Below are 56,686 nucleotides of genomic sequence, written 5' to 3'. Positions count from 1 at the left end.
CCACACCGCCCAGCGCACCAGCGACGCCCCGCTGATGCTTAACTCCTTTGCCAAAAGCTACATCATGAACAAGGCTGCCGGGGCCGCTCTGGCCACGCCCGGCGTGAGCGGCCTAGTAGTTAATATCGGCGGCGACATTCTGGTGCGCGGGGCACACGCCGAGCAAATCCGGGTGAGCAACCCGAAGGCCGATGCCGAAAACGACCTGCCGGTGGCACAGCTGCAAATCAGCGACAAAACCATTGCCACCAGCGGCAACTACCGACGCGGCGAAATGATTGGCGGCCAGTGGTATTCGCACATCATTGACCCGCGCACGGGCCGGCCGGCCAATGGCGTCATCAGTGCCACCGTGGTTGCCGACCAAGCCGCCGACGCCGGCGCCTTGGCCACCGCCCTCAACGTGCTGCCCCCCGCCGAAGGCCAGGCGCTGGTAGCGGCCGTACCAGGGGCCGAGTACATGCTCATTACCGCCGACGGCCAGCAAATTGAAAGCGCCGGCTGGAAAAGCCTCGAACTTCCTGCCGCAACACCCATCGCCACAAAGCCGGCCACCACCACCAAAGACAAGCCCTGGGATGCCGCCTACGAAGTAGCCATCAACCTGGAGCTGGCCACCGTGGAAGGCATGCGGGTGCATCGGCCCTTCGTGGCCGTGTGGGTAGTGGATGCCAAAAAACAGCCGGTGCGGCAGATTGCCCTGTGGTACAACAAGCCCCGGTGGCTGGATGAGATGCGTTTCTGGTACGCAACGTACTACGACCAGTTTTCGGCCGCCAACAGCAGCATCAGCTCAACCACCAGCGCCACCCGGTCGCCGGGCGAATACACGCTGAAATGGGACGGCAAAGACGACAAGGGCAATCTGGTGAGTCAGGGCGCCTACACGGTGTGCATTGAAGTGGCCCGCGAGCACGGCACGCACCAGCTGATGAAGCAGGAAATCAACGTCAAAAAACAGCCGCTGCATTTCGACCTGCCCGCAAACACCGAAGTAGCCTCGGCCGCCGTGGACTACCGCAAAAAGACCGATGACAAGTAACCCCGCGGCACCCAAAGCATCCGCATCAGGCACACCCGGCAAGCAGAAACAGGTATGGAAGAAGCGCACGGCGGCCTTCTCCCGCTGGCTGCACCTCTACTTGTCGATGCTGAGCTTTTTCGTGGTGCTGTTCTTTTCGGTCACGGGCCTCACCCTGAACCACGCCGACTGGTTCGACGGGCAGCAGGCCGAGAGCAAGCGCACCGGCACCATGCCCGCCGCCTGGCTCAACGCCCCGGACACCGCCAAAATAAAGAAGCTGGAAATCGTTGAGCTGCTTCGCGCCAAGTACGGCGTTCGGGGCTCGGTGAGCGACTTTCTGATGGAGGACGACCAGTGCTCGGTTTCCTTCAAAGGGCCCGGCTACAGCGCCGATGCGTTTATCAATCGTCAGGACGGCACCTTCAAGCTAACCGAGCTTCGGCTGGGCCTGGTGGCCGTGCTGAACGACCTGCACAAAGGCCGCGACAGTGGCACCGGCTGGAGCTGGATGATTGATATTTCGGCCGTTTTCTTGGTTCTGGTGTCGATAAGCGGCCTGGCTATGCTCTTTTTTCTCAAGAACAAACGGGTCAAAGGCGTATTGGTGGCCATAGTTGGCGGCATTGTTTGCTACCTCATCTACGCGCTTTGGGTGCCCTAGAGCGGTTTCGGTATCAGTATACAGTCCGAAGCAGCGGCAGTAGTAGCGCGAACTTTGTGGTTCGCGTACCTGCTCCGTTAAAGAAGGTCAAACGGCGTGGCGACGCGAACTACACAGTTCGCGCTATTATGCAGCGACCCCGAAACTGCTCTAAATGAGTAGAAACGCAAACGCCTGCCTGTTAGCGGCAGAAGGCTTACCGAACTGATTTCGCCAACTGCTCCAGCGAGGCTTTGAATTCCGGGGTGTCGTATTCGGCCATCCCATCGTGGCGGGCCGCCACCTGCCCGTTGGGACCCAGGATGACGGTGGACGGGATGGAATTAGAATCGAAAGGCGCGGGCAGGTTGCCGGTACGCAGGTACACCGGAAAAGTGTAGCCATGGCTTTGCACAAACTTCCGGGCCTTGGCCGCGTCGTCGTCGAGGGAGAGCATCACGAAGGCGATTTTCGAGTGGTCAACTTTCTTATATAGGGCTTCGATGCCCGGCATTTCGGCGCGGCAGGGCGGGCACCAGCTGGCCCACAGGTTCACAAATACCACCTTGCCTTGCAGGTCACGCAGGTTCACGGGCTTGCCGTCGAGCGTGGCCATGGGCAGGTTGTGGGGGTATGGCGCGCTGCTGGTGAGCACCACCGGTATTTCGGCGGCGGGCGTGGCAGGTGCAGCGGCGTTCCAGAGGCCGGTGGCCAGCAGGCCGCGCTGCAAGCCCCCCAGCACAATGGGGCGCAGCGGCGTGAGCAGTACAAGGGCCAACAGGGCCAGCGGCAGCCAGGAAGTGAGGGTCTTGCGGTTCATGGTTGGAGAAACAGCGGAGTGTTAGGAAAGGCTGCGAGGCGGCCGGGCGCGGCAGCAAAAAATGAGCTTGCTGGAACAAATATAGCCATTACATTTGTATGCATGAACAAATGTTCATAAGTTTGTATCAGTTATGACCGCAACCACCGCTCCCTCCGTCGACATGGGCCTATCCGTTGAGAAAATGGAGAAAGTGGCCTTCATCCTCAAAACCACGGCCCACCCCACGCGCATCGCCATCGTGCAGCTGCTGGCGGCCAACGACAGCCTGTCGGTGTCTGACATCAGCGAGCGGTTGAACGTGGAGCAAAGCCTCCTCTCCCACCACCTCACGGGCATGAAGCTTAAGGGCATTCTGAGCAGCACCCGCGACGGTAAAAACATTTACTACGCCCTGAAAATGCGCGAAGTCATCGACGTGATTCAGTGCCTGGCGGCGTGCACCTTTCTGTAAGGGCACCCGGCTTTTTTTGGTGCAATACATGAACAACCCATCATAACTTCATACGTCCCCTTCCCACCCGCTATGCTGCACTACTTCGGCTACTTCGCCGCCATTTTCATTGGCCTTTCGCTGGGCATCATGGGCGGGGGCGGCTCCATCCTCACGGTGCCCGTGCTGGTGTATTTGATGGGCGTGAGCCCGGTGCTGAGCACAGCGTATTCGCTGTTTGTGGTGGGCAGCACATCGGTGGTGGGGGCCTCGGGCTACTTCCGAAAGGGGCTGGTTTCGCTGCGCACGGCGGTGGTGTTTCTCATGCCGTCGCTGCTGGCGGTGTTTGCCGTGCGCAAGGTGCTGATGCCCGCCATTCCGCACGTGCTGTTCACGGCGGGCCGCATCGTTTTTACCAAAGATTTGCTGGTGCTGGTGGCGTTTGCCGTGCTGATGGTGGCGGCCGCCACCTCGATGATTCGCAGCAAGCAGGCCGAAGAGGTGCTGGACGAAGAGCTGCATTTTCCGCACGCGTTCAACTACCCGCTCATTCTCACCATTGGCCTGGTGGTGGGCACGCTCACGGGCTTTGTGGGCGCAGGTGGCGGCTTCCTCATCATTCCGGCGCTGGTGCTGGGCGCGCGCCTGCCCATGAAACTGGCCGTGGGCACCTCGCTGGCCATCATTGCCCTGAACTCGCTCATCGGCTTCAGCGGCGACCTCAGCGCGGGCACGCCCATAGCCTGGACCTTTTTACTTGGTTTTCTGGCCTTTGCGCTGGGCGGCATCGTGCTGGGCACCTACCTGGCGCGCTTCATTCCGGGGGCCAAGCTGAAGCCCGCTTTCGGCTGGTTCACCCTGGCCATGGGCTCCTTTATTCTGGCCAAAGAGCTGCTGTTTCACCACGGTTAATTTCCCGTCCCCGCTTTCTCACCCCGTTCTTTCACCTTTTTCCGTCGCTTCCCATGAAAATCGAACAGTTTGAAGACAAGGGCCTGGCCCACTTCTCCTACGCCATTCTGAGCGAGTGCGCCCGCGAAATCGTCCTCATCGACCCCGCCCGCAACCCACAGCCCTACGACGACTACGCCAAGGCAAATGACGCCAAAATCGTGAGCGTTATCGAAACCCATCCGCACGCCGATTTTGTGAGCAGCCACTTGGAAATTGCCCAAGCCACCGGGGCTGTCATCCGCGTGAGCCAGCTACTGGGGGCTGATTACAAGCACCAGGCGTTTGACGAGGGCGATGCCTTCACCGTGGGCAAGCTCACCTTCCGTGCCTTGAATACGCCCGGCCACTCGCCCGATTCCATCAGCATCGTGCTCAGCCGCGCGGGCAAGGACGTGGCCGTATTCACCGGCGACACGCTGTTTATCGGCGACGTGGGTCGGCCCGACCTGCGCGAAAAGGCCGGCAACATCCAGGCCAAGCGCGAGGAGCTGGCGGCCCAGCTGTACCACAGCACCCGCGAGAAGCTGATGGCCCTGGCCGACGACGTGCTGGTGTACCCAGCCCACGGCGCGGGCAGTCTCTGCGGCAAGGCCTTGAGCGGGGCCAACAGCAGCACCATCGGGGCCGAGAAAGTCGGCAACCCCATGTTGCGTCCCATGAGCGAGGCGGATTTCGTGCACGAGCTATTGGCCGACCAGCCGTTCATCCCCAAATACTTCGGCCACGACGTGGCCCTGAACAAGGCCGGCGCGCCCGCCTACGCGCCCAGCGTGCAGCAGGTGCAGCGCCTGGCCCCCGGCGCCGCGCTGGAAGCCGATGCCCTGGTGGTAGATGCCCGGCCCGAAGCCGAATTCAAAAAAGGCCACGCAGCAGGAGCCATCAACATCCAGCAGGGCGGCAAGTTCGAAACCTGGCTGGGCTCCATTGTGGGCCCCGAAGAGTCGTTCTACCTCATCGCGGCCGACGAGGCCACGCTGGAAGACCTGATTCGGAAAACGGCTAAAATTGGCTACGAGCCGCTAATTAAGGGCGCACTAGTGGGCACGCCCGCCACCGAGGCCACCATGCCGGCGCTGGACGTGCACCAGTTCCGCCTGCACCCGGGCAACTACACCATTGTGGACATTCGCAACCCCGTGGAATACCGCGACGAGCCCATTTTTGATGGCTCACTCAGCATTCCGCTACCGGAGCTCCGTGAGCGCGCCGGCGAGATTCCGACTGATAAACCGGTGGTGGTGCATTGCGCGGGCGGCTACCGCTCGGCGGCCGGCAGCAGCATTGTGGCCACGGCCCTGCCCGGCACTGAGGTACTGGATTTGAGCGAAGCGGTGAAGTCCTTTCAGCCAGCCGTGACGGCGCACTAAGCGCGTAGTGTTTCCTTGTAAAACGTCACGCAAAGCGAGGTCATCGCGCCCGACTCCAACGTTGAGCAGCGCATTGCGCAACTGCACCCCACCAAGCCCACCTACGTGCACTGCTGGAATGGGACCCGCTCACTACCATTAATTAACTTCCGGAATCCCGAATCTATCGTCATGCTTGAACTCCTGCAAAAGCCCTGGCCCTGGTACGTGGCGGGCCCCCTGATTGGACTGACCGTGCCCGCGCTGCTGCTTGTGGGCAACAAGGCGCTGGGCATCAGCAGCTCGCTGCGCCATGTGTGCGCGGCGTGCCTGCCGGCCGGCATCCCGTTTCTAACCTACAACTGGCGGGCCGAAGCCTGGAACCTGGTGTTTGTGCTGGGCGTGGCGCTGGGCGGGTTCATCGGCTACCGGGTGCTGGGCCACCCGGCCGTCGTCGGCATCTCGGCCGAAACGGTGCGCGACCTGAAAGCCCAAATGCACCTCACCGACTTCAGCGGCCTGCTCCCGCGCGAGCTCTTCGCCCTCGAGAACCTGGCCAACTGGAAAGGGTGGTTTTTTCTGGTGCTTGGCGGCTTTCTGGTCGGCTTCGGCACGCGCTACGCCGGCGGCTGCACCTCGGGGCACGCCATTTCGGGCCTGTCGAACCTGCAATGGGTGTCGCTGGTAGCCACCATCGGCTTTTTTGCCGGCGGCCTGGTGATGACCTGGCTGGTGTATCCGTTATTATTTTAATCTGACCCGGTGAAATACTTCAAATACCTGGTGCTGGGCACCCTGTTCGGCATTATCCTGACCAAAAGCGAAGTCATCAGCTGGTTCCGGATTCAGGAAATGTTCCGTTTCCAGGCTTTCCACATGTACGGGGTTATCGGCTCGGCCATTGCGGTGGGCCTGATTTCCATTCAGCTTATCAAGCGCAACCGCCTGCGGACCATCGATGGCGAGCCCATTGCCATTGTCGACAAGCAATACAACCACGGCGTCTGGATTGGCGGCTTCATTTTCGGCCTCGGCTGGGCCATCACCGGGGCCTGCCCCGGCCCGTTGTTTGCGCAGCTGGGCAGTGGCGTGGGCGCGGCAGCGGTGATGATTCTGGCGGCGCTGGCCGGCACCTGGACCTACAGCGCCTTGCGCGAAAAGCTGCCCCACTGAGCTGCTGTGCCCGCCGCAGTACGATTACGGCATTGGGAAATCACCCGTAAATTACCACATGGCCCTTTGCGCCTAAACCCACGCCTGCCCTATGAAGCCCACGGACGAACGGGTGCAGCTGCTGCCCCGCCTGGTGCGCCTGCTCATGTTGCTGACAGCGGCCGTGGTGCTGGTCGTTGCGGTGGTCGTCGTGCGGCTGTATGGCCCGCGCCCCGTGCCCGTGGTGTTGGAAGACGAAGCCACCGAAGGCCCGCCTCCGGCCGGGAGCTACCACCGCCCGGCCACCCCGGCCCCGGACACGGCCACCCTTCCGCGCACCGCCGCCGGCCGCCAGATTCGCTACGGGCGAGAGCTGATTGCCCACACAGCCCGGTATTTGGGGCCCCAAGGCTCGGTGGCACACCTCACCAATGGCATGAATTGCCAAAACTGCCACTTGCAGGGCGGCACCCAGGGCTTCGCCAACAATTACCTGGCCGTGGCCGCCACTTACCCCAAGTGGCGGGCTCGGTCGGGCACGGTTGAAGGCATTGAAAAACGCGTGGCCGATTGCATGAAGCGCAGCCTCAACGGCCGGGCCGTGCCCGACAGCAGCCGCGAGATGCGCGCCATTGTGGCCTACATCAAGTGGCTGGGCCAGGACTTTCCCAAAGGCAAGAAGGTGTACGGCACGGGCTTTATGACGCTGCCCTACCTCGACCGGGCCGCCAACCCGCTGATTGGCAAAGCCGTGTTTGCCGCCAAGTGCCAGCGCTGCCACGGCCCCGCGGGCCAGGGCCAGAAGCTGGCCGACAACGCCGGCTACCAATACCCGCCGCTGTGGGGGCCGCATAGCTACAACGACGGCGCGGGCCTGTTTCGGGTGTCGAACCTGGCTAAGTACGTGAAAGCAGCCATGCCCTTCGGAGCTACCTTCGACCACCCGCAGCTCACCGACGCGCAGGCTTGGGACGTGGCAGCCTTCGTGAACTCGCAACCACGCCCGCACCTGGCCACGCCGCACGACTGGCCCGATATCGGCCAGAAGCCCGTGGACCATCCTTTCGGACCTTACCCAGACTCTTTCTCCGAGAAGCAACACAAGTTTGGCCCGTACCAACCCATTGAGGCAGCGCACCCGCAGCTGACTACCCGCTAACTTCCGCCGATTTATACCTCATTTTTCTTCCTTGCTCATGTCAAATTTCTGTGCCCGACTGCTCGCCTGCATGGCATTGCTGCTCGTTGCCGGGCCCGGCGTTAGCCTCGCCCAAACCACACTGCCCGCCGCACCCGCAGCCACCGCTCCGGCCACCCCGGCGCCAGCTCTCACCCCGCCCAATGCTGCCTATGCGGCCAAAGCTGCCAGCTACGTGGGCGCGCCGGCCACCAAAGGCCACTACCGCGCCGTGTACCAGCTCGACAGCAACGACCCCAAGCTCATCAACCAGACGCTGCACAACATGAAAAACGCCCTCGAAGACCCGCGCCTGAAAGGCAAGCTGGAGCTGGAGCTGGTGGTGTTCAGCGGCGGCACTGTCGTGTTCAAAAAAGACCAACCCTACGAGGCCGACGTGCTGGCGTTGCAGCAGGCGGGCGTCGTTCTGGCGCAGTGCGCCAATTCGATGAAAGCATACAAGCTTACCAAGGACGACCTGCTGCCCTATATCTCGGTGGTGCCCACCGGCAACGGCGAATTGATTATTCGGCAAACGGAGGGCTGGGTGCTGGTACACCCATAGCCAAACCTTTCCCACACCCACACCCCTAATGAACACTCCTCAACTCGGCCTACGCGAAAACTGGCGGCAATTCAGCCTGTTGGTGCTCATCAATGCCTTTGTGGGCGGCATGGTGGGGCTGGAGCGCAGCATCCTACCCCGGCTGGCCGAGCAGGAGTTTCATTTGGTAGCCCGCTCGGCCATTCTGTCCTTCATCGTCGTTTTTGGCCTCACCAAAGCCGCAGCCAATTACTACGCAGGAGCCTGGGCCAACCAGGTTGGTCGCAAAAATCTGCTGGTTATCGGCTGGCTCTTTGGGCTACCCGTGCCGCTCCTGCTGCTCTGGGCCCCAAGTTGGGGCTGGGTCATTGCCGCCAACGTGCTGCTCGGCCTAAACCAAGGTCTGGCCTGGTCGAGCACGGTGGTGATGAAAATTGACCTCGTCGGGCCCAGGCAGCGCGGCCTGGCCATGGGCCTGAACGAGTCGGCCGGTTACCTGGCCGTGGCCGCCACAGCCCTTGCCTCGGGCTGGCTAGCCACCGAATACGGCCTGCGGCCATACCCTTTCTACTTGGGCATTGGCCTGGCGGTGCTGGGCCTGCTGGGCTCGTTGCTGGTGCGCGACACTCGCCACCACGTGGGCCTAGAGGCTGCACAAGCCCCCGCTACACCCGATGGTCCGCTCCTTTCCTTCTGGGACGTGACGTGGCGGCACCCGAACCTGGGTTCCGTCACGCAGGCCGGGCTGGTGAATAACCTGAACGACGGCATGGTGTGGGGCCTGCTTCCGCTGCTGCTAGCCAGCAAGGGCTTCACGCTGACGCAAATTGGCACCGTGGCGGCCGTGTATCCGGCCGTGTGGGGCCTGGGCCAGCTCATCACCGGCCCGCTGGCCGACCGGCTTTGCAAAAAAGACCTGCTCTTCTGGGGCATGCTGCTGCAGGGCGCGGTGCTGCTGGCCATGCTATTCACCGGTGCTTACCCAATGTTTCTGCTGCTGGCGGCCATACTAGGCGCAGGCACCGCATTGGTGTACCCCACGTTTCTCGCGGCCGTTGCCGAATACGCACCGCTTGCGCAACGGGCGCACAGCTTGGGCATCTTCCGCTTCTGGCGCGACGCAGGCTACGCCATCGGGGCCCTGCTCACCGGCGTACTGGCCGATGCGTTTGGCCTAGCAGCAGCGCTGGCAGCTATCGGAGGCCTCACGGTGCTTTCGTCCCTCGTCATCCGGCAACGCATGTACTGCTTGCCAGCAATTACCCCAGTGAAAAAAATGACCAAAACTGGTGAGAGTGGCTTTGCTAATCCCAGTCTGCGCTTGTGTTCTGCTGCAATTGGCTAATGCCATCCTAGCAAAGAATTAGCTGACGTCGAAAAACAAAGAAGCCCGCCGGTTATCGGCGGGCTTCTTGTCTTGTAGCGCTCCCTCCTGGGCTCGAACCAGGGACCCTCTGATTAACAGTCAGATGCTCTAACCGGCTGAGCTAAGGAAGCTTTTTTCTAGTCCGAAACCCGGTTGTTGTTGTTTCGGAGTGCAAACTTACGACCTTCTCCAAAAAGGCGCAAGCCTGCAACACATTTTTTTCAAAAAAATTGACAGCCGCCTCAATTGGTGATGCTAAGCAAATTGCCTTGTACGCTGACACTGTATTGTTTGAGTGGCAAGGGGCTGGGGCCACCGGTTATTTGACCCCGCAAATCAAATTGTGAGTTACAGCACGAATCACGCATAAACAACTTCGAATTGCGGTCCAGGCTGACCAATGCACAGGCATTGTAAGGTTGATAGGGACAGTTGCGTTCGAAGGCCAGATACGAACCGGCACTCTGCCGAACCACGATGACGCCCTTTACGCCGCCGTTGCCGGCCGGGCCACTTACGGGTAAGGTAACGGCACCGTTATCGAAGCGCAGGTTGACGTATTGCTGGTTGGTGAGGTTGAGGCTGAGGTTTACCGGCGCGTAGGGAATGGCTGGCTGGTCGTTGTTCTTGCTGCCACAGGCAGCGGCGGCTAGCAGGGCGCAAAAACCAACAGGCAGAACGAGACGACGCATAACGGACGGCATTAACTGATGCAATAATAACGGCAAACCAACCTTACGAAAGTTCCCACCTACGCCCCAGCACGCGAAGAGGCCCACGGGCGAAGTACCCGCCATCTCCGGCAAACGCCAGACGGCGGCGTTTATTTCTTAAACAACGAGTTCACGAAGGTGTGCCGGTCAAACAGTTGCAAGTCGGTCATCTTCTCCCCCACCCCAATGTAACGCACCGGAATGCTGAACTGGTCCGATATGCCGATAACCACGCCGCCGCGGGCGGTGCCGTCGAGCTTGGTGATGGCCAGGGCCGTGACTTCGGTGGCTTTGATGAATTCCTTGGCTTGCAAGAAAGCATTTTGGCCCGTGCTGCCGTCCAGCACCAGCAGCACCTCGTGAGGCGCGTCGGGAATCATCTTCTGCATCACGCGCTTGATTTTGCTCAGCTCGTTCATCAGGTTCACCTTGTTGTGCAGGCGGCCGGCCGTGTCGATGATGACCACGTCAGCGCCCATTTCCACGCCTTTTTTCACGGCGTCGAAGGCCACGGAGGCGGGGTCGGTGTTCATGCCGTGGCTTACCACGGGCACGCCCACGCGCTGCCCCCAGATGATGAGCTGGTCCACGGCGGCGGCCCGGAAGGTATCGGCGGCGCCCAGCACCACCTTTTTGCCGGCCGAGTGGAAACGGTGGGCCAGCTTGCCGATAGTCGTGGTTTTGCCCACCCCGTTCACGCCCACCACCATAATGACGTAGGGTTGGCCGGTGCTGCCCGCGCTATCAAGCACGGCCATCGAACCCGATTTGTTGTCTTCCAACAGTGCCGCTATTTCTTCGCGCAGAATGCGGTCCAGCTCGCCGGTGCTCACGTATTTGTCGCGCGCCACGCGCGCCTCAATGCGGTCGATGACCTTCACCGTAGTTTCGATGCCCACGTCGGCGTGCACGAGCAGGCTTTCCAAATCGTCGAGCACGGCTTCGTCCACGGTGTTTTTGCCCACCACGGCCTTGCTCAACTGCTCAAAAAAGCTGGTTTTTGTTTTTTCCAGTCCGGCATCGAGCGAGGCTTGCTGCGTGCTGCTTTCCTTGTCCTTTTTAAAAAAATCGAAGAGGCCCATGAGGGGAAACTGTCATGCTGAGCCGGCGAAGCATCTTATCACGTTCGCGGCGCGGGGGGATGAGGGAAGGCTGACGAAAGGGGCCGTGAGTAGGATGCTTCCTTCGTCAGCATGACAGACGTATTACACGCAAAAAGTCCCACGAAGGTGGGACTTTTATACTTTAAACGAAGCCGGGGCGAGCAAACTTATTTGTTGCCGGTGGCCAGGTACTCCTGCACTTTGTCGAGGAGAATCATTTCCTCTTTGAAGGTGTAGGCACCCGTTTTCTCCGATTTCACGGCACGAATCACCTTGGCCCAGTTCTTGGCGTTCTCGGTGGTTTTCAGCGTAGCAACTACTTTCTTAGCCATTGTTCAGGTTATTTAATTTCCTTGTGAACGGTCATTTTCTTGAGGATGGGGTTGAATTTCTTCAACTCGATGCGCTCAGGGGTGTTCTTGCGGTTCTTGGTGGTGATGTAGCGCGAGGTGCCCGGCATCCCCGAGGTTTTATGCTCGGTGCATTCCATGATAACCTGCACCCGGTTTCCTTTCTTGGCCATCTCGACGGGGGTGTATGTTTTTGATTTTAGGACTGCAAAGGTACGGGGATTTTTGGCAATGGCAAAAAGTTATGTCGCAACTTTCAGTTGGAGAAGCAGAACGGCTGCTTAACGCACCACAAAAGGCGGTCCTGCTGAGCGCAGCCGAAGCATCTCTCCCGTGCAACTAATCGATTTTACTATTGCAGTAGAGATGCTTCGGCTGCGCTCAGCAGGACGTTTTGCGATTATCAATCTAAAAATACGCTGTCACTTCAGTTCCGGCAGCTTAAAGCCTTCCAGCGCGCTGGGTTCGGCCATGAGCTTCTCGATATCGGCCACGGTGCGGGGCGCTTCGGCCGAGAGGTTCTCGTAGCCCGTGGCCGTGATGAGGGCGTCGTCTTCGATGCGCACCCCGATGTTCCACCATTTCGGGTCGCAGGGCGAGCCGGCGGGGATGTAGATGCCGGGCTCGACGGTGATGACGTTGCCGGCCTGCAACGGGCCGCCGGGGCCGCGGTCGTGCACGTCGAGGCCCAGGTAGTGGCTGGCGCCGTGCGGGTAGTACCGGCGGAATTCTTCCTTTTTCTTGATGATGCCGAGCTTCAGCAAGCCCGCAGCCACCACTTCCTGGGTGGCTTTGTTGGGGGCATCAAAGCTGGCGCCGGGCTTGCAGGCGGCAAAGCCGGCCTCCTGGGCGGCCAGCACCAACTCGTAAATCTGGCGCTGGGCGGGGCCGAAGGTGCCGGAGGGCGGCGCGGTGCGCGTCACATCGGCGGAGTAGCCGTGGTACTCGGCGCCGCAATCCATGAGCACGAGGTCGTTGTCGAGGCGCTGGCGGTCGTTGGTTTCGTAGTGCAGGATGCAGCCGTTGGCCCCGCCGCCCACAATGCTGGGGTAGCCCTGAAACTCGGCGCCGTAGCGGCGGTACACGTACTCGTGCAGGCCCTGCACCTCCATTTCGCCCATGTCGGGGCGGAGCAGCTTCATCACCTCGCGCTGGCCCTGGGCGCTGATGCGAATGGCGCGGCGCAGCAACACTAGTTCCTCGGGAGTTTTGATGGCGCGCAGCTCGTCGAGCTTTTCGCCCAGCGTGGTGTCGTCGAGGCGGCCAACCGGGCGGGCGTTGATGGCGGCTTCGCGCTGGACATCGGTGGTAGCAGCCAGGTAAGCGCTGATGAGCGGCGACTTGGCCACGGCCGGGCTTTCCTGCGCCTGGCGCTTGAGGTATTCGGTCATGCGCTTGGCGTCGCCGCGGCCGTAGCGCCGCACAATGCTTTCCACGTTGCTCACGGCCGGGCTGTAGTCGGCGGGCACGCCGGACTGCTGTCGAAACGTGCCCACTAGGTTGTGCAAGTCGGCGGGGTTGCTGGCGTCGTCGCGCGTGTCCAGGGGCAAGTTGTCGAACAACACGTGCTCAAAATCAGCCCACGGCAAGCCGGCGGCCGCGAAGGCCTTGTTGTCGGCGGTGTATTGCAGGGCCAGCTCGGATTTGGCGCCGGCCGCGCCCAGCCGGCGGCCGGTCCACTGCTCGCGGGCGGGGTTGCGGGGCTGGGTGAAGAGGGCTTCCGTCACGCCGGGCTGCCCGCCCACGGTGCGCGGCTCCTTGAAGAGGAGCAGCACGGCATCGGGCTCGTCGTAGCCGGTGAGGTAATAAAAATCGGGGTTTTGGTGGTAGATGAAGTCCACGTCGTTGGCTCGGTTGCGCACCGGGGCGGCAAACACCACAGCCACGCTGTGCGCCGGCAGCTGCGCACGCAACAACTCCCGGCGTTGCTTATGAAAGGCAGGCGACAGGAAATTGGTGGGCCGGGCGGGGGCCGGATTCTCTACCAGCGGCTCGGGAATGGAGGTGGGTGCCTGGGCCCGGGCCGTGAAACCCGCCAACACCAGCCAGCTGCCGACAAGCACCGGAGAAAACAAGGAGAAGTGGAGTTGGAGCCGCATTAGAATCGAACTATTTTAAGGAAGTTGTTTAGGCCGTCGGTTCCGCCTGGTCCGACGGCGTAGGCGTCCGACCGGTGGCCGCCCGAACGAGGCGCCAACGGCCGTTGACCAACGACCGGTCGGACGCCTACGCCGGCGGACCGGCAAGCGAGACCCTTCCCAAACAGCTTTAAGAAGAATCAACCAATAGTGCAAGATAGCGGCAAACAAACAAAGCCAGCGCCGGTACCGTTGCCTGATGGAGGCAACGGTACCGGCGCTGGCTTGGCGTAGCACCTAGTGAGTATCGGTAGTGAGAAACCTAAAGCAGGTCTTACTACTTGCTACTCAGCACTAAAAAGCTAGTAAACGATGAAGCCCTGCTCCTTGGCCTTCTTCAGGACCGACATGATGCCGTTCTTGTTGATGGTGCGGATGGTGGAGGTAGCTACTTTCAGCGTCACCCAGGCGTCTTGCTCGGGGATGTAAAAGCGCTTTTTCTGCAGGTTCGGATAGAACTTGCGCTTGGTCTTGTTGTTAGCGTGCGAAACGTTGTTGCCAACGCGGGTACGCTTGCCGGTCAAATCACAAACACGGGCCATGATATCGGAGGTTAAGTAGTTACAAAGCAGGGAAACGGGCCGCAAATATCGGCAAAAGTCTGGCATTCACCAAACACCCCGCCCTTATTTCTGGCCGGATGCGCCCGGAGCGGGTGGTTTGGACCGAAATTTCCAGGGACAGTGGCGGCAACCGCTGCCGCAGCAACTGCCCCGGCGCAGGTGGTACTGCTCTGTAAAAACGAGATAGCCTTCGGGCGTGTGGTAAAAATCGCCGGGCTGGAGGGGCTGGGGAACGGGAGCAGGCATTGGGGAATCAAAGGTAGGACGAGGCACGTTGTGTGCATAACAAGTCGTATCTTGTGACAGCAATCTGCAATTCGTTCTATGAAAATGCCTACTGATTTTGCGCGGCCCTTGCTGCTTGGTGCCGCTTTTCTCCTGGCCTTGCCCACCATTGCGCAAGGTCCGGCGCCGGTGGTACTCACGGCCGCTACGGCCCCCGCCGGCGTGCGCCCGGCCCTGGCCCGCGATGCAACCGCGCTGGCCGACCCCGTGCGGGAGGCATTGCGCACGCTGCCACAGGCAAAGAAGAAGTTTCTGGCCGGGTTGCCTTCCGGCGACCAGTTTCTGCTCTCGGTGCGGGTGATTGCGACCGATACCAGCTTCCGCCAGGCATCGGCGAGGGTATTGGGATGGCACGGCAACACGGTGCAGGCCCTGCTGCTGCCCGGTCCCGACGCGGCCGATAAGGCGAAGCCCACGCCGGTGAGTTTCCCCGAAACCGCCGTGGTGGACTGGACCCTGCTACGCGCCAGCGGCCGTGAGGAAGGCAACTACGTAGGGCGCTACATCGATACCTCTCGGCAGCTCGAGAGTATGCCATTCCGGTAGGGCGCTCTTACTTGGCGGGCAGCAAAAGCGTAGTTTCGCGGGCACAACCCCTTTCCCACCTGCTTTATGAATACGACCACCTCCCCTACTGCCACCAGTAGCCGTGCCGAGCAGCTGATGCAGCTCGAAGACCAATACGGAGCTCACAACTACCATCCACTGCCCGTGGTGCTGAGCCGGGGCGAAGGCGTGCACCTGTGGGACGTGGACGGCAAGCATTATTACGACTTTCTGTCGGCCTATTCGGCGGTGAACCAAGGGCACTGCCACCCGCGCATCATTGAGGCGCTCACCAGGCAGGCGCAGCAGCTCACGCTCACGTCGCGGGCTTTTTTCAACGACCAGCTGGGTGGGGCCGAAAAGCAGCTGTGCGAGCTGTTTGGCTACGATAAAGCGCTGCTGATGAACTCCGGCGCCGAAGCCGTGGAAACGGCCCTGAAGCTGGCCCGCAAGTGGGGCTACCAGGAAAAAGGCATTGCGCCGAACATGGCCCGCATCATCGTGGCCGAGCACAACTTTCACGGGCGCACCACGGGCATCATTTCCTTCAGCACCGATGGCGACAGCACGGGCGGTTTCGGGCCCTACATGCCGGGCTACCAAGTGGTGCCGTATGACGATTTGGAAGCACTGGAAGAAGCCGTGAAGGAGCCGCACGTCTGCGCGTTTTTGGTCGAGCCCATTCAGGGCGAGGCGGGTGTGATGGTGCCGTCGGAAGGCTATTTGAAAAAGGCAGCGGCTATTTGCCAGGCGCACAACGTGCTGTTTATAGCCGATGAAATTCAGACTGGGCTGGGCCGCACCGGCCGCATGCTGGCCTGCGACTACGAGGCCGTCGACCCCGATATTCTCATTCTGGGCAAGGCGCTGAGCGGGGGGGTATTGCCCGTGTCGGCGGTGCTGGCCAATGACATTATCATGCTCACCATTCAGCCCGGCCAGCACGGCAGCACCTTCGGCGGCAACCCGCTGGCCTGCGCCGTGATGCGCGCCGCGCTGGACGTGATTCAGGACGAAAAGCTGATTGAAAACGCCGCCGCAATGGGTGAGATTTTCCGTGAGCGGATGCGCCAGGTGCAGGCCAAACGGCCGCAAGTGGTGGATTTGGTGCGCGGCAAAGGCCTGCTGAACGCCGTGGTTGTTGTGCCGGCCGAAGATGGCCGCACGGCCTGGGACGTGTGCGTGAGCCTGATGGAGCGCGGCGTGTTGGCCAAGCCCACGCACGGCGACATCATCCGCTTCGCGCCGCCGCTGGTGATTACGGAGGAGCAGCTACACGCGGCTTGCGACGTGATTGAGGAAGTAATTTTGGCTTTTTAAGCGCAGCGTTTCGCGAAGTTTTAGAGTTAGGTCTCGCGAAGGTGAGTCTCGCTGCGTCCTCTTCGCCCGACAACGAACTTTGCGAGACTTAGCTTTCAAAACATTGCGAAACGCTGCGCTATCGTACTGGGAACGCCAATCTTTCTTCGGCCCGGTCGAGGTGGCTATCATCGGGGCCGGGCTGGTAGGGCTCACGGCGGCGCTCTACCTGAAACAGCGGCGGCCCGGCTGGCGCGTGGTGGTGCTGGAACGCGGGGCGCTGCCCAGCGGAGCGTCGACTAAAAACGCCGGATTTGCCTGCTTTGGGTCGGTTTCGGAACTCATGGCGCAGGAAGCGCGCGGCGACCTGCAAGCCGTGGTGGCTGCCCGGTGCGAAGGACTAAGCCGGCTGCGGGCCCTGCTGGGCGATGCCGCGCTCGACTATCGGCCGGTGGGCGGCTATGAGCTATTCCGGCACGAAGAAGCCGAACTGGCGGCGGAATGCCGCAATAAAATTGGCTATTTTAATGAACTAGTGGCGCCGGTGGTGGGCCACGCCCGCACGTTCCACGACGCCAGTGCTCTAATCGGGCGCTTTGGCTTCGCGGGCGTGGGCACGCTGGTAAAAAATGAGCACGAAGGCAGCCTCGATGCCGGCCGCATGATGCGGACGTTGCTGGCCCGCGCCTGGGCGGCCGATGTGCCCGTGCTGAGCAACTGCGCTGTAGAAGCCATTGAATCGTCTGCGGCCGGGCAGCGACTGCGCCTCGCCAATGGCGTAACGGTCGAGGCCGGGCAGGTGCTGCTGGCCACCAACGCCTTCGCTACGGAGCTGCTGCCGGAGCTGGCCGTGAAGCCCGGCCGCGGCCAAGTGCTGGTGACCGAGCCGCTGCCCGATGTGGCGCTGCCCGGCACCTTTCACTACGACCACGGCTACGCCTATTTTCGCCAGCTGGCCGACCACTGCATCCTGCTAGGCGGCGGGCGTAACCTCGATTTCGAGGCAGAGGAAACAACGGCGCCCGGCCTCACCAACACGGTGCAAGCCTACCTCGAAAACTTGCTGCACGAGGTGATTGTACCCGGCCGGCAGCCCCGCATCGACTACCGCTGGAGCGGGGTAATGGGCTTTGGGCCGGCGCTGGCGCCCATCATCGATTGGGTGCGGCCGGGCGTGCTGGCTGCCGTGCGCTGCAACGGCATGGGCGTGGCCCTGGGCGCGGGCACCGGCTGGCAGGCCGCGCGCAAATTGGCTGCCGGGTAGCGGAAACTGCCGCAGATTCGTAGAGCACAGTTCTGGTTCTTTATTTGGCTTTCCCTATGCCTTTTGCTACGCGCTTCCGCTTGTTCTCTTACCGCCGTGCGCTGGTCGTGCTGCTGGCCTTGGCCAGCCTGGCCAGCAGCTGCCAGAGCAGCCGGGCCAGCTTCTCTTTTCAGCCGGCAGCAGGACGGCTGCCAGCGGTGCTCCACGCTCCCATTTCGGTGGCGACAAGGCTCGATTCGGCTACCTCAATACCGACTTATGCGCCGAAACTTGCTTTTTCGCCCCGCGCCACACGTTCGCATGGCCGGCTACGGCGGCCATATACTGGCCGCCTAGTTGCTAGCACTGAGGCGGTAACTGCTAATGCTCCCGCCGTTGCAAGCCGGGCTGCCATTGCGCTGCGGCGGCCCTGGCTCCGCCGGCCGCACACCACGGCTGAGGCCGGGTTGGGTACGACGGTGCTAGGGGTGCTGGGCCTGGTGGTGCTGCCCATTGCGCTGATTGGGCTGCTTCTGAGTGGGGGTGGGCTGGTGTGGGGCGTCTTGGCCGGACTGGCGGGACTGGCCGTGCTGGTGGCGTACATTGACCCGTTTGGAGGATAGCCCGGATTTGGGATAACTTGACGCGCACAATGTCCGGTTCCCAAACCTTATGTCAGCTACCCATTATCGTCTTGCGTTAATCAAGGTTCTTTTGATGCTGGGGTTGCTGAGTAGCTGCCAGAGCCAACGGGTAGCATTCCGGTTCCAACCGCAGCCTGCCGCACCTGCTTCTGCGCCCGATGCACGGCTTGGGCAAAGCGATACTGCTGCAAATGCTAAACTTGTCAGTGCTGCGAGGCTTCGACCAGACGGTTTTCATCCGGTGCATCCGCATACAGCGAGTACTGCCCAACAACTTGTGAGAGCTACCAAAACACACCGAATTCGACCCGTTGTCAGAATGTCAATTCGTTCTGTTCAGTCAGCGCTACGCTCAGCCGCGTGGCGACGCTCCACGAGCCGACCCGCTTCTACCTCCTCTGATGACGGCAAGGACACACTTTACGTCTTTTTATTCGCACTCCTCGGAGTAATATTTACAATAGGTGGCATCGGGTATCTGCTCGTTGCTCTGGTTACATTATCCGGTGCGCTGGCCATAAACGGCTTACAGACGCTAGGTCTGGGGTTGCTGTTCTTAGCGTTAGGATGGCTCGGCGCCTTTGTGTCCTCTGACAGCAAAAAAGGCACTCGTTGAGCCGTTGTCGGCCCGCTTTGGCGGGGTGGTCGGCAATGCGGCAACCTTACCTTTGCATTTGTATCAAGCCCACTTCCCGTGTCTTTTCTCCCCACCCATCGCCCCCGCCGCAACCGCAAGTCCGCCGTCATTCGTGACATGGTGCAGGAAACCCGCCTCACCGCCCACGATTTCATCTACCCTATTTTTATCACCGAAGGTCAGAACCAGACCGAGGAAATCAAGTCGATGCCCGGCATTTTCCGCTTCACGGCCGACCGGGTGATTGACGAAATCGGCGCCTGCGTGGATCTGGGCGTGAAAGCCTTCGCACCGTTTCCCAACATCAACGAGGTGCTAAAGGACCCGATGGCCCGCGAAAGCACCAACCTCGAAGGCCTCTACCTGAAAGCGGTGGCCGACATCAAGCGCCAGTTTCCGGAGGTGGTTATCATGACCGACGTGGCGATGGACCCCTACAGCTCAGATGGCCACGACGGCGTAGTGGACCCCGACTCGGGCGAAATCCTTAACGATGCCAGCCTGGAAGTGCTGGGCCAGATGGCCCTGGCCCAGGCCCGCGCCGGGGCCGACATCATCGGGCCGAGCGACATGATGGACGGCCGCGTGGCCTGGATTCGGCGGGTGCTGGACGAGAACGGCTTTTCGCACGTGAGCATCATGAGCTACACGGCCAAGTATGCGTCGGCGTTCTACGGTCCGTTCCGCGATGCGCTGTCGTCGGCGCCCAAGAAGGGCGACAAGAAAAGCTACCAAATGAACCCCGCCAACCGCCTCGAAGCCCTGCGCGAGTTGGCGCTGGACGAGGCCGAAGGCGCCGACATGGTGATGATTAAGCCCGCACTGAGCTACCTCGACATCATTCGGGAAGTAAAAAACCACACCCATCTGCCCGTGACGGCCTACAACGTGAGCGGCGAGTACGCCATGATAAAAGCCGCCGCCCAAAACGGCTGGGTCGATGGCGAGCGCACCATGATGGAGGTGCTCACGAGCATCAAGCGCGCCGGGGCCGATGCCATTCTGACCTACTTCGCCAAGGAAGCGGCGGCGGTGTTGCGCCGGGGCTAATGACGGAGTTGAGCAAGCCCACCACCCGCCGCGCCACCCTGGCCGATGTGCCGGCTATTCTCGCCCTGGTGCGGCGGGTAGTGCCTCTGATGCAGGCCAGCGGCAATTTTCAATGGTCGGCCGACTACCCCAACGAGGCCGTTTTCGCGAAGGACATCGAGCGCGAGCAACTCTGGGTGGCGGAACTTGACGGCGCAGTGGCCGGCGTGGCCGCCCTCACCCAGGACCAGGACGAGGAGTACGCCCAAGCCGACTGGGACGTGACCGAGCCGGCCCTCGTAACGCACCGCCTAGCCGTGGACCCGGCCGCACAAGGCCGGGGCGTGGCGCTGGCACTCATGCAAGAGGCCGAGAAGCAAGCCGTGGTGCAGAACCTGCAGGTGCTGCGCGTGGACACCAACTCCGAAAATGCCGCCACGCAGCGGCTGTTTCCGAAGCTGGGCTACCGGTTTGCGGGCGAAATCACGCTGGCGTTTCGGCCGGGGCTGCGGTTTTTCTGCTACGAGAAGCGGCTCAGCTAAGCCTGGCAAGTCTTACTTGGCCGTTGTGAAGTCGGCCGGTTCGGTCAGTTCTTTGGCCAGCTGCGCTTCCCACTCCTGTTGCTTGTCCAGAAACAGGCCGTATTTGTTGTGCAGAAGTAAGCTATTCGCTTAACCGTCATGCTGAGCGGAGCCGAAGCATCTCTACTGCGTAAGTGATTAGTTACCATAGCTGTAGAAATGCTTCGACTCCGCTCAGCATGACCACCTTTTACGGTACGTTTACCTCTGCGTGGCTACTTAAATAAATAACTGATTAACTATGCTGAAACGGCCAGCGCTTGAGGCTCCGGCTCCAGAGCAGGAAAGCCACCGTGCCCAGCGCCATCATGCCCAGCGCGGCTACTTGGAAATAGAGCCTGAAGTGCACGCCGCCCCACGTTACCTCGGCCGGCGCGATGCCCACGAACACGAACAGCCACACGATGATGGCCAGAATAACCGGCAGCGGATAGAGCGGCATTTTGAACGGCAGCGCGGCCGTGCCGCGCCGGCGCCGGAGCAGCATTAGCCCCACGGCCTGGCCCACAAACTGCACCAGAATCCGCATGGCTAAGATGGCCGAAATCACCTCGCCCAGCCGGAACAACAAGCTGAACACGAAGCCCACGCCGCCCAGCAGCAGCAGCGAGATGTAGGGGAAGTGCTTGGTGGGATGCAGCTTGCCGAACACGGGCAAAAACTCGCCGTCGGCCGCCGCCGCGTAGGGGATGCGCGAGTAGCCCAGCAGCACCGCAAACAGCGAGGCAAACGCCACCAGCAGCACCATGCCCGTGGCTACCAGCGCCGCCGTGGGCCCATACAGCCGCTCCACAAACACGCTCACGATGAACTGCGATTTGTCGCCGGTGCTGGCCTGCCAGCCCTGCACCTCCTGCCAGGGAATGACCGTGCCCACGCTCCAGTTCAGCAGCAGGTACAGCGCCGCGATGCCCAGAATGCTGAGGAAAATGCTGCGCGGAATCACCTTTTCCGGGCTTTTGATTTCGGCGCCGAGGTGGCACACATTGTAGTAGCCCAGGTAGGAGTAGATGGTTTTGACGGCCGCCTGGCCCATGGCCACCGAAATCAGCAGGCCCGGCAAGGCCGGCAGGCCGCCCGCGGGGAAGATGTCGACGTGGTGGTTGGGGTGCGTGAGGCCGCCGAAAATCAGCCAGCCCATGAGGCTCAGCACGCCCACCCAGAGGGCCACGCCCAGCTTGCCGATGTCCTCGATGCGGCGGTAGAGCAGCACAATGAGCAGCAGCACCACGGTGCCGGCCACGGCTTTGGGCTGCCACCATTGGGTCATCGGCACGAGGTAGCCGAAGTATTGGGCGAAGCCGATGGCGCCCGAGGCCAGCACCAGCGGCGACTGAATGAGCGTTTGCCAGACATAGAGAAACGACATGTAGCGGCCCCACTTCTGCTCGCCGTAGGCCAGCTTGAGGAAGCGGTAGCTGCCGCCGGCCTCGGGGTAGGCAGCGCCCAGCTCGCTCCAGATAAGGCCGTCGACCGAAGCTAGCGCCGCGCCCACCAGCCAAGCCAGCAGGAAATTCGGCCCCATAAAGCCCATCACGAGCGGCAGGGTCACGAAGGGCCCAACGCCCACCATGTCAATCATATTAAGCGCGGTGGCTTGAACCAGGCCGAGGCGGCGCTGCAAAGTAGGTGCGGACATGGGGCGAAAGTAGCGCCGTAGCGTGGACTCTGCGAGTCCGCGTTTCGTCTGCGCAGCCGAATGTTCAAACGCACGAACGAAACGCGGACTCGCAGAGTCCGCGCTACATTTCGCCCGTCTCCTATCGGCCATTCCCAAATTGCCCCGTGCGTCCCCTGCTCCTCACCCTTTGCCTTGCCGCCCTGCCGCTCCTGTTCGGCTTTTGGGTGAATGAAACGGCACCGCACGCGCCCACCACGTACTACCAGGCGGCCCGCTGCACCCGCTACTGTGCGGCGCGCGGCTGCCCGCACGCCACGCCGGCCAACAGCCCGGCATTTTTCCGGCTCCGAAAGCTATACGCACTCACCGTGCGGGGCCTGTTGGTGGGCGGGCGGGCGCGGTACGGCTTGTTCAACCTCCTGTTTTACCTGGTCCTGATTCCCGGCTTGCTCCTTTGGCTCACCTACGGGGCGCTGCGCAATGCCCGCACCATTCACCGGCTTGGCCGGGCCCGCCGCGTATGAGTACGCTGGCTCACTTGCTCGCCCAGTTCGTGCACGTTGCCTTCTGGTACTGCTGCGATTTCATGATAAACCTGGCCAACCTCACCCACACGTCCTACAACGAGGCCAATACTTGGGTGCTGCTGCTGTTCGTTCCGGGGCTGTTGGCCGGGCTGATTGGGCTACGCGTGGCCCAGTGGTTTCGCCTGCGCCAGCGGCGGCGGCGGTAGCGGCGGCCTGGCCGGATACCAACGCCAGCGGCATTTCCTGCGTACTTGCGGACCTATGGCCAACGCAAACGCATCTAAACTCTCCCTCTACGGCGGCATTGCTGCCAACGTCGCCATTGCCGTCAGCAAGTTCGTGGCGGCGTATTTCACCGGCTCGTCGGCCATGCTCTCCGAAGGCATTCACTCGCTGGTTGATACCGGCAACAGTGGGCTGCTGCTCTACGGAACCGCGCAAAGCGCCCGGCCGGCCGATGCCGAGCACCCGTTTGGCCACAGCAAGGAACTGTATTTCTGGGGCCTGATTGTGGCCGTGCTCATCTTCGCCATTGGCGGCGGCATGTCGTTTTATGAGGGGGTTAAGCACATTCAACACCCCGAGCCGCTCGAAGAAGCTGGCTGGAACTACGTGGTGCTGGGCCTGTCGTTCCTGTTCGAGGGCATTGCGTTTTACTTGTCGGTGAAAGCCCTGCTGGCCCAATCGAGTGGCAATGTGGGCTTCGTGACGATGCTGCGCACCAGCCGCGACCCGGCCGTGTTCGCCTCGGTGATGGAAAACCTGGCTGCGCTCATTGGCCTGGCGCTGGCGGGCATCGGCGTGTTTTTGGGGCACTGGCTGAACAACCCGTACTTTGATGGCGGCGCGTCCGTTGCCATTGGGCTGCTGCTGATGGCCGTGGCCGTGTTCCTGGTGGGCCGCACCAAGGGTCTGCTGGTGGGCACCGGCGTGGACGCCGTCACGCTGGCCAACCTGGAGCGCATTGCCCGCGCCCAGCCGCAGGTGCGCGAAATTCGCTCGCCGCTCACCATGTACCTTGGCCCGAACGACGTCATCATGGCGCTGGACGTGGACTTCGCCGACAACCTCTCTTCGACGCAGGTAGCGGCGGCAGTGGAGCACTTGCAGGACGCCATCCGGGCCGAGCACCCGGAGGTGCAGCGCATTTTCATCGAGGCAAAAAACCTGGTGCAGGCCGCCAAACACCCGTAGGCGGAGTACCCCGAAATTTCATTTCGGCCCACCAGCGCGAGTCGTCCAACGCGGGCCGAAATAGAATTTCGGGGTACTCCGCCTACGGGTCCAATAACCGCGGCCTTAACCTCCGGCGCCATTTTTCGGTTTAAGCCATACCTTGCCCGCGCTCGCCCAACCAGCGGGCGCGGGCATTCGCCTATTACGCAGCTTCCTCCTATGGCAATACTGACCCCCGACTCCAACCCGTTCCGCTCGTTTTGGTGGGGCGGCTACGAATGCACCGACCAGCTCAACGCCTTTGGCAACCGCGTCGATTTCCTGCCCCTCACCGGCCATTTGCAGCTGATTGACGAAGACTATGCCGCCCAGAAGCCGTTCAACATCGGCACCGTGCGCGAGGGCATTCGCTGGGCCATGATTGAGAAAACGCCCTACCACTACGATTTCAGCACCGTGAAAACCATGCTGGACGCCGGCAAGCGCCACGGCATTCAGCAAATCTGGGACCTGTGCCACTTCGGCTACCCCGACGACCTCACGCCGCTGCACCCCATGTTTGCCCGGCGCTTTGCCGCGCTCTGCCGTGCCTTCGTGGATTTCTACCGTTCCGAGCGGCCCGACGAGGTGCTCATCGTCACGCCCATCAACGAAGTCAGCTTTATCAGCTGGCTCGGCGGCGAGGCCAACGGCACTTCGCCCTACTGCCACGGCCAGGGCTGGCGCGTGAAATACGGCTTGATGCGCGCCTACATCGAGGGCAGCTACGCCCTGCGCGAGGCCGACCCCAGCATCCGCCTGCTCACCACCGAGCCGCTCATCAGCATCGTGCCGCCGCCCAACCCCTGGGCCAGCCACCGCCGCGAGGCCCGCGACGCCCACAACAACCAATTTCAGGCCACCGACATCCTCTGCGGCCGGCTGTGCCCGGAACTGGGCGGCAGCCCCGAGCTGCTCGACATTGTGGGCTTCAACTACTACTACGACAACCAGTGGCAACTGCACCCCTACCGCAAGCTGGGCTGGAACGACCCCGAAATGGACCCGCGCTGGGTGCCGCTGCACAAGCTGCTGCGCAAGGCCTACCAGCGCTACGGCCGCCCCTTCGCCATCACCGAAACCAGCCACCCCGGCGTGGACCGCCCCATCTGGTGGAAAATGATAGCTGAGGAGTGCGCCCACGTGCTGCGCAAGGGCCTGCCGCTGCAAGGCGTGTGCATCTATCCGCTCATCGACCGGCCCGACTGGGACCACCTCGACCAGTGGCACCGGTCCGGCCTCTGGGATGCCGACCTCTCGCAGCCCGGCCCCGCCCGCGTGCTGCACCAGCCCAGCGCCGAAGCCCTGCTCCAAGCCCAGGCCGTGGTAGCGGCCGCCAAGTCGTCCCGGCGGCGGGTCCGGCTACCGGAGCTGCTGGGGTGAGGGGCGCTATGGTAGCTGTGCGGGGATGTTAGGAAAAACTAATTTGAACTGCTGCTGCACGGCGGTAAAATCAGGCTGCCCTACCAGGCACTCGAGTGTGGCACTGGCGCGAATAGGCTGGTTGGGAAGCGTATTATTCAGCCAGGCGTTGCAGATGTTCACTATCAGGTCAACTGATTCGTCGGTGATGGCATCCAGTTCAATTTGTTGAATAGCCTTGATGGCCGGCTCATCGAAGCCCACGGGAGCCGTCCAGCGGGTGCCGTTCCACAACGGCTGCACGCTGGGGTTGGCCCGCACGAAGTTTACATTTTTGCAGCCGTTTTGCACGAAGCCTGGATTGAGCGCCGTGAATGCGACGAAGGACGCCGCATCGGGCGGGGCGCTGAGGATGGACGAGGCGAGCTTGCGGATATCGGCCAGAAAGCCGGCTTCGGCAACGGGCTCGGTCACGAGGGCGGCAAACTCGGGTTTGGCCTGCCCGGGCAGGCGCACCGGAAACACCTGGGTGCCGGTGCCGATGGATAGCACCCGGACATCGGCAGCGGGGACATTGTTGGTCAGCGCTTCGGTCACGGCGGCCAGCACGGGGTTGTTGTAGCCGGCCACGCCCCCGTCCCAGAGGTGATTGACCTGGCCATTGAGCGAAATCCGGGCCGGCGCATCGAAGAAGTTGACCGGGGCGGTGCTCGACGCGTGCACCGCTTCGAGCAAACGAATTCCTTTATGCTTCGGGCTGGCCGGAGTAGCCGGGTCGATGGCCCTTTGCAGAACGGCGCTATCGCCCAGGCTGGTACGGTCGGACCGGAAGAATGTCGAGCGTTGCCGGTTGTAGTCGAAAGTGGTAATGAGGACGTGCGGGCCCTTATCGGCAGTGCCGCCCACGTAGGTCGGCACATCATCGAGGCACAGTGCCGAGACACCACCCGCCGGGCGGCTGACGGCGCGGTACTGCGCCTCGATGCGGTCCAGTTGGGTGTCCAGCGCCTCCAGTTTGTGTGGGGTGGAGTAGCGCGGACCCACGTTGAGCTTGTCCCATTTAAAGCGGGCCACCAGCTCGTGCCACCAATGCCAGAAGCCCTGGTCGGTGGGCGAAAAAATGTCGCGGCGGATGTGCTCCGTTCGAAAGATTTGCAGAATGGCCGACAGCGGCAAATCGGCGACCAGCCCGGCCAGCACAATGCTGCCGCCAGAGTTGGCCGCCACCAGCTGGAAGTGCCGCAGGATGCTGTGCCCGGTGGCCTCGTCGCCAAAAAGCCTTTGCAGGCACTTCACCTGAATTAAGGCCCAGGAGCCGCCACCGTCAAGGGAAAGGATGTTGTAGGGTTCGGACATGACAGCGTAAACAATGGTAAAAGACTGACTGCAAAGGCCACCAAAGCTACTCATTGACGCCGTTCAAGACGTATTTCCAACCCAATATAGCCGTAGTGCAGGCTTTGTGTATTCCGCGTCTCGTAGCGATGTGGCAGGCGCCGAGACGCGAAGTATGGCGTCGCTACACCGCTCAACGTCCGCGTATTTTTAGGGCATGAACAATGCCACTGCCATCCTGCTCACGCCGCTCGGCCCGCTGGCCCTCACCGGCTCCGATGCGGGCCTGAGCGCCGTTTCGTTTCTGAATGAAACGGCCGAAGCAACCGCGCCAACCGCCATTTCCGATTGCCTGCGTCCGGCCCATCAGCAGCTTCGGGCCTATTTCCAACGCGAGCTGCGGGATTTCAACCTGACCTACGCCCCCGCCTTCGGCACCGATTTCCAGCGGCAGGTGTGGCAGGCACTGACCGGCATTGGCTACGGCCGCACGGCTTCCTACTTCGATGTGGCCCGGCTGCTGAACAACCCCAAATCCGTCCGGGCCGTGGGCGCGGCTAATGGGCAGAACCCGCTGGCCATTGTGTGGCCCTGCCACCGCGTCATCGGGGCCGATGGCAGCCTCACGGGCTACGCCGGCGGCATGCACCGCAAGAAGTGGCTGCTGGAGTTTGAACAGCCAGTGCGGCAAGGCGGGCTGTTCGGGTGAGGGGCAGGCTATGTGGGTGATGTTTGAAATTGAATAATCAGCCCGTCATGCTGAGCGCAGTCGAAGCATCTCTACCGCGAGAGTAAATAATTACTTCCACGGTAGAGATGCTTCGACTGCGCTCAGCATGACGGGCCTTTTTACCTACGATTACCCGACTTCTACGATTACCCGTGCTAGGCCCCCACCAACTTTAGCAGGCCCTGGTAGATGATGTTGTGCTGCCAATACAGCTGCAACACCATCGGAATGTGGTGCCGGCCGGGAATAACGGTATAGGGCGCGGGCTGCCCGGTGACTTTCAGCCGGTCGCGGAAGCGCCCCGAGCTGCCGCTGATGCTGGGATACGTCTCGCCCCCGATGTAGAAGATGAACGGCGGCAGGCCGGGCTTGATTTTGTAGATGGGCGACACGGATTTCCACACCAGCGGGTCGTTGCCGAAAGGCACTTTGTACTGTGCATCGCCCTCGTACTTCATTTCCTTGAGGTAGCTGTACATGTCGAGGCCGGCGGGGTCGTCGAGGATGGCGCCGCGCACGGGGTTGCGGGGCAGGCCGTAGCGAGCCAGCAGCTCGTCGTCGGTGGCGAGCAGGGCCGCCAGGCCGCCGCCGGCCGAGTGGCCCATCACGAACACGCGGGCCGGGTCGCCGCCGTATTGCTTGATGTTCTGCACCGTCCAGGCCAGGGCGCGGGCGCAGTCGGCGGCCTGCTCGGGCACGTGCACGGGCGGCGCGAGGCGGTAGTTGATGAGCACGGCCACCACGCCCTGCTTGGCCAGCCGCCGGCCGATGAAGGTGTAGATGTTCTTGTTGCCGCTCGTCCAGCTGCCGCCGTGAATGAACAGCACCACCGGGTAGCCTGCGCCATTCGGAACTGGTTTATTGGGCGAGTACACGTCCAGAATGTGCCGCGCGCTATCAAAATCGGGGGCCGAATTTGGCAAATAGGCCACGTCTTTGGTGCGGTGACTGGGGCGGGCCATGGCGTACTCGGTGACGGCCACCAGGGCCACCAGGGCCAGCAGCACGGCCACGGGGGCCAGCAGAAAGAAACGGCGCATAGCATGATTCTACAAAAGCCCGCCGAAGGCCGGTGGGCGGAGCACCTACGCCCTGGCGGGCCTGGCAGTTTGCGCCGGGCATCGTTGAGGGCCATCGGCAGCCCTTCGCGGTGTTGGCTTTATCTTTGTCGGAACTGCACCAAACTGGTTATTAGGGCAGCAGCCTCCTTCCCAATTATTTATTCTGTATTCGTGTTGATTTCTGCTTCGCTTACCTCCCGGGCACAACTGATGGCCGCCGCGCTGCTGCTGGCGGCGCTGGCAGCCGCCCCGGCCCAGGCCCAGCGCAAGGGCCGCACCACTTCCGCCGCCAACCCCGACGGCAGCATGGCCACGGCTGCGGCGTCCGCGCCGCCCCGTCCTGCCCGGCTGCAACCGTTGTTTGGCGGCCTGAGCCCGGCCCAGGCCACGCAAATCATTGGCGAGGCGCAGCTTAAAGCCATTGCCGCCAGCTTTGCTTCGACGGCCGAGGCCAGCACCTTTTTCACCAACAAGGGCTACGAGTACCTGCGCGAAAACCAGCCCGACACGGCCGTTTACCGCTTCAACCTGGCCTGGCTGCTCAACCCGCAAAACGCGGAAGCCTACCGCGGCCTTGGCATAGTGGCCAGCGCCCAGCCCACGCCCGATGCGGCCATTGCCCTCCTGAACAAAGGCCTGGCCCTGGCCCCTACCAGCTCGGCTATGATGAGCGACCTGGGCACGAGCTACCTGCTGCGCTACGGGCAAACCAAGAAGAAAAAAGACCTCACCACCGGCCTGGAACTGCTGCAACGCGCCACCGCTGCCGACCCCGCCAACGCCGTGGCCTGGCAGCAGCTGGCCCGTGGCCTCTACTACCAGGAAAAATACCCCGAAGCCTGGGCCGCCGTGCACAAAGGCCAGAGCGCCAGCGTTACCAGCCTCGACTTCAACCTCATCAGCGACCTGCTGGCGAAGCAGCCCGACCCCCAGGGATTTTTCAAATGAGTGTGGGCTCCTCCAACAGATTTTTTTCGATTGTGCGTTAGCAGTCGGCCAAGCATTTTCCATTTTTACAGCAATTGATATGCGTCTTCGTGCGTTACTCTTTGGCGGACTGGTGGCCGGGGCCCTCAGCAGCCAGCCAGCCATGGCCCAATACCATTACCAAGTGCGGCACTACGGCTCCGATGGCCGCCCCTACTACCGCGGCCCCTTGCACGTGACGCTGGGCGGCGGCACCGCCCTCTACAACGGCGACCTGGGCAGCAGCCCGGCCGACAATTTCTTCGGGCCCGCCATCAGCCTGGGCGTCAGCCAGCGGCTCACCACGCGCATGCATTTGGCCGGCGAGTTTTCGTACGTTGAGATGGGTGCCCGCGACAAGGCCAAGGAACGGGGCCTCGCCTTCACGAGCACCAACGGGCTGGGCACCCTCATCCTGCGATTCGACCTGCTGCACGACGAATCCATTTTCGTGTCCTCCACCGCCGATTCGCCCGCCTTGCAGGTGTACCTGCAAGGCGGCGGCGGCCTGATGTACTACAATCCCCATGCCTACGTGGGCACCACCCGCGCCAATGATGCTACCTCCTTCCTGCCCCCCGAGCGCAACGACTATCCCGCCATTGCTGCCATGGCCCCGGTGGGCGCCGGCTTCAGCGTGCGCATCAACGAGCGCCTGCGCGCCAACCTGGAAGGCAACTACTACTTCACCACCACCGACCAGCTCGATGACATCAACCTGCGCCTCGGCGGTGCGTCTCTCAACCGCGACAGCTTTGGCACGCTCATGCTGAAGGTGGACTACGCGCTCGAATAACGAGGCTACCGCTACTCAGCAACGCAAAGAAGGCCCGCCAGCAATGCTGACGGGCCTTCTTTGCGTTGCGCTACATAAGTAAGTTGCTACTCTTTCACAAAGCGCTGGCGGTAGGTCTGCTGGCCGTCGCTCACGTTGATGAGGTACATGCCTTTGGCGAGGCTGCTCACGTCGAGGGTGCCATTGCCATCGTAGCGGGCCGTGGTGATGACGGCACCGCGCAGGTCGCTGATGCGCACGCTGGTAATGGCTGCATTATCAGGCAATGTGAGGGTCAACTCATTGGTGGCGGGTACGGGATAGAGGCTCAACTCGTGCGACAGGCTCGTGCTGCCGGAAAGCGAGGCGCTGCCGCCCACGGCGGGAGTGCCGGGGCTGCTGGTACCGGCAAAAGCAGTACTGGTCCCGAATACGCCTACGGCGTCCCAGGCATTGGTTACGGAGGTTACCTCAGTTGACCCAGCGCCGTACAATATCGTGGCCGCCTGAATGGAATACGTGCGGGCATTGGCATACGTGGAGCTGGCTGTCATGTACTTATCTTCCATGTAAAAGGTAATTTTGGCCGCTTTATCGATAGTGATGCCGGTTATATTGTAGGGCACTCCCTTTTCATTGGTGCCGATTTTGCCCACCGAAATTAGGTAGTACCAGTAGTTAATCACGCCAGAGTTAGTGTGCACGCCGCCGTTGTCGCTGGTGCCGGTGTACCAATATCGACCTTTGTAGTAAGCTGGCTGGCTCTGCGAATTAGGGTCGCTCATTGAGCGGAGGGCAAGCTGCTGCTTATCAATTTCCTCACCAATGAGCCAAGTGTTTTTGGTTTTAGCTCCGCTGGATAAGAATTGCAGAGTATTTACGGCATAGTCTTCAATGCTGGCCCCCCAGATATCAGAAAGGCCTTCGTTCATGGCCCCTGACTCGTTGGAGTACGTTAGGTTAGCGGTGTTTTCGCACACGGCGTGGCCAATTTCGTGGCCGCACACATCCACGGAAGTTAGCGGGCGGAAACGAGTAGCGCCGTCGCCGTAGGTCATACGTACGCCATCCCAGTAAGCATTTTCATAGTTGCGGCTGTAGTGCACATAACTCTTGATTTTGGCGCCGGCGTCGTCGTAGCTGTTGCGGCCATGCACATTTTTCCAGTAGTCATAGGTGGCTTCGGCTCCAACATGGGCATCACCGGCTACCCAATCGAAAGTGGAATTGTTGTAAGTAGTGGCGTCCCAATAAGTATCCGGGCTTGTAAAGTCGACAGCACGCGCGTACTGGGTGCCCTTTTTCATGTTGTACGTTTCAATGCCCAAGCCGCGCGGAGAACCTTCGCGAAGGAAATAACCGCCGGTGGTAGTGCCAATAGTAAGAGCGCGCTGGCCGCTATATGCTGTATCAAAAGTACCGGGGACATTCGTGTGCTTGATGATGTTGTCTTGCAACACTACCTCGCCGGTGCGGGCATCCACGTAGATGTAAGCCCGGCTCACTGGCTCCTGGGCGTAGATGTTGAATTTCCAGGCTAGCACGAGTTGGCCTTTGGCAGACGCTTTGTCAGTCAGTTCATTCCGAACAATCACCAGCTCGCCTGTGGGGTAGTAGCTGGCGGCCGAGTTACCGGTTTCCTGCTTCAGGCCGGTTTCTTCGGCCAGGTCCTGCCACATGTATTTAGTGGCGCCTACGTGGGCCAGGGCCCGGTTCAGAGCTGCGGAAGCGGTGAGGGTAGGCGTGGTGCTCAGGCCCGAGATTTTCTCAAAGTCACCGCTGATGCTTTCGATGGTGCCGGCTTTGGCATGCGTGGTGTACTCGGCATGCTCCACGCGGATGCCCTGGTAGTACTGCGCAAATTTCTCGTGCGTGTAGCCGACCTGGTCGGTGGTGACGCGCGCCGGACGCAGCTGGTCTTCGGAGGTCAGGGCCAGTTGCTGGCGCAGCACCTGCTCGGGGGCCATGCCGCGGTAGGCCGCTTTGCCTTCGGCGCTGAACTGCACCAGCACGGGCTGCTGGTCTTCGCCCAGCACTTTGGTTTGGATGCGGCGGGCATCCTGGGCCTGGACCGCGTGGGCAGCCAGTGTGCCGATGAGCAGCAGCGCAGCGGCGGAGTATTTGTTTGTCATGAGCTTGAGGGTTGGGTGTGGAAATATGACTGGCCAGAATGCTAACAGAGGACTGCCAGCCGGAATGTAAGTGTACGATTTATTCCCTTCATTTACAAATGAAAAAGGGCCCGCCAACAGCATCGGCGGGCCCTTGTATTTGCACTGAAATTATTCTTTCACAAAGCGCTGGTGAAACACCTTCTCCCCGTTGCTCACGGCGATGGTGTACATGCCTTTGGCCAGGTGGCTGATGTCGACCTGCCCATCGGCAAAGGTGACGTTGGTCATGCGCGCGCCGCGCACGTCCGTGATTTGGACGCTGGTGGCTTGGCCAGGCAGCGCAAGGTGCAGTTGGTCGGTGGCGGGGTTGGGGTATACCTCCAGCACGCGGGCCTGCTCGTTGCCGAGGGCCGTGCTACCCCCCGCCAGGGTTGTAAACGTGGGCGCGACCAGGGTGCCTCCGGTGATGTTGAGGGTGTAGTCCTCGGTTTCGCCGTAGCTGTAGCTGTTGCAGCTGGTCGTGCCCGAGTTGTCGCTCATCACCAGCCGGATGCGGGTGCTGCCGCTCTTGGCCGTGGTGGGCACCGTGAAGGTGCTGCTCAGGGTGCCGCTGCTGCTGCTGCTGCCGCTCACCACCAGCTCGCCGGCGTCGGTAAACACGCCGTTCTGGTTGTAGTCGATGTAGATTTTCCAGTACTCGGTGTAGGCCGTGCCGGTGAAGCCGGCTGAGAAGTAGATGGTCTGCGACGAGCCGGCGCCCACGCTGGTGCTCAGGGCCGTGCCATTGTAGTAGCCGGCGTCGGAGCCTGAGCTGCGGTTGATGCTGCCGATGTTCACCAGGTCCACGTATTCATACGACTGCGTGGTGCCTTTGCTGGTGCAGTAGGTGAGCGTGGTGCCGCCGCTCGTGCTGCCGTAGGCCGCGCCCACGCCCACGGCGTACCAGGCATTGGTAACGGCAATTTCCTGCGTCGAGCCGGCCCCGTACAGGTCCTTGGCGGCCTGAATGGAGTAGCTCCGGGCGTTGGAATACGTGGACGAAGCCGTCATGTACACGCTTTCCATCCGGAAAGTGATTTTGGCGGCGGCGGTGAGGCCCAGGGCGGTTACCGAGTAGGAGTTGCCCAGCTCATTGGTCCCGGTTTTGCCCGCGCTGATGAGGTAGTACCAAAAGTTGAGCACGCCCGAGTTGGTATGCACGCCGCCGTTGTCGGAGGTGCCGGTGTACCAGTACTGGCCTTTATACAGCGCCGGCTGACTCAGCGACTTGGGGTCGCTCATCGAGCGCAGGGCAGCCTGCTGCTTGTCGATTTCCTCGCCAATGAGGTAGGTCGACTTGGCTTTCACACCGCTCGAGGTAAAACCCAGGGTACCGACGGCATACGCCTCGATGGAGGCGCCCCAGATGTCGGAGAGGCCCTCGTTCATGGCGCCCGACTCGTTGGAGTAGGTCAGGTTGGCCGTTTTTTCGCACACGGCGTGGCCGATTTCGTGGCCGCACACGTCCAGCGACGTCAGCGGGCGGAAGCGCGTGGCCCCGTCGCCGTAGGTCATCACCGAGCCGTTCCAGTAGGCGTTTTCGTAGCCCACGCCGTCGCCGGGGGTGTCATCGAAGTGCACGTAGCTCTTGATTTTGGCGCCAGCGTTGTCGTAGCTGTTGCGGCCGTGCACGTTTTTCCAGTAGTCGTAGGTGGCCTGGGCGCCCACGTGGGCATCGCCGGCCACGTTGTCGAAGTTGGCGTTGTTGTACTCGGCGGCCGTCCAGTTGTTGTCGGCGTCGATGAAGTCGACGGCGGATGTATAGCTGTTGCTTTTACGGCAGTTATACGTTTCGATGCCAAGGCCGCGGGTGGTGCCTTCGCGCAGGAAGTAGCCGCCGGTGGTGGTGCCGTCGTTGGTAGAGCGGGAGCCGCTGTAGGCCGTGGCGAAGGTGCCGGTGGCCGCCGCGTGCTTGATGATGTTGTCCTGCAGCACCACCTCGCCCGTGCGGGCATCCACGTAGATGTAGGCCCGGCTGATGGGCTGCGCGGCGTACACGTTGAACTTCCACGCCAGCACCAGCGGACCGGTTTCGGCGTTCTTGCGGCTGTCGCGCACAATCACCAGCTCGCCCTGCGGAGCAAACCCGGCAGCGTCGGCCTCGTTGGTTTGCCACATGTAGCGGCGGGCGCCCACGTGGGCCAGGGCCCGGTTCAGGGCCGCGCTCTCGCTCAGCGCAGGCGTGGTGCTCAGGCCCGCAACCTTCTCAAAGTCGCCGCTGATGCTTTCCACCGTGCCGGCTTTGGCGTGCACCGTGTAGTCGGCGTGCTCCACCCGGATGCCCTGGTAGTACTGGGCAAATTTTTGGTGCGTGAACCCGAGCTGGTCGGTTTCGACGGTGCGCGCCACCATCTGGTCGGCGTTGGTGAGGGCCAGCTGCTGGCGCAACACCTGGTCGCCGCTGAGGCCGCGGTAGGCCATTTTGCCTTCGGCGTTGAACTGCACCAGTACCGGCTGGTTGTCCTCGCCCAACACTTTGGTTTGGATGCGGGCCGCATCCTGTGCTTGGGCCGTGGTAGCGGCCATAGCGCTGAGCATGGCTATTGCTACAGCTGAGTATTGTTTTCTCATGTAAAAAAGGTTGATGGTTGGAAGGGCTGCATATCTGATTCAGTAAACATTTCGCAGATAAGCAGCCGCAAAATAATCATTATTCTATTCCGCAATCGTTTGGGGTTAATAAAATTGTCAGAAATGACAAAATTTTATACGCCTACTTTTTCAACAATTGCATTCACCCAAATATAAATATTCCTTTGGCCTGAATTTACTTAATTGGACTTATTTTTGCTTAGCAGGAGCGGTATTGAGGTAGTCGGCTGCGAGGGTAGCCAATGTTTTCACGCCCAACGTCAGGCCGCTTTCGTCGATGCGGAAGCCGGCGGTGTGGTGGTCGGCGGCGGTGGCGGGGTCCTGCCCTTTGGGCATGCCCCCCACAAACAGAAACAAGCCCGGCACTTTTTCCTGGTAAAAGGAAAAGTCTTCGCCCCCGGTCACGGCCTTGATTTCGCGCACATGTTCGGGGCCGGCAGCGGCCAGCAGCGTAGGCAACATGCGGGCCGTGAGGGCGGGGTCGTTGGTGGTGACGGGCACGTAGGGCTCGATGGTGACCTCGGCCGTGGCCCCAGCGCTCTCGGCAATGTTGGTGGCAATGCGGCGGATGGAAGCCCATATCTGCTTCTGCACTTCCGGGTTGAGGGCCCGCACGGTGCCCGACATCTCCACATCGGGCGGAATCACGTTGTAGCGCACGCCAGCGTTGAGGGTGCCCACGGTGACCACGGCTGCGTCGTCGGTGAGCTTTACCTGCCGGCTCACGATGGTTTGCAGGCCCAGAATAATTTGGGCGGCCGTCACCACGGGGTCTACGCTGTTCCAGGGGTAGGCCCCGTGCGCGCCCTTGCCGTGCACCTTGATGGTGAACCGGTCGGAGCTGGCCATCTCGCCGCCAGACCGGTAAGCCAGCGTGCCTACCTCGGTTTGGGCCTGAATATGCACGCCGAACACGGCGTCCACTTTGGGCTTGTCGAGCACGCCTTCCTTCACCAGCAGCTTGGCGCCGCCTTCCACGCCGGGCAGGGAACCTTCCTCGGCCGGCTGGAAAATGAACTTCACGGTGCCCGGCAGGTCGGCTTTCACCTGGCTCAGCACCTCGGCGGCGCCCATGAGCATGGCCACGTGGGTGTCGTGGCCGCAGGCGTGCATCACGCCCACGGGCTGGCCCAGGTAGGTGGTGGTTACTTTAGAGGCGAAGGGCAGGCCGCTGGTTTCGGTGAGGGGCAGGCCGTCCATGTCGGCGCGCAGGGCCACTACGGGGCCGGGCCTGCCGCCGCGCAACACCCCAATCACGCCGGTGCGGGCGGCGCCGGTTTGCACTTCCAGGCCCAGCTTGCGGAGGTGGGCCGCCACCAGGGCAGCGGTGCGGGTTTCCTGGTTGCCCAGTTCGGGGTGCTCGTGGATGTCGCGCCGCCAGGCAATGACTTTGGGCTCTTCCTGCGTGGCCAGTTGGGCAATGCGGGCATCGAGGGCTGTATTTTGGGCCTGGACGGCATGGCTGGCCAGGCCAACAAGCACGACTGTGAAGAGGGGAAAAGCAGAAAACCGCATAATGACTGAGTAAGTGTAATCTGAATGCTGGGGGCACAATTGGCCGGTTTGCAATGTTACGCCATTGTGACGCAAGCACGCGATACTGTTCAGGCAATAGCGTACTTTTGTCCGTTGCTTTACTATCAGTTACTTACCCGAATCCACATCGATACTTTGTGGCGACCCTCTTAAAACCTACGCCCATTTCCTCTCCCCTCACGGCCCGGCGGCCCAAACGGGCACGCGCCCTCACCTGGGCAGCGGCCCGGGACGAGCCCGGCTTCGGCATGCGGCTGGCCCTGGTGCTGGGGCTGCTGCTGGGGCTCCTGCCGGTGGTACCGGGCTTCTACCACTTCATTCAGGCGCGGCCCGGCCGGCTGTTGGCCGACCCACTGCTGGCCTTGCTGCCCGTGCACGACGTATCGGTGCCCACGTTTGCGCTCATTTACGGCGGCATTGCGGCCACGCTGGTGTACCTGCTGCCCCGGCCGCGGCTGTTGCTGCGCGCCTTGTGGGCCTATTATTTCCTGCAAGTGCTGCGCATGGGTACGCTGTGGCTGCTGCCGCTGGAGCCACCCACTGCACTGGTGCTGTTGCACGACCCAGTGATGGACCGCATTTTTGAAGTGACTACCCAGCCCATCGTGCGCGACTTGTTCTTTTCGGGCCACACCGCCACCATGATGCTGCTGATGCTAGCCGGCCGGGGCCGCACCTGGCGCGGGGCACTGGGCCTGATGATGGTGGCCGTGGGCGTGCTGGTGCTGGTGCAGCGCGTGCACTACTCGTACGATGTGCTGGCCGCGCCATTTTTTGGCTGGCTGGCTTATTGGCTGGCAGGCCAAGTATGCCGCAAAAAGCCCGCTACCGAATTCGGCAACGGGCTTCTGTAACACCTGCTGATGAAAGAAGGAGCTCATGCTGAGCGCAGTCGAAGCATCTCTGCCGCTTCGTGGCAATTAGTAAAAGAAGCTGTTTAGAAAGTCGGCCTCAGGTGCCTATCGGTCATCCTGAGCGCAGCGAAGGACCTTATCACGCCTGCATAATCGCCGTTCAGCGGTGATAAGGTCCTTCGCTGCGCTCAGGATGACAACGGTTTTGACTTTCTAAACAGCTTCAAAATCACTTGCGTGGCAGACATGCTTCGACTGCGCTCAGCATGACGTGCTAACGAGCGCCGTAACGGCCTCCTCTACAAATACTTCTCGTAAATTCCGGCCGCAATTTTCTCTACGATGCCCTTGGGCACCACGCTGGTGAGGCCAGCCGATACCTTGTTCAGCACGCCGGGGATGATTTCGGCTTCGCCGGCCAGCAGGCCGGCCACGGCGGCCTGGGCCACGGCTTCGGGCGTCATCGATACTTTATTGGCGGTGGCTTGCAGCTCGGCCCCCATGCCGGCGCGGTCGGCAAAGCTGGTAGTGGTGGCGCCGGGGCTCAAGCAGGTCACCGAAATGTTGCTTAATTTCAACTCGTAGCGCAGGCCGCGGCTGAAACTGAGTAAAAATGCCTTGCTGGCGGCGTAGAGCGCGAGCGAGGGCACGGCCTGGTAGGCCGCGGTGCTGGCCACGTTCAAAATGTAGGCTTTCGGGGCCTGGTGCAGGGCGGGCAGCAGCGCGTGGGTGAGGGCCACGGGTAGGTGCATATTCAGCTGCATCATGTTCTGCTGGTCGGCCAGGCCGAGCTGCTCGAAGCGGCCCCAAAGGCCGTAGCCGGCGTTATTGACCAGAATGGCGAGTTGGTCGGTTTGGGCCAGGGCCCAGGTGGCCACGGCATCGGCCGCGCCGGGTGCGGCGAGGTCGGTGGCCAGCACGCGGGCCTGCCGCTGGTAGCGGCTCCCGATTTCCAGGGCCAGGGTGGTGAGCTGCTCTTCGGAGCGCGCCACCAGCAGCAGGTCGTAGCCGCGCCGGGCCAGCTGCAGGGAAATGGCCCGGCCAATGCCGCGCGAAGCGCCGGTAACGAGAGCGTACATTTTCTTAATGAAGAATGAGGAATGAAGAATGAGGAATTGGGTCTTGAGAAACTGCCGAAGCACTTCTTCATTCCTCATTCTTCATTCCTCATTTATTTGACAAGGTGCAGAAAGCGCAGGTAGAACGGCGTGGGGCTGTCCTCGCTTTTGGGCTGGTACTTGCCGGCGATGATGGGCACGTACATCACCCGGCGGCGGCTTTCCTCGCCTACCAGCGGCGACTGGGCCACGCGGTGCCACATGCGGCCGTCGTGCACGGTGAGGTCGCCGGGTTCGGTTTCGATGGCCATTTCGTTGGGGTCGTAGTACACGTCCTTGTAGTACTTTTTGCGAAACAGCATCTTGTGCAGGCCCTGGCGGTGGGTGCCGGGAATCACGCGCAGGCCGCCGTTGGTGGCCTTGGTGCCGTCGAGGTGCAGGCCTACGTTGAGCATGGGCCCGATGCGCTTGCCGTAAAATACGTCGCGCAGCGAGTCGGTGTGCCAGCCCATCTGGCTGAATTCGGAGCCGGGCACGTTCACGTAGTGGTTCACGACGAGGCCGTCCTTTTCGTTTTCGCCCACGCGGCCCCCTTCGGCTTCGAGCAGCGGAAACAGGGCCTTGAATCGCTCGTCCTGCAGCAGCTCGTGCAGCACCGGATGGTGCTGCGAGGCAAAGGCGAAGCGCTGCACAATGCGCGAGCCGTCTACGTCGTGGCCATACTTGATGGGCACGCCGTTCACTTTTTCCACGCCCTCGGCCAGCCACTTGGCTTGCACTTCCTGGGTGGCTTTTAAAATTTGCTGAACGTAATCGGGAGAGACAAAAGGACGAAAGTGGAGGAAACCGTATTTAGCAAAAAACGCCCGCTGCTCAGCAGTGAGCGCACTACCAAGGGTGAAGCGTGGGTAATCGGGGGATAGGGCCATAGCAGAAATTTGGCGGCCGCCGGGTATTCTTGGCGACACGCAAAGGTAATATATCCGGCCGGGCCCCGATGAAAAGTCAAAGGCCGACCGGAGGGTTCAACGGCTACAACCGCGCCGATGCGCGCGGGGTTTAATGGGCCAAGTACGGGCCGGCTTGGTGAATGGATGGTGAACGGCACCGGCGCCCCCCCGCGCGCTGACGCACAGGTGCCGGAAATATTCTATCCAATTCGGCTCGGTGCGCAGCCCCCCCCTTTTCTTCTCCCAAGCCGCCGCGCGGCATCGGGCTAGCCGCGCCGGCGCTAGTGCAGTTCCAGCACCACCACCGACCTGGGCGGCAGCGCCACGCGCAGGCTGCCGCCCTGCTTTCTGGCGCCCTTAAACGCTGCCGGCGCCACGGTGTTGGGCTTGTCGAAGGTGTTGTAGTCGCTCACGCTGGCCGAGGTGAGAATGCGGCCCGTCACGGTTTTCCAGCTCAGGCCGGGCAGCGCCGTTTCCAGGGTCAGCGTTTTGGTGGGGTCGAGGTTGACCAGCGAGATGTGCACCGCGCCATTCTGGTCTTTGGAAGCCGAAGCGTTCAGAGCCGGGATTTTCTCGTTGCCAAAAGCGTAGTCGGGGCTGGTGAATTGCAGGGGCAGAAACTGCGCGTCCTGGTGCACCTGGTAGAGGTCGAAAACGTGGTAGGTGGGCGTGAGCAGCATCTTTTCCTTATCGGTGAGGATGACGGCCTGCAGCACGTTCACGGCCTGGGCCAGGTTGGCGCCGCGCACCCGGTCGCAGTGGTTGTTGAAGATGTTGAGCGTGGTGCCGGCCACCAGCGCGTCGCGCAGGGAGTTTTGCTGGTACAGGAAGCCGGGGTTGGTGCCGGGCTCCACGTCGGTCCACACGCCCCACTCGTCCACGAGCAGGGCCACCTTTTTGTCCTGGTCGTACTTGTCCATGATGGCCGCGTGCCGGGTCACGATGGCGTCCATTTTCAGGCAATTGCGCAGGGTGCTGAAGTACTGGTCTTCGCCGAAGCCGGTGGCCTTGCCCTTGCTACCGCTCCAGCTGCCGGTGGGCAGGGTGTAGTAGTGCAGCGTGAGTCCCCACATGCGGCCGGGACCAATGTTTTTCATGCAGGTTTCGGTCCAGTGGGCGTCGTCGGCGTTGGCGCCGCTCACAATGCGCTTGAGTTGGGTGCCGGGGTAGTCGTGGGCGAAGGTGGCGTAGCGTTTGTACACGTCGGTGTAGTACTCGGGGGTCATGTTGCCGCCGCAGCCCCAGCTTTCGTTTCCTATCCCCCACCAGCTCACTTTGTAGGGCTCGGGGTGGCCGTTTCGGCGGCGCTCCTGCACCATGGGCGTGTCCTCGTTGGAGTTGAGGTATTCCATCCAGTTGCTCATTTCCTGCACGGTGCCGCTGCCCACGTTGGCCGCCAGGTAAGGCTCGGTGCCGATGAGGCCGCACAGCTCCAGAAACTCGTGCGTTCCGAAGCTGTTATCTTCCAGCGTATTGCCCCACCACAGGTTCAGCATCTTGGGGCGCTGGGCGGCAGGGCCCACGCCGTCGTGCCAGTGGTAGGTGTCGGCGAAGCAGCCGCCGGGCCAGCGCAGGTTGGGCACGTGAATTTTCTTCAGCGCCTCCACCACATCCAGCCGGATGCGGCCTTGCTTGGGCACGTTCAGCGCGGGGTCTACCCAGAAACCGTCGTAGATGCAATGGCCTAGGTGCTCGGCAAACTGGCCCTGAATGTGTTTGCTGATGAGCAGCTTAGGGTCGCCGGGCTGCACGGTCATCTGCACGGTTTGGGCCGGGGCCAGCATGGGCGCCGTGCCCAGCAGGCTGGTAGCCACCATCCGGCGGAAAGCCGCTACTGTATTGTTCGTTTTATTGAGCATGGTGTGTGGTTGGCCGCTGGCAACAGCAGGTAAGCACTGCGCGGCGCCAGGAAATTCATAACTTACACAATCGTTTGTGATGCCGTAAATGTAGGTAGCGCGCCGTCCGTTTGTCCATCGTGGCATAGGCAGGCCTGGCAGCAGAGCGTTGCTTTAGCAGGCTGAAACGTCGCGTACTGCGGCCTGACGGCTCGTTGTGGTTCAACAATGAGCAGTGACGGGCCCCTGCCCGAACGTTGCACGAGTTTAAATGCAAGTCGTTCAACGATGGGCGGGGGCAGGCCCCGCCCCTACCCTTTTCTTATGGCTGAGCAGTGGGACGCAGCTCAGCCAATATGGCGTGATTGAGGAAGGAAAGCGTGGCCTGCTGGGGTTTCGGCAGCTGCAGCACGGGTATGTCGTTGGCGCCTGATTTCAGCCATTCAGCCGGCAGGTACAGGGTTTGCTGGGGGCCAATGGCCCAGTAGCGGCCCAGGTTGTGGCCATTCGCCCACACCACGCCTTTGCCCCAGGCGCGCAGGGCGAGGTAGGTATCGGCGGGCGTGGTAGCGGGCACGGGCGGCAAAGGCTGGTTGGCGGGCCGGTACCGGGCAATGACTTCCCGAAACGCCAGGAACTTGGGCGTGGCATTGCCGGCTTCGTCGAGGGGGGCGTCGTAGTCGTAGCTGCTCACCTGGGGCTCGTAGGCCGAGCCCTGGCCATTGTAGTTGGCGCCGTTCATAAAACCGCGGGTGGTGCCGCCGTAAAATAAGTACATGTTCAGCAACACGCCGGCCTGCAGCACCGAATCGAGGCCGGGCGTGTATTTGCGGGCCGGCGTGGTTGGCGCGCACCAGCTGCCGGATTGGGCCGGGTTTGTCGGTGCCATTCACGGCCGACAGCAGGCCGTCGAGGTGGCCTGCCGCCACGTTCTTCACCGGGTCGCAGGTGTAGAGCAGGCCATCGAAGCCGGCTTCTTCAAACAGCTTTTTGTTGAGTGCCAGGTACTGCTTGTCGTTGCCGTACGAGCCGTATTCGTTTTCTACCTGCACCATCAGGATGCAGGATGGGGCCGTCGTGGTTGCCCGTGAAATCGTACTGGCCCGGCTGGGGCTCGTGCGCGTTCCAGCACACGTAGGTGCCAACGGTGTTCAGGCCCATGGCCCGGGCCATTTTGAGGCGCGCCCGCCAGGCCTCGCGCGGAATGCGCGGGTGGTGCAGCTCGCCCGAAATCATTTGAAACGGCCGGCCATCGAGCAGGAATGGTTCCGCACCGAGCGCAAAGGAATGGGTGGGCGGCGCGGCGCCGGGGCTGCACCACGCCAGCAGCACCAGCAGGCTGCGGCCTACAATAGCTCGCGAGTCGACGCACGCTTCTGATGGCTTGCGGTGAAGGGGGGCGCAAAAATAGCGCGTCCCTTCACCGCAAGCAGCGTTATTTTTGGCCGGTTGTGAGCAGCAAAAATCCTACCTTGCGCTTCCGTCGCCCGACGCCCTTTTTCCACACTTCCACTGCCCCATCCCACCCGCCTTGCCTTTTTCTTCTCGTTCATTTCGTGGGCTTGCCGGCGCCTTGCTTCTGGCGCTGGGCTGCGGCCACATCGGTTCGGCACAGCAGCTGAGCCCCGCCGACAAGGCTGTTTTCAGGCCGAAGTTTGTTAAAACACAGCTGTTGAAAGCTGCCCGCTGGCAGCTCGCCCATCCCAAGCACCCGCCGACGGACTGGACCAATGGCGCGTTTTACTCCGGCGTGTTTGCCGCCTATCAGGCCACCCATTCCCGGCTCCTATTGGATTCGCTGCTGGCCATGGGCGAACGAACCCAGTGGCGTCCGGCCCAGCGCTACGACCACGCCGACGACATGGCCATCTGCCAGACTTACCTGAACTTATACCGGCTCAAAAAGGACCGCCGCATGCTAGCGCCCACCCTGGCCTTGGTGGAGAAATTCCGAACCGAGCCGGGCCCCGAAGTGCGCAACCACGGCATTGCCTGGTGGTGGTGCGATGCCCTGTTTATGGGCCCGCCGGTGCTGGTCAAACTGGGCATCATCGAAAACCAACCCCAGTACCTGGCCCTCAGCGACACGCTGTATCAGCAGACCTACAAGCGGCTGTTCAACCACGCGGAGCACCTGTTCTCGCGCGATGCCGGCTACCTGTGGACGGCGGCCAACGAGGGCAAAAAGGAGCAAAACGGCCAGCGCGTTTTCTGGAGCCGGGGCAACGGCTGGGTGATGGGCGGCTTGGTGCAGGTGCTGCAGGAGCTACCGGCCCGCCACCCCAGCCGCGCCTTTTACGTGAGCCTTTTCAAGGAAATGAGCGCCCGGCTGGTGCAGCTGCAGCAGCCCGATGGCCTGTGGCGCTCTAGCCTGCTCGACCCGGCAGCCTACCCTGGCGGCGAAACCTCGGGCTCTGGGTTCGACACCTACGCCCTGGCCTGGGGCATCAACCAAGGCATTCTGGACAAGCCCACCTACCTGCCCGCCGTGCGCAACGCCTGGGTGGCCCTGAACAAGGTGGTATCGCCGGAGGGCCGTGTGGGCTGGGTGCAGCCCATCGGGGCCGACCCGCGCCGCGACTTCTCGGCCGAGAGCTGGGAAGTGTACGGCACCGGCGCTTTTCTACTGGCCGGCTCCGAAGTCATCAAGCTGAAATAACGGAGCAGGCCGGCCATCCACCTGGGGCGTCGGAGCTTACCACCGATGCACAGCTGGCACCTGCGCGTGGCATTTGCCGACCAGCCCCGCGCCACCCCAGCTCCATTACGGGCAAGCCCCTGGCTATTTCACCGGGCAATACGGGGCTGGTGTCTTCCGCCAAAGGCCCCGAGCCCCAATAGCAAGCGGTAACGTTGACCAACCTGGCGCACTGCACCCATGCACCGGCCAAGGGGCCGCTTCGAGGGGCCGCCGACGGTGTACCTTGCCACGATTCACCCGCACGCTGTTTTAATGAACACACCTACTTTATTTGACCTGACCGGTAAAATTGCCCTGGTAACGGGCTGCAACAAAGGCATTGGCCAGGCCATGGCCCTGGGCCTGGCCGAAGCTGGGGCCGACATCATCGGCGTTTCGGCCACCCTTGCCCTGGCGGGCAGCGAAACCGGCCAACAAGTGCAGGCCCTGGGCCGCCGGTTCTATGCCTACCAAACCGATTTCAGCCAGCGCCCACAGGTCGATGCCTTTGCAGCGAAAGTGCAGGCCGATTTTCCGGTCATCGACATCCTGATTAACAACGCGGGCACCATCCGCCGGGCCCCGGCCGCCGAGCATTCGGATGACGACTGGGACGACGTACTGGACATCAACCTCGATGCGCCCTTCCGCCTGGCCCGCGCCATCGGCGGGCAGATGCTGCGAAACGGTTCGGGCAAAATCATCTTCACGGCCTCGCTGCTCACTTTTCAGGGCGGTATCAACGTGCCGGGCTACGCCGCCAGCAAGGGCGCCATCGGCTCGCTGGTGAAAGCCCTGGCCAACGAGTGGGCCGGACGCGGCGTCAACGTCAACGCCATTGCCCCCGGCTACATCGCCACCGACAACACCACCGCCCTGCGCCAGGACGGCGAACGCAGCAGCACCATTCTGGGCCGCATTCCGGCCGGCCGCTGGGGCACACCCGATGATTTTAAAGGCCCCACGGTGTTCCTCGCCTCGGCCGCCAGCGACTACGTGCACGGCACTATCCTGACCGTGGATGGCGGCTGGATGGGACGGTAGCACAAAGTCCTTTTTTTCGGGGGCTGGCCCGGCCCCGGCCTGGCGGTTAACGCCACTTTTCGACGGGCCGGGCGCTGGCGCGCCCACGGCAGAAGGTTTTTTTGGTGATTCCGCCCAAAATTCCCCAACTTACTCCCGCGCTTCGCCGGCCCTCAATTCCCACGCAAACCCAACGCTCCGCTTCTATGGTTTTCACGCCCTCGCCCATGCTCCTCAAGCTGCTGTACACCCGCGGCAGCCTCCACAATCTGCCCGGAAATGCGGGCGTGGCCTTCAGCATCAAAAACCGGCTCGACACCGTCAACGTCACGGGTTTTCAGAAGGTCCAGATTGGCGACGTGGTGATTCCGGCCGAGCGCATTCGGGTGGATTTGGGCAACGGCGAGCAGCGGCCCGCCAGCAGCATCGACGCCAACGGCCAAGGCATTGAGCTGCCCGTGGGCCGCACCCTCCTGATTGTGCTCGACACCCCCGCCCTGCCCGAGGGCATGCACGCGGTGCAGGCCTGGTTTTCGACCGATGCCTTTGGCGAGCTCCACGTGGAGGTGGAAGATGCCATCGTGAGCGCCGCCCTGCACAAGCCCCGCATTCCGCGCTCCGACGAGGACGACTACTCCGAAGCGGCCATTGCCGCCCGTCAGCGCTTCGCCGAGCAATTTTCAGGCAAGGAATTCCAGCACCTCAAGCACTACTCCTTCGATGCCCACCAGCTGCAGGGCAACTGCGAGCATTTCATGGGCGTGGCCCAGATTCCGGTGGGCCTGGCCGGCCCGCTCACGGTGAACGGCGAGCACGCTCAGGGCGATTTCCTGATTCCGATGGCCACCACCGAGGGCACCCTGGTGGCCAGCTACAACCGCGGCATGCAGGTACTGAACCTGTGCGGCGGCGTGAAATGCACCGTCATTGGCGACGCCATGCAGCGCGCCCCGGTGTTTGTGTTCGACGATGCGCGCGGAGCCCGCGACTTTGGGAAGTGGGTGGAAGACACCATCGACCAGATTCGGCCGCAGGCCGAAAGCACGTCCAGCGTGGCCAAGCTGCAGTACATCGACACCTACCTGAGCAACAAATTCGCCTACCTGCGCTTCAATTTCAGCACCGGCGACGCCGCCGGCCAGAACATGGTGGGCCGCGCCACCTTCGCGGCCTGCTCCTGGATTCTGGAAAACTATAAGGGGCCGAAAATCGAGCACTTCTACCTCGAATCGAACTTCGCCACCGACAAAAAAGCTTCCCAAATCAACGTGATGCGCACCCGCGGCAAGCGCGTGGTGGCCGAAGCCGTGGTGAAGCGCGACGTGCTGATGCAGCGCATGCGCGTGACGCCCGAGCAGTTGGCCTACCACGGCCAGGTGAGCAACGTGGGCGCCTTCATCTCGGGGGCCAACAACAACGGCGCGCACTCGGCCAACGGCATCACGGCTCTGTTCATCGCCACCGGCCAGGACGTAGCCAACGTGAGCGAATCCTCGGCCGGCATCCTGTACTCCGAAGTGACGAAGGACGGCGACCTCTACATCAGCATCACCATTCCGAGCCTGATTGTGGCCACCCACGGCGGCGGCACCGGCCTGGCCACCCAGGGCGAATGCCTGCACATGCTGGGCTGTGTGGGCCGCGGCACGGTGCGCAAGTTTGCCGAAATAGTGGCTGGCGTGGTATTGGCCGGCGAACTCAGCCTGGGCGCCGCCATTAGCAGCTCCGACTGGGTGAGCAGCCACGAGCAGTACGGCCGCAACCGGTAAGCAGCAAGCGCTTTTCTTTCTACTGGCACACTACCTTTCTTTTTCATGAAACTACCGAAACTCGCTTATTGGGTCGTTGGGCTCATGCTGCTGGCCGAACAGGCCCAGGCCCAGGCCCAAACCAACCGCGACCCCGCCGACGTTGCCGTCGACTTGTACCTGCGCGCCAACTCCCCCGACGCGTTGGAGCGGATGCACAAAGACCTCATCAATGCCCCTGAAGCCTATTTAGTGGCCATGGACCAGCCGGGCACCCTGGTGTTGCTCAACAAGCGCCGGGTGCGCGTGCCCGCCATGAAGTACAACGTGGCGCTGCGCTTGCTCGAAGTGCGCGACTCGACAGGCAGCCACGTATGGCCCCCCGGCAGCCTCGACGGGTTTTACCTGGGCAAAGGCTCCGAGGCCCGGCATTTCCGCACCTACGACGTGCGCGACGGCAGTGTGAAGCGCACCTTTGTGGAGGTACTGACCGTGGACGACGACTGCCCCCTGGTACTGGGCGTGGTACACCAATACCACCACGACGATGCCCAGTACGACCCCGTGCTCCAAACCAAAACCAAGGAAGCCCGCACCGAGATAGGGCAGGTGGTGGTGGCCGGCCCCGGCAAAGCCCCGCACGAGCCCCTGCGCAGCATCGTGCTCAACCAGCGGTCGGTGGTGAAACTGTTTGGGGCGCAGGCCGCGCCGGTCGAGGCTTTTGCGGCCAAGGAGCACCTCAGCTATACCGACCTGGGCCAGGTGATGCGCATGGTGGAGTACTACAATCAAAAAGTAGCGAAATAAAACCCATACCCACGGGCTGGCCTGCCACAACTGGCCCGCCCGTGGCCAGCTGCTTGTTGCAAATACACCTACTTCTTTATCTTTGTCAATTACCTAATTCTCAAATTATTCGTTTTCCCAAGCTAGTGAAAACCATTCTTTTTTTCTTCTTACTAGCGTTACCCACGCTGGTCCCGTGCCTCCCGGCGGCGGCCCAGGCGGGCCGCGAGCAGAGCGAGGCTCTGGCGCTGTACCGCCAGGCCAATACCGCGCCCGGAGGGTCGGGGCTGCGCACGGCCATCCGGCAGCAGCGCGAAGCCTTGGTGAGCGGCGGCGCTTTCCAGTTTGGCACTTTGCGCACCTTCGACGGCCACAATGTGCTGGTGCCTGGCCTGCGCTACCACCCCGGCCTGCATTTGCTGGAAGTACAGGATTCGCTCAACACCGACTCCACCCACTTGTGGCCCGCCGGCAGCCTGCGCGGCTTCGACATTGGCGAGGCCGGTGACAAGGAAACCCCCTTGCGCCGCTTCCGCTCCCGCATGGTGAAAGAAGGCAGCGGCGGTACCCGCCGCGAGTTTGTGGAGGTGCTGACGGCCATTGATGCGGGCCCCATGCTGCTGGCCTGGCTGTACTCCGTCGCTCCCGACGCAGCCGCCAGCGGCCACCGCCCGCTGGTGGGCATCCTGATGGCGGGCCCCGGCACCACCGGCGGCGAACCTTTGCGCCCGCTCGAACCCACGCAGTCGTCGGTGCTGCACCTGTTTGGCAGCCGCTCCGACGATGTGCGCACCTTCGCCACCGAGCAGCACCTCGACTACACCCGGCCGGCCGACATTGCCCGCATGATGGACCATTACAACCGCGTGGCCGTGGTGCGGTAATGAGCCCGGCCACTATTAATCACAAAAAAGCCGGCCCTTTGCGGGACCGGCTTTTTTATTGACCAAAGCAACTGGCTTACAACGGCGCAGCTGTCACCTTGAACGTAGCGTCGGAGCGCACCGTGAAATTGGTGAGGCTGAACCCGCTAGAGGTGGCTATTGCCGTCAGGTCGTATGTGTCTGATTTGAGGTATTCATCGAGCCGGGAGGTGGTGGGCACCAGCGTAATGCTAGTTACACCACGAGGTACGTCGTCGATGTGGGCCAGCAAAATCTTGTTGGTGGAATTCGTGCTGATGTAGATATCTACCTTCTTGAGAAAGTCGAAGGTGTTGCCGGGCGGGTCGGTTACGGTCAGAATCATCTTGTCGAGGTAGACGTCCTTCACCTTGTCGCGGGTGGTTTTGTTGTTGCGGAAGGAATCTTCCGACTTGGTCGTTACCGTTACGGGGGCCAACTGGGCGCCTTGCACAAACCCCGGTATGGTCACGCTCTGCGAGACATCGACGGTGAAAGTAAGAATCTCATCAACTTTCTTGCAGCCTATCAGGACCAACAAGAACAGCAGCGGCGCGATTAGAAACGTCTTTTTCATAGGATGACAACAAGTTGGGTTAAGCTAATTTACGACAAAGCAACCATTAACGCTACTTAATCCATCATGTCCGCCGATTTGGGCGGGTCGGGCACGAAGCCGGGGTTCCAGCTCATCGGGTAACGGGCATCTACGTACGGCAGGGCCGTTTCGGTGAGGTAGAGCGGCCGGAATGTGTCCAACATCACGGCCAATTCGTGCGTTTCCTTTTTGCCGAGGCTGGCTTCTACCGTGCCGGGGTGCGGGCCGTGCGGCAGCCCCGTGGGGTGCCAGGTAAAAGACGCTAAATCAACGCCCTTGCGCGACATAAAGTTACCGGCCACGTAGTACAGCACCTCATCCGAGTCCACGTTGGAGTGGTTGTAGGGGGCCGGAATACTGAGCGGGTGGTAGTCGAACAGACGCGGCACGAAGGAGCAAATCACGTAGTTGTGTCCCTCAAATGTCTGGTGCACGGGTGGCGGCTGGTGCAGGCGGCCCGTTATCGGCTCAAAATCGTGAATGCTGAAGGCATACGGGTAGAAATACCCATCCCAGCCCACCACGTCGAATGGCGAATGCGCGTACGTGAGCTGGTGCAGCATGCCTTCCTTCTTGACTTGCACGAGGTAGTCGCCTTCCGGAAACTCGTCGGTAATCAGTTCCAACGGCGGGCGCATGTCGCGCTCGCAGTAGGGCGAGTGTTCCAGCAGCTGCCCGAAGTGGTTGCGGTAGCGCCGCACAGTTTCCACGGGGCTGAACGACTCGATAATCATGAGCCGGACCGGGCCTTCCTCGAAGTGCAGCTGGTGGATGACCGTGCGCGGCACCACTACGTAGTCGCCGGGCTCGAAGGCCACTTTGCCCATCTGGCTCCACAGCTCGCCCCGGCCTTCGTGCACGAAAATCACTTCGTCGGCCTGGGCATTTTTGTAATAGTACCCCATCTGCTTGTCCGTGGGGTTGCAGATGCTCATGGTTACATCGGCGTTGCCGAGCAGGGTTTGGCGAGCAGCCAGGTAATCGCCGCCGGTGGTGGTCTGGGCCAGGGTGCGCAGGTGTTCGGGCTGAAGCGGCCGGTCCTTCAGCAGCTTGGGCGCGTAGGGCTTGGGCGTGCCCACTTCTTTAATCTGGGTGGGCGGGTGCACGTGGTACAGCAGCGACGACACACCGTGAAATCCGAGCGTGCCCACCAGTTGCTCCGAATACAGGGAGCCATCGGGCTGGCGGAATTGGGTGTGGCGCTTGCGCGGAATCTGGCCGAGGCGGTGGTAATGCGACATAGAGCGGAGCGGTGGGATTGGGCTCGTGAAGGTAAGAACTACTCCTCGTCTATTGCGCGCAATGCGCTATAAACACCCCGTTGCCTAGCCCTACTGCTGCCATCATAGCCGCCTCTTATTTGCCCAGCAGCGCCAGTTGGGCCGTATTGTCGTTCACGGCGTGCAAGGCTTGCTGCAGCTCGGCATCCTGCTCGCGCAGCACGGTGTAATAAGCTATTGAGCCGTAGGCACTGCGGGCAATGTAGGCCTTCAGCTGGTTGCGCAGCAGCGGGGCGCAGCGGCGCACGGTGGCGGCATCGGCAGTCACCTTATCCTGAGCGGCCTGGGCAGTCAGGCTGGCCAGTTGCGCATCGGTGATGCGGAAGGTGGCGTTGAACTGCTCGAAGCGCAAACCTTCCAGCTCGGCTTTGTGGGTTTGGTAAAAGTTGAGGGCGAAGGCGCGGGCCACGCCGTGGCTCAGCAAGCGGGTGAAGTAGGCTGAGTGCGACACCGAGTCGCGGGGCACAAACACGTCGGGCATGATGCCGCCGCCGCCGTACACCGTGCGGCCATGGTCGGTGCGAAAGCGCAGCTCTTTGGCAAAGTGAATGCTATCGGCCGATTGCAGTTCGCCCCGGGCCGAGCGGCCGGTGAGCTCGGCGCTGTATTCGGCGTAGTTGGCGCCGTAGGGCTTCTGGATGGAGCGGCCGGCCGGCGTGTAGTAGCGGGCAATGGTGAGGCGCAGCTCACCGCCGTCGCTCAGCGGGATGGGCTGCTGCACGAGGCCCTTGCCAAAGGTGCGGCGGCCCACCAGAATGGCGCGGTCGTGGTCCTGCAGGGCGCCGGCCACTACCTCGGCGGCCGAGGCGCTGCCTTCGTCTACCAGCACTACGAGGGCGCCTTCTTCAAATTCGCCGGCCACTTTGGCGTAGGTCTGCGAGTCGTACTGCTCGCCCTTGCCGTCGGTGTACACGATTTTGCGCGAGCCGCCAATGAACTCATCGGCCAGGCGGGTGGCGCGGTCGAGGTAGCCGCCGGGGTTGCCGCGCAGGTCGAGCACAAGGCGGGTGAGGCCCTGGCGGCGCAGGTCGGCCAGGGCCGCCTTAAACTCGTCGTAGGTGCTGGAAGCAAAGCGGCTCACTTTGATGTAGCCGGTCTGGTCGTCAATTAGATAAGCGGCATCAACCGAGGTATTGGGGATGCGGCTGCGGGCAATGCTCAGGCTGAGCGGATGGCCCACGTGGCGGCGGCGCACGTCCATGGCCACGCTGGTGCCGCGGGGCCCGCGCAACAGCGCGGTTAGCTGGCTGGTGCTGAGATGCCCGCCCGACACCCGCTTGCCGCCAATACTCAGAATCTGGTCGCCGGACTGGATGCCGGCCTGCTCGGCGGGGCCACCGCTGAGCGGCGACACCACGGTCATGGTATCGCGGAAAACGTTGAACTCGATGCCCACGCCGTCGTAGTCGCTTTGCAGGAAGGCATCGGTTTTTTCCCGGTCGCGGGCGGGGATAAATACGGAGTGAGGGTCGAGCTTTTCCAGCATCTGGGCCACGGCGTAGTCGGCCAGTCCTTCGGTGTCGACGGAGTCGGCGTAGTCGCGGTCGACGTAGCTCAGGATTTCCTTAAAGCGCAGGTAGCCACGGGCCGTGGCGTCGGGGTTTTCGGATGAAGGCCGGAAAGGGTTGTTCGCTACCAGCACACCACAGCTCATGGCCAACGCCAGCAGCAGCGCCTGCCGCACCCAGCCGCGCCGCTGCCCGGAGGCAGTGGCGCGGCTGGCTAACGGAATAGTGGGTAATGATTCAGGCATCAGGTTGAATAGAGATGTTAGCGAATAGAAATAAGGTAGTAGGATTCAAATTTATTGAAATTTTCTTAGTTGCAATACATTCCATTATCCAACCGCCGATTTTCTTTATTAAATTCAATAAACTAGTTTCAAAACGCTAATAATCGTTGATATTATCGGCATATTACAATTGCATCAAGAAGAAAATTTTCTCTTTTCAATAGTACAAAAGTAGAACTTTGCTAATAATTCAGTATTCACTTTTCGATAAACCCCATCCCATTCCCGTCGAGTCGGGCCGTTTCCGATGCGAATGAATTATGCTTCCAGATTCGGCTTAACTACGCTTGAGGTTGCCTCGACGGATTGCGGTCTGGGCAGTTGATATCAATTCACAAAAGTCAACACTTGATTTATAATAAATATTTATATTATACAAAAAATGTACAGAACCCGATAATTCTGATTATCGAAAATATTTTTTTAGCTTGCTTTTACATAAGTCAGCGTTCCTAGTAAGCTCAGCCCTCAGCTAGCGAGGGACACAGATTCCCCTTTCCCACAATTTATAACGCACATTTACCCATGATGCCGAATGAATCATCTACTCAGAGCCACCACTGCATGCTGGAGTCATAACATTTTCGTAATCAATGCAATAGGCATGCCAGACGAAATGTATGGAAGTACGCTAACCAGAGAGCATTTGATGCGCTACTATCTTCTACTCTTACTTATACTGAGCCTGCCCCAAATGGGGCAGGCTCAGATTGCGCCAGTGTGGAACCAATCATACGGTTCGTCATTAGATGAAGTCAATGGGTTTACCTTGGCGATGCCTACCGGCGGCTATTTGCTACTTAGTGGGGTGGAATACCCTGGCTCGCCGCCATTGTCTTTTGCACGCTATCTATTGGCTGTGCGCACTAACGTACTGGGCGATACAGTCTGGACGAAAAAGATAATACCTCGTCGGACTTTCAGACCATATCCTAGTGGAGTGGTAGTTGATAATGCAGGGAATATATTGGTAACCGGTTTTGAGAGTAGCGGCAATGGATATGGATTTTGGCTGAAAATCAATCCAATGGGCGACACGCTATGGACGAAACTAATAAAAGCAACAGGTTCAACGGCTTTGAGTGCGAGCTTCGGAAAAATAGTTATAGCCCAGGATGGAAACTATCTGGGTGGTGAAGGCAAAACATACTCGGCTCCCACCCCATCAGGTTATACAGCCGAGAGGAAAATAATAAAATACAACGCCTTAACGGGAGCGGCGCTTTGGACTTTTGACCTAACGGCCTTTTTGGCGGCCAACGGTTTTAATCCAAACTATACTTCTGGGACATTCTCCGCACGTACTGGTTCTAACTACTTATTCGGTTTGCAGGGCCTGACAGTTGGCACAACCCCACGCAGCATTGAAGGCACCTTCGTTGTATCCGATGCCAACGGCACTATTACGCACTTACAGTTTCATACCACGCCAGGACCAAATAGTTATCCTCAATCCCTAGCTACCACTGATGGCAACGTCGTTATAGGGCGGCGGCAGATGCTGACAAAGCTCACGCCCACCGGTGACACACTCTGGCACACGTTGGTACCCCGCAGGCTTGGTCGTGACTGGGACGCGGCAAGTCTTTGCGAAGACGCGCAGGGCAACTACATAGTGGCTGGCAACTCGCGCTTTACTATCGTCAGCGGCTTCTATGCCGACAACATCCACCTTACGCGCTTTCGGCCCCGTACCGGCCAAGTGGTCAACGATACCATGCTCTATCGAGCTGGCCAAACCTACGCCTCCTCGGTGCTGCGCACCAGTACGGGCAGCCTGCTCATTGGCGGTTGGTACACGAACGGTGTCTACGGTGGCTCCGATGCTTTCCTGGCGGAGTGGAGTGCTTTCACTCCGCTAGCCGTGCAGCCGGCGGTACCAACCGCTAAGGCCAATCTGATGGTCTTCCCCAATCCCGCCAACGCGGCTGGCGCTACCGTGCAACTGCCCGCTGCTAGTCGGGCAGGCGGTGTGCTTACCGCCTACGATGAGTTGGGCCGTGCCTGTGCGCGGCAAGCCGTGGCCGTGGGGTCGGCAGCCGTGGTCCTGCCGCCCGGTGGCTTGCTGCCGGGCGTGTACCTATTACGCTACGAAGGACAAGATGGTACCCGTGCCACCACGCGCCTAGTGTACCAGTAATCAGCCGGCGAAGGCTGAAAGACCCCGGCTGGTGCTGCACCGCCGGGGTTTTTCGTGCGCACAGGAAGATAGGACCTCGCCTTGGTTCAGCATTTGAGCAGGACCGAATCAAGCGTTTAACTATTATGGCACAAGAATGCCATCCGCTGGCAATGCCTTGTCCGTACCTTTGCAGAACCGCGCTTGCTACTGTATTTCCTTCTCCCCGCCAACCCATGAGCCGCATCCTCGCCATCGATTACGGGAACAAGCGCGTGGGGCTGGCCGTGACCGACCCTTTGTGCCTGATTGCCTCGCCGCTGGAAACCATTCATAGCCAGGATTTGGTGGCCTATGTGCTGGCTTACCACCGGCGCGAGCCGCTGCGGGCCATTGTGGTAGGTATGCCGCGCACGCTGCTCAACGAGCCGACCGACGTGACCAGCGCCGTGGTAGGCCTGTTGCGCCGGCTGCGCCGCGAGCTGCCCGAGCTGCCCGTTCACGAGTTTGACGAGCGGTTTACTTCGCGCATGGCGCATGCTACGATGCTGGCCGGTGGCCTGGGCCAAAAAGCCCGGCGCGACAAAGCCACCGTCGACCGCATCAGCGCTACCTTAATTTTGCAGTCGTTTCTCGAATCGCCGCTGATGCGGGAAGTTTAGTTGTCGGTTGTTCGTTGTCAGTTGTTAGGCCATTGCGGCGCGAACTGACAACAACCGAAGACACCGACTTTCTGACAACTGACAACGAATAACCGACAACTACCTACATACCATGATTTATTCCATCGTTGCCATCGGCGACCCCGTTCTCAAGACCAAAGCCAAAAACCTGCCCGCCGACCTGCCCGCCGCTGAGCTTCAGCAGCTGATTGCCGACATGTTTGAAACCATGTACTCGGCCCACGGCGTGGGGCTGGCGGCCCCGCAGATTGGCAAAGCCGTGCGCTTGTTTACCATCGACTCGACCCCGATGGTGGAGCTGGACGAGGAAGACCTGGCCGAGTTGGAAGAAGGCGAAGTGCCCGAAACACCCGTGAAGCGGGCTTTCATCAACCCCCAAATGGTGAGCGAAACCGGCGAGGAATGGGGCTTTGAGGAAGGCTGCCTGAGCATTCCCGGCATTCGGGAGCTGGTGACGCGCCACGCCGACATTGTGCTGCGCTATGAGGACGAAAACCGCCAGGTGCACGAAGAAGCTTTCTCGGGCATGGCGGCCCGCATTATTCAGCACGAATACGACCACCTGGAAGGCATCTTGTTCACCGACAAGCTCTCCGGCTTTAAAAAGCAATTGCTGAAAGGCAAGCTGGCCCGCATCAGCAAGGGCGACGTGAAGCACGACTACCGCATGAAGTTCGCGGGCGAAGGCCGACGGCGGTAGGCGCTCCATTCGGCTGTCATCCTGAGCACAGCGAAGGACCTTCTAACCGTTGAACTAACTGCTCTACTTGAGAAGGTCCTTCGCTGCGCTCAGGATGACGGGAGGATTGACTTTTTAAACAGCTTCAAATTAGGCAGTAGCTCCGTACCTTGTTCACCGTGAAAAAATACGGATTTCTGCTGCTGCTTTTGCTGCCTTTGCTGTTCGTGGCGCATCGGGCCTACGCCTGGGGCTTTTTTGGCCACCGGCTGCTAAACCGGCTGGCGGTGTACACGCTGCCGCCGGGCATGATTGGCTTTTACAAGGCCAACATTGAGTACCTGACCGTGAACGCCACCCGGCCCGACTCGCGGCGCACGGTGGTGCCCGGCGAGGCCCCCAAGCACTTTCTGGACGTGGACCGCTACGGCGACAGCGCCGAGTACAAGCTGCCCCGCAAGTACGCCGACGCCGTGGCCCGCTACGGCGAAGATTCCCTGCTGCGCCACGGCATTGTGCCCTGGAACGTGGTGAGCATGAAAAATCAGCTCACCGCCGCCTTCAAAGCCAAGGACACGGACCGGATTCTGAGCCTCTCGGCCGACCTGGGGCACTACGTGGCCGATGCCTGCGTGCCGCTGCACACCACCCGCAACTACAACGGCCAGATGACCGGGCAGCGCGGTATTCACGGGCTATGGGAGTCGCGGCTGCCGGAGCTGCTGAGCTCGGACTACGACCTGTTCAGTGGCAAAGCGGAGTACCTGGAGCGGCCCAGCGATGCCATTTGGGCAGCCGTTATCCGCTCGCACGCGGCCGTGGATTCGGTGCTGCGGTTCGAGAAAGAGCTGACGGCGCAGTACCAAGAAGACCAGAAATTTGGCTACGAGCAGCGCGGCAGCCAAACGGTGCGGACGTACTCGCGCGATTTCAGCAAGGCCTACCACTCCCGGCTCAATGGGCAGGTGGAGCGCCAGATGCGCTACGCAGCGGCCCTCATCGGCGATTTCTGGTTTACCTGTTGGGTGGATGGCGGCTCGCCCGACTTAACCCAAATGACCCGCCAGCCTTCGGAAACCGAAAAGCAACGGCTCGACCGCGAAGCCCGGGAGACTGCCGTGGCACCGAAAATAAGTGCGCCGGGACATGATGAGTAGCCGTGAGCGGTGAGCGGTGAGCGGTGAGCGGTGAGCGGTGAGCGGTGAGCGGTGAGCGGTGAGCGGTGAGCGGTGAGCG

At 61.4% G+C, this 56,686-nt stretch carries 54 protein-coding genes, 1 tRNA gene and 2 pseudogenes (1 of these 57 cut by a window edge); 33 read left to right on the top strand and 24 right to left on the bottom strand.

The window, feature by feature from the left end:
- Positions 1–1,042, top strand: partial view of a DUF2271 domain-containing protein gene (locus tag JKL48_RS17135; RefSeq protein WP_201985163.1) — the 3' portion only. It extends 485 nt beyond the left edge of the window; only the last 1,042 of its 1,527 coding nucleotides appear in the window; its start codon lies beyond the left edge, outside the window; its stop codon occupies positions 1,040–1,042.
- Complete coding sequence (locus tag JKL48_RS17130) at positions 1,032–1,685, top strand: PepSY-associated TM helix domain-containing protein (protein WP_201985161.1); 654 nt, start codon at positions 1,032–1,034, stop codon at positions 1,683–1,685. The genes JKL48_RS17135 and JKL48_RS17130 overlap by 11 nt, the downstream gene beginning before the upstream one ends.
- 196 nt (positions 1,686–1,881) lie before the next feature.
- Here the strand turns inward: JKL48_RS17130 and JKL48_RS17125 are convergent, their stop codons facing one another.
- Positions 1,882–2,484 (bottom strand): TlpA family protein disulfide reductase, encoded by a 603-nt coding sequence (locus tag JKL48_RS17125; protein WP_201985159.1) that lies wholly within the window; start codon positions 2,482–2,484, stop codon positions 1,882–1,884.
- Positions 2,485–2,617: 133 nt separating this feature from the next.
- Between JKL48_RS17125 and JKL48_RS17120 the strand changes: the two genes are divergently transcribed.
- From JKL48_RS17120 to JKL48_RS17085, 8 genes are all read left to right on the top strand, one after another.
- Positions 2,618–2,938, top strand: a complete 321-nt coding sequence (locus JKL48_RS17120) for an ArsR/SmtB family transcription factor (RefSeq protein WP_236668875.1) — start codon at positions 2,618–2,620, stop codon at positions 2,936–2,938.
- Between the two features lie 72 nt (positions 2,939–3,010).
- The gene (locus tag JKL48_RS17115; RefSeq protein ID WP_201985152.1) at positions 3,011–3,829 is read left to right on the top strand and encodes a sulfite exporter TauE/SafE family protein; all 819 of its coding nucleotides are present in this window, start codon (positions 3,011–3,013) and stop codon (positions 3,827–3,829) included.
- Positions 3,830–3,882: 53 nt separating this feature from the next.
- Entirely contained in the window at positions 3,883–5,238 is a 1,356-nt protein-coding gene (locus JKL48_RS17110; RefSeq protein WP_201985150.1) for an MBL fold metallo-hydrolase, read from the top strand.
- Between the two features lie 165 nt (positions 5,239–5,403).
- Positions 5,404–5,970: a YeeE/YedE family protein gene (locus JKL48_RS17105; RefSeq protein WP_201985235.1), complete on the top strand. Its 567-nt coding sequence runs from the start codon at positions 5,404–5,406 to the stop codon at positions 5,968–5,970.
- Between the two features lie 9 nt (positions 5,971–5,979).
- Positions 5,980–6,390 carry a DUF6691 family protein gene (locus tag JKL48_RS17100; RefSeq protein ID WP_201985148.1) on the top strand — a complete coding sequence of 137 codons (411 nt, stop codon included), beginning with the start codon at positions 5,980–5,982 and terminating at the stop codon, positions 6,388–6,390.
- 91 nt (positions 6,391–6,481) lie between these two features.
- Positions 6,482–7,528 (top strand): c-type cytochrome, encoded by a 1,047-nt coding sequence (locus JKL48_RS17095; protein ID WP_201985146.1) that lies wholly within the window; start codon positions 6,482–6,484, stop codon positions 7,526–7,528.
- Positions 7,529–7,598: 70 nt separating this feature from the next.
- Positions 7,599–8,111, top strand: coding sequence for a DsrE family protein (locus JKL48_RS17090; protein WP_201985143.1), 513 nt, complete (start codon positions 7,599–7,601; stop codon positions 8,109–8,111).
- Positions 8,112–8,139: 28 nt separating this feature from the next.
- The gene (locus JKL48_RS17085) at positions 8,140–9,435 is read left to right on the top strand and encodes an MFS transporter (RefSeq protein ID WP_201985140.1); all 1,296 of its coding nucleotides are present in this window, start codon (positions 8,140–8,142) and stop codon (positions 9,433–9,435) included.
- 78 nt (positions 9,436–9,513) lie between these two features.
- On the opposite strand, the gene JKL48_RS17080 is transcribed toward JKL48_RS17085, so the two are convergent.
- From JKL48_RS17080 to JKL48_RS17045, 8 genes are all read right to left on the bottom strand, one after another.
- A tRNA-Asn gene (locus JKL48_RS17080) sits at positions 9,514–9,587 on the bottom strand.
- 111 nt (positions 9,588–9,698) lie between these two features.
- Complete coding sequence (locus tag JKL48_RS17075; RefSeq protein ID WP_201985138.1) at positions 9,699–10,184, bottom strand: Rieske (2Fe-2S) protein; 486 nt, start codon at positions 10,182–10,184, stop codon at positions 9,699–9,701.
- A 95-nt stretch (positions 10,185–10,279) separates the two neighbouring features.
- Entirely contained in the window at positions 10,280–11,251 is a 972-nt protein-coding gene (ftsY, locus tag JKL48_RS17070; RefSeq protein ID WP_201985136.1) for a signal recognition particle-docking protein FtsY, read from the bottom strand.
- A 188-nt stretch (positions 11,252–11,439) separates the two neighbouring features.
- Positions 11,440–11,604, bottom strand: coding sequence for a DUF4295 domain-containing protein (locus JKL48_RS17065; RefSeq protein WP_201985134.1), 165 nt, complete (start codon positions 11,602–11,604; stop codon positions 11,440–11,442).
- Between the two features lie 8 nt (positions 11,605–11,612).
- A complete protein-coding gene (rpmG, locus tag JKL48_RS17060; RefSeq protein WP_035567317.1) occupies positions 11,613–11,795 on the bottom strand; it encodes a 50S ribosomal protein L33 in 183 nt (60 codons plus the stop codon).
- A gap of 249 nt (positions 11,796–12,044) precedes the next feature.
- Positions 12,045–13,721, bottom strand: coding sequence for an aminopeptidase P N-terminal domain-containing protein (locus JKL48_RS17055; protein WP_201985132.1), 1,677 nt, complete (start codon positions 13,719–13,721; stop codon positions 12,045–12,047).
- A 341-nt stretch (positions 13,722–14,062) separates the two neighbouring features.
- Positions 14,063–14,302, bottom strand: a complete 240-nt coding sequence (gene rpmB / locus JKL48_RS17050; RefSeq protein WP_044003635.1) for a 50S ribosomal protein L28 — start codon at positions 14,300–14,302, stop codon at positions 14,063–14,065.
- An 84-nt stretch (positions 14,303–14,386) separates the two neighbouring features.
- Positions 14,387–14,569, bottom strand: coding sequence for a DUF5522 domain-containing protein (locus tag JKL48_RS17045; RefSeq protein WP_201985124.1), 183 nt, complete (start codon positions 14,567–14,569; stop codon positions 14,387–14,389).
- Positions 14,570–14,647: 78 nt separating this feature from the next.
- Between JKL48_RS17045 and JKL48_RS17040 the strand changes: the two genes are divergently transcribed.
- From JKL48_RS17040 to JKL48_RS17015, 6 genes are all read left to right on the top strand, one after another.
- Complete coding sequence (locus tag JKL48_RS17040) at positions 14,648–15,154, top strand: hypothetical protein (protein WP_201985121.1); 507 nt, start codon at positions 14,648–14,650, stop codon at positions 15,152–15,154.
- A 66-nt stretch (positions 15,155–15,220) separates the two neighbouring features.
- The gene (gene rocD / locus JKL48_RS17035) at positions 15,221–16,474 is read left to right on the top strand and encodes an ornithine--oxo-acid transaminase (protein WP_201985119.1); all 1,254 of its coding nucleotides are present in this window, start codon (positions 15,221–15,223) and stop codon (positions 16,472–16,474) included.
- 160 nt (positions 16,475–16,634) lie between these two features.
- Positions 16,635–17,717 (top strand): NAD(P)/FAD-dependent oxidoreductase, encoded by a 1,083-nt coding sequence (locus JKL48_RS17030; protein WP_201985116.1) that lies wholly within the window; start codon positions 16,635–16,637, stop codon positions 17,715–17,717.
- Between the two features lie 56 nt (positions 17,718–17,773).
- Positions 17,774–18,319, top strand: coding sequence for a hypothetical protein (locus tag JKL48_RS17025; RefSeq protein WP_201985113.1), 546 nt, complete (start codon positions 17,774–17,776; stop codon positions 18,317–18,319).
- Between the two features lie 715 nt (positions 18,320–19,034).
- Positions 19,035–20,027, top strand: coding sequence for a porphobilinogen synthase (hemB, locus tag JKL48_RS17020; RefSeq protein ID WP_201985106.1), 993 nt, complete (start codon positions 19,035–19,037; stop codon positions 20,025–20,027).
- Between the two features lie 8 nt (positions 20,028–20,035).
- On the top strand, positions 20,036–20,548 hold the full coding sequence (locus tag JKL48_RS17015; RefSeq protein WP_236668872.1) for a GNAT family N-acetyltransferase: 513 nt from the start codon (positions 20,036–20,038) through the stop codon (positions 20,546–20,548).
- Between the two features lie 274 nt (positions 20,549–20,822).
- Here the strand turns inward: JKL48_RS17015 and JKL48_RS17010 are convergent, their stop codons facing one another.
- On the bottom strand, positions 20,823–22,226 hold the full coding sequence (locus JKL48_RS17010; RefSeq protein ID WP_201985096.1) for an APC family permease: 1,404 nt from the start codon (positions 22,224–22,226) through the stop codon (positions 20,823–20,825).
- Between the two features lie 146 nt (positions 22,227–22,372).
- On the opposite strand from JKL48_RS17010, the gene JKL48_RS17005 reads away from it, so the two are divergent.
- From JKL48_RS17005 to JKL48_RS16990, 4 genes are all read left to right on the top strand, one after another.
- Positions 22,373–22,732, top strand: coding sequence for a hypothetical protein (locus JKL48_RS17005; protein ID WP_201985094.1), 360 nt, complete (start codon positions 22,373–22,375; stop codon positions 22,730–22,732).
- Positions 22,729–22,941: a hypothetical protein gene (locus JKL48_RS17000; RefSeq protein WP_201985091.1), complete on the top strand. Its 213-nt coding sequence runs from the start codon at positions 22,729–22,731 to the stop codon at positions 22,939–22,941. The genes JKL48_RS17005 and JKL48_RS17000 overlap by 4 nt, the downstream gene beginning before the upstream one ends.
- Positions 22,942–22,996: 55 nt before the next feature.
- Positions 22,997–23,929 carry a cation diffusion facilitator family transporter gene (locus tag JKL48_RS16995; protein WP_201985089.1) on the top strand — a complete coding sequence of 311 codons (933 nt, stop codon included), beginning with the start codon at positions 22,997–22,999 and terminating at the stop codon, positions 23,927–23,929.
- Positions 23,930–24,130: 201 nt separating this feature from the next.
- Positions 24,131–25,333, top strand: a complete 1,203-nt coding sequence (locus tag JKL48_RS16990) for an amine oxidase (RefSeq protein ID WP_201985087.1) — start codon at positions 24,131–24,133, stop codon at positions 25,331–25,333.
- Positions 25,334–25,339: 6 nt separating this feature from the next.
- Here the strand turns inward: JKL48_RS16990 and JKL48_RS16985 are convergent, their stop codons facing one another.
- On the bottom strand, positions 25,340–26,668 hold the full coding sequence (locus JKL48_RS16985) for a patatin-like phospholipase family protein (RefSeq protein ID WP_201985085.1): 1,329 nt from the start codon (positions 26,666–26,668) through the stop codon (positions 25,340–25,342).
- 196 nt (positions 26,669–26,864) lie between these two features.
- Here JKL48_RS16985 and JKL48_RS16980 point away from each other — a divergent pair, with 196 nt between their 5' ends.
- Positions 26,865–27,356: a methylated-DNA--[protein]-cysteine S-methyltransferase gene (locus tag JKL48_RS16980; RefSeq protein ID WP_201985078.1), complete on the top strand. Its 492-nt coding sequence runs from the start codon at positions 26,865–26,867 to the stop codon at positions 27,354–27,356.
- Positions 27,357–27,532: 176 nt separating this feature from the next.
- On the opposite strand, the gene JKL48_RS16975 is transcribed toward JKL48_RS16980, so the two are convergent.
- Entirely contained in the window at positions 27,533–28,417 is an 885-nt protein-coding gene (locus tag JKL48_RS16975) for an alpha/beta hydrolase (RefSeq protein WP_201985077.1), read from the bottom strand.
- A 192-nt stretch (positions 28,418–28,609) separates the two neighbouring features.
- Between JKL48_RS16975 and JKL48_RS16970 the strand changes: the two genes are divergently transcribed.
- Both JKL48_RS16970 and JKL48_RS16965 read left to right on the top strand, forming a co-directional pair.
- Positions 28,610–29,386, top strand: a complete 777-nt coding sequence (locus JKL48_RS16970) for a tetratricopeptide repeat protein (RefSeq protein ID WP_201985075.1) — start codon at positions 28,610–28,612, stop codon at positions 29,384–29,386.
- Positions 29,387–29,465: 79 nt separating this feature from the next.
- Complete coding sequence (locus tag JKL48_RS16965; protein WP_201985073.1) at positions 29,466–30,200, top strand: hypothetical protein; 735 nt, start codon at positions 29,466–29,468, stop codon at positions 30,198–30,200.
- 86 nt (positions 30,201–30,286) lie between these two features.
- Here JKL48_RS16965 and JKL48_RS16960 read toward each other — a convergent pair whose 3' ends face one another.
- The 3 genes from JKL48_RS16960 to JKL48_RS16950 all read right to left on the bottom strand — a co-directional run bounded on the left by JKL48_RS16960 (position 30,287) and on the right by JKL48_RS16950 (position 36,439).
- Positions 30,287–32,311 (bottom strand): M4 family metallopeptidase, encoded by a 2,025-nt coding sequence (locus JKL48_RS16960; protein WP_201985071.1) that lies wholly within the window; start codon positions 32,309–32,311, stop codon positions 30,287–30,289.
- Between the two features lie 150 nt (positions 32,312–32,461).
- Positions 32,462–34,858, bottom strand: coding sequence for a M4 family metallopeptidase (locus JKL48_RS16955; protein WP_201985062.1), 2,397 nt, complete (start codon positions 34,856–34,858; stop codon positions 32,462–32,464).
- 255 nt (positions 34,859–35,113) lie between these two features.
- Positions 35,114–36,439 carry an amidohydrolase gene (locus JKL48_RS16950; RefSeq protein WP_201985055.1) on the bottom strand — a complete coding sequence of 442 codons (1,326 nt, stop codon included), beginning with the start codon at positions 36,437–36,439 and terminating at the stop codon, positions 35,114–35,116.
- A gap of 158 nt (positions 36,440–36,597) precedes the next feature.
- Between JKL48_RS16950 and JKL48_RS23615 the strand changes: the two genes are divergently transcribed.
- Complete coding sequence (locus tag JKL48_RS23615; protein WP_201985053.1) at positions 36,598–37,314, top strand: phosphatase PAP2-related protein; 717 nt, start codon at positions 36,598–36,600, stop codon at positions 37,312–37,314.
- Positions 37,315–37,613: 299 nt separating this feature from the next.
- Here JKL48_RS23615 and JKL48_RS16940 read toward each other — a convergent pair whose 3' ends face one another.
- The 6 genes and pseudogenes from JKL48_RS16940 to JKL48_RS16920 form a co-directional block, all read right to left on the bottom strand.
- A complete protein-coding gene (locus tag JKL48_RS16940; protein WP_201985051.1) occupies positions 37,614–38,393 on the bottom strand; it encodes an SDR family NAD(P)-dependent oxidoreductase in 780 nt (259 codons plus the stop codon).
- Between the two features lie 92 nt (positions 38,394–38,485).
- On the bottom strand, positions 38,486–39,301 hold the full coding sequence (locus JKL48_RS16935; protein ID WP_201985049.1) for a phytanoyl-CoA dioxygenase family protein: 816 nt from the start codon (positions 39,299–39,301) through the stop codon (positions 38,486–38,488).
- Between the two features lie 302 nt (positions 39,302–39,603).
- The gene (locus JKL48_RS16930) at positions 39,604–41,181 is read right to left on the bottom strand and encodes an alpha-N-arabinofuranosidase (RefSeq protein ID WP_201985042.1); all 1,578 of its coding nucleotides are present in this window, start codon (positions 41,179–41,181) and stop codon (positions 39,604–39,606) included.
- 301 nt (positions 41,182–41,482) lie between these two features.
- Entirely contained in the window at positions 41,483–42,049 is a 567-nt protein-coding gene (locus JKL48_RS16925) for a beta-galactosidase (RefSeq protein WP_201985039.1), read from the bottom strand.
- Between the two features lie 97 nt (positions 42,050–42,146).
- Positions 42,147–42,215: pseudogene (locus JKL48_RS23795) on the bottom strand (hypothetical protein); the annotation flags it as partial.
- Positions 42,216–42,246: 31 nt separating this feature from the next.
- Positions 42,247–42,492 (bottom strand): annotated as a pseudogene (locus tag JKL48_RS16920) (beta-galactosidase); the annotation flags it as partial.
- Between the two features lie 340 nt (positions 42,493–42,832).
- On the opposite strand from JKL48_RS16920, the gene JKL48_RS16915 reads away from it, so the two are divergent.
- From JKL48_RS16915 to JKL48_RS16895, 5 genes are all read left to right on the top strand, one after another.
- Positions 42,833–43,819, top strand: a complete 987-nt coding sequence (locus JKL48_RS16915) for a glycoside hydrolase family 88/105 protein (protein WP_236668871.1) — start codon at positions 42,833–42,835, stop codon at positions 43,817–43,819.
- 294 nt (positions 43,820–44,113) lie between these two features.
- Entirely contained in the window at positions 44,114–44,884 is a 771-nt protein-coding gene (gene kduD / locus JKL48_RS16910) for a 2-dehydro-3-deoxy-D-gluconate 5-dehydrogenase KduD (protein ID WP_201985033.1), read from the top strand.
- Between the two features lie 185 nt (positions 44,885–45,069).
- Positions 45,070–46,632, top strand: coding sequence for a hydroxymethylglutaryl-CoA reductase (locus tag JKL48_RS16905; RefSeq protein WP_201985030.1), 1,563 nt, complete (start codon positions 45,070–45,072; stop codon positions 46,630–46,632).
- Positions 46,633–46,677: 45 nt separating this feature from the next.
- A complete protein-coding gene (locus JKL48_RS16900) occupies positions 46,678–47,418 on the top strand; it encodes a hypothetical protein (RefSeq protein ID WP_201985029.1) in 741 nt (246 codons plus the stop codon).
- A gap of 125 nt (positions 47,419–47,543) precedes the next feature.
- Positions 47,544–48,281 (top strand): hypothetical protein, encoded by a 738-nt coding sequence (locus JKL48_RS16895; RefSeq protein WP_201985027.1) that lies wholly within the window; start codon positions 47,544–47,546, stop codon positions 48,279–48,281.
- 76 nt (positions 48,282–48,357) lie between these two features.
- Here the strand turns inward: JKL48_RS16895 and JKL48_RS16890 are convergent, their stop codons facing one another.
- The 3 genes from JKL48_RS16890 to JKL48_RS16880 all read right to left on the bottom strand — a co-directional run bounded on the left by JKL48_RS16890 (position 48,358) and on the right by JKL48_RS16880 (position 51,930).
- Entirely contained in the window at positions 48,358–48,876 is a 519-nt protein-coding gene (locus JKL48_RS16890) for a hypothetical protein (protein WP_201985025.1), read from the bottom strand.
- Positions 48,877–48,932: 56 nt separating this feature from the next.
- Positions 48,933–50,138, bottom strand: coding sequence for a homogentisate 1,2-dioxygenase (locus JKL48_RS16885; RefSeq protein ID WP_201985023.1), 1,206 nt, complete (start codon positions 50,136–50,138; stop codon positions 48,933–48,935).
- A 115-nt stretch (positions 50,139–50,253) separates the two neighbouring features.
- Positions 50,254–51,930, bottom strand: a complete 1,677-nt coding sequence (locus JKL48_RS16880; protein WP_201985019.1) for a S41 family peptidase — start codon at positions 51,928–51,930, stop codon at positions 50,254–50,256.
- A 1,537-nt stretch (positions 51,931–53,467) separates the two neighbouring features.
- On the opposite strand from JKL48_RS16880, the gene JKL48_RS16875 reads away from it, so the two are divergent.
- The 4 genes from JKL48_RS16875 (at position 53,468) to JKL48_RS16860 (ending at position 56,607) form a co-directional block, all read left to right on the top strand.
- Positions 53,468–54,109 (top strand): T9SS type A sorting domain-containing protein, encoded by a 642-nt coding sequence (locus JKL48_RS16875; protein ID WP_201985007.1) that lies wholly within the window; start codon positions 53,468–53,470, stop codon positions 54,107–54,109.
- Positions 54,110–54,324: 215 nt separating this feature from the next.
- On the top strand, positions 54,325–54,750 hold the full coding sequence (gene ruvX / locus JKL48_RS16870; RefSeq protein WP_201984998.1) for a Holliday junction resolvase RuvX: 426 nt from the start codon (positions 54,325–54,327) through the stop codon (positions 54,748–54,750).
- A gap of 112 nt (positions 54,751–54,862) precedes the next feature.
- Positions 54,863–55,471 carry a peptide deformylase gene (gene def / locus JKL48_RS16865; RefSeq protein WP_201984996.1) on the top strand — a complete coding sequence of 203 codons (609 nt, stop codon included), beginning with the start codon at positions 54,863–54,865 and terminating at the stop codon, positions 55,469–55,471.
- Positions 55,472–55,629: 158 nt separating this feature from the next.
- Positions 55,630–56,607 (top strand): zinc dependent phospholipase C family protein, encoded by a 978-nt coding sequence (locus tag JKL48_RS16860; RefSeq protein ID WP_317191961.1) that lies wholly within the window; start codon positions 55,630–55,632, stop codon positions 56,605–56,607.
- Positions 56,608–56,686: the final 79 nt, after the last annotated feature.

It is taken from the genome of Hymenobacter rubidus, from assembly GCF_016734815.1.
GTDB classification, from domain to species: domain Bacteria; phylum Bacteroidota; class Bacteroidia; order Cytophagales; family Hymenobacteraceae; genus Hymenobacter; species Hymenobacter rubidus.
Note: the sequence above shows the minus strand (reverse complement) of the source record. Positions and strands in the feature narration are given on the sequence as shown.

Excerpts from the sequence above, each read along its gene's own strand:
- JKL48_RS17055 (WP_201985132.1), bottom strand. The coding sequence starts at position 13,721 with ATGCGGCTCCAACTCCACTTCTCCTTGTTTTCTCCGGTGCTTGTCGGC.
- JKL48_RS16985 (WP_201985085.1), bottom strand. The coding sequence starts at position 26,668 with ATGTCCGAACCCTACAACATCCTTTCCCTTGACGGTGGCGGCTCCTGG.
- JKL48_RS17110 (WP_201985150.1), top strand. The coding sequence starts at position 3,883 with ATGAAAATCGAACAGTTTGAAGACAAGGGCCTGGCCCACTTCTCCTAC.
- JKL48_RS17065 (WP_201985134.1), bottom strand. The coding sequence starts at position 11,604 with ATGGCTAAGAAAGTAGTTGCTACGCTGAAAACCACCGAGAACGCCAAG.
- JKL48_RS16980 (WP_201985078.1), top strand. The coding sequence starts at position 26,865 with ATGAACAATGCCACTGCCATCCTGCTCACGCCGCTCGGCCCGCTGGCC.
- JKL48_RS17125 (WP_201985159.1), bottom strand. The coding sequence starts at position 2,484 with ATGAACCGCAAGACCCTCACTTCCTGGCTGCCGCTGGCCCTGTTGGCC.
- JKL48_RS17095 (WP_201985146.1), top strand. The coding sequence starts at position 6,482 with ATGAAGCCCACGGACGAACGGGTGCAGCTGCTGCCCCGCCTGGTGCGC.
- ftsY (WP_201985136.1), bottom strand. The coding sequence starts at position 11,251 with ATGGGCCTCTTCGATTTTTTTAAAAAGGACAAGGAAAGCAGCACGCAG.
- rocD (WP_201985119.1), top strand. The coding sequence starts at position 15,221 with ATGAATACGACCACCTCCCCTACTGCCACCAGTAGCCGTGCCGAGCAG.
- JKL48_RS17025 (WP_201985113.1), top strand. The coding sequence starts at position 17,774 with ATGCCTTTTGCTACGCGCTTCCGCTTGTTCTCTTACCGCCGTGCGCTG.
- JKL48_RS16880 (WP_201985019.1), bottom strand. The coding sequence starts at position 51,930 with ATGCCTGAATCATTACCCACTATTCCGTTAGCCAGCCGCGCCACTGCC.
- JKL48_RS16900 (WP_201985029.1), top strand. The coding sequence starts at position 46,678 with ATGAAACTACCGAAACTCGCTTATTGGGTCGTTGGGCTCATGCTGCTG.
- JKL48_RS16955 (WP_201985062.1), bottom strand. The coding sequence starts at position 34,858 with ATGGCCGCTACCACGGCCCAAGCACAGGATGCGGCCCGCATCCAAACC.
- JKL48_RS16950 (WP_201985055.1), bottom strand. The coding sequence starts at position 36,439 with ATGCGGTTTTCTGCTTTTCCCCTCTTCACAGTCGTGCTTGTTGGCCTG.
- rpmB (WP_044003635.1), bottom strand. The coding sequence starts at position 14,302 with ATGGCCCGTGTTTGTGATTTGACCGGCAAGCGTACCCGCGTTGGCAAC.
- JKL48_RS16890 (WP_201985025.1), bottom strand. The coding sequence starts at position 48,876 with ATGAAAAAGACGTTTCTAATCGCGCCGCTGCTGTTCTTGTTGGTCCTG.
- JKL48_RS17010 (WP_201985096.1), bottom strand. The coding sequence starts at position 22,226 with ATGTCCGCACCTACTTTGCAGCGCCGCCTCGGCCTGGTTCAAGCCACC.
- JKL48_RS17045 (WP_201985124.1), bottom strand. The coding sequence starts at position 14,569 with ATGCCTGCTCCCGTTCCCCAGCCCCTCCAGCCCGGCGATTTTTACCAC.
- JKL48_RS16940 (WP_201985051.1), bottom strand. The coding sequence starts at position 38,393 with ATGTACGCTCTCGTTACCGGCGCTTCGCGCGGCATTGGCCGGGCCATT.
- JKL48_RS16875 (WP_201985007.1), top strand. The coding sequence starts at position 53,468 with ATGCTGACAAAGCTCACGCCCACCGGTGACACACTCTGGCACACGTTG.
- JKL48_RS17120 (WP_236668875.1), top strand. The coding sequence starts at position 2,618 with ATGACCGCAACCACCGCTCCCTCCGTCGACATGGGCCTATCCGTTGAG.
- JKL48_RS17115 (WP_201985152.1), top strand. The coding sequence starts at position 3,011 with ATGCTGCACTACTTCGGCTACTTCGCCGCCATTTTCATTGGCCTTTCG.
- JKL48_RS16935 (WP_201985049.1), bottom strand. The coding sequence starts at position 39,301 with ATGGCCCTATCCCCCGATTACCCACGCTTCACCCTTGGTAGTGCGCTC.
- JKL48_RS17085 (WP_201985140.1), top strand. The coding sequence starts at position 8,140 with ATGAACACTCCTCAACTCGGCCTACGCGAAAACTGGCGGCAATTCAGC.
- JKL48_RS17000 (WP_201985091.1), top strand. The coding sequence starts at position 22,729 with ATGAGTACGCTGGCTCACTTGCTCGCCCAGTTCGTGCACGTTGCCTTC.
- JKL48_RS16975 (WP_201985077.1), bottom strand. The coding sequence starts at position 28,417 with ATGCGCCGTTTCTTTCTGCTGGCCCCCGTGGCCGTGCTGCTGGCCCTG.
- JKL48_RS16960 (WP_201985071.1), bottom strand. The coding sequence starts at position 32,311 with ATGACAAACAAATACTCCGCCGCTGCGCTGCTGCTCATCGGCACACTG.
- JKL48_RS17130 (WP_201985161.1), top strand. The coding sequence starts at position 1,032 with ATGACAAGTAACCCCGCGGCACCCAAAGCATCCGCATCAGGCACACCC.
- JKL48_RS17040 (WP_201985121.1), top strand. The coding sequence starts at position 14,648 with ATGAAAATGCCTACTGATTTTGCGCGGCCCTTGCTGCTTGGTGCCGCT.
- JKL48_RS16925 (WP_201985039.1), bottom strand. The coding sequence starts at position 42,049 with ATGGCACCGACAAACCCGGCCCAATCCGGCAGCTGGTGCGCGCCAACC.
- JKL48_RS16930 (WP_201985042.1), bottom strand. The coding sequence starts at position 41,181 with ATGCTCAATAAAACGAACAATACAGTAGCGGCTTTCCGCCGGATGGTG.
- JKL48_RS16995 (WP_201985089.1), top strand. The coding sequence starts at position 22,997 with ATGGCCAACGCAAACGCATCTAAACTCTCCCTCTACGGCGGCATTGCT.
- JKL48_RS16905 (WP_201985030.1), top strand. The coding sequence starts at position 45,070 with ATGGTTTTCACGCCCTCGCCCATGCTCCTCAAGCTGCTGTACACCCGC.
- JKL48_RS16965 (WP_201985073.1), top strand. The coding sequence starts at position 29,466 with ATGCGTCTTCGTGCGTTACTCTTTGGCGGACTGGTGGCCGGGGCCCTC.
- ruvX (WP_201984998.1), top strand. The coding sequence starts at position 54,325 with ATGAGCCGCATCCTCGCCATCGATTACGGGAACAAGCGCGTGGGGCTG.
- JKL48_RS17090 (WP_201985143.1), top strand. The coding sequence starts at position 7,599 with ATGGCATTGCTGCTCGTTGCCGGGCCCGGCGTTAGCCTCGCCCAAACC.
- kduD (WP_201985033.1), top strand. The coding sequence starts at position 44,114 with ATGAACACACCTACTTTATTTGACCTGACCGGTAAAATTGCCCTGGTA.
- JKL48_RS16990 (WP_201985087.1), top strand. The coding sequence starts at position 24,131 with ATGGCAATACTGACCCCCGACTCCAACCCGTTCCGCTCGTTTTGGTGG.
- def (WP_201984996.1), top strand. The coding sequence starts at position 54,863 with ATGATTTATTCCATCGTTGCCATCGGCGACCCCGTTCTCAAGACCAAA.
- JKL48_RS16885 (WP_201985023.1), bottom strand. The coding sequence starts at position 50,138 with ATGTCGCATTACCACCGCCTCGGCCAGATTCCGCGCAAGCGCCACACC.
- rpmG (WP_035567317.1), bottom strand. The coding sequence starts at position 11,795 with ATGGCCAAGAAAGGAAACCGGGTGCAGGTTATCATGGAATGCACCGAG.